General features: G+C 69.4%; 52 protein-coding genes and 2 pseudogenes (2 of these 54 only partly in view). 29 read left to right on the top strand and 25 right to left on the bottom strand.

All coding sequences use genetic code 11. From position 1 onward, the window contains the following. The 7 genes in view from ACTWPT_RS07160 to ACTWPT_RS07130 are tightly spaced (at most 11 nt apart) and all read left to right on the top strand, a layout consistent with a single transcriptional unit that may run on beyond the window. Positions 1-1215: the 3' end of a non-ribosomal peptide synthetase gene (locus ACTWPT_RS07160; RefSeq protein ID WP_443176442.1), read on the top strand. It extends 2766 nt beyond the left edge of the window; the window shows 1215 of its 3981 coding nt (coding positions 2767-3981); the start codon falls outside the window, past its left edge; it ends in the stop codon at positions 1213-1215. Then, positions 1212-7775 carry an SDR family NAD(P)-dependent oxidoreductase gene (locus tag ACTWPT_RS07155; protein ID WP_443176441.1) on the top strand — a complete coding sequence of 2188 codons (6564 nt, stop codon included), beginning with the start codon at positions 1212-1214 and terminating at the stop codon, positions 7773-7775. Before ACTWPT_RS07160 ends, ACTWPT_RS07155 begins: the two co-directional genes overlap by 4 nt. A gap of 11 nt (positions 7776-7786) precedes the next feature. Further along, positions 7787-9322: an ABC transporter substrate-binding protein gene (locus tag ACTWPT_RS07150; RefSeq protein ID WP_443176440.1), complete on the top strand. Its 1536-nt coding sequence runs from the start codon at positions 7787-7789 to the stop codon at positions 9320-9322. 1 nt (position 9323) lies between these two features. Further along, entirely contained in the window at positions 9324-10271 is a 948-nt protein-coding gene (locus tag ACTWPT_RS07145) for an ABC transporter permease (protein ID WP_443176439.1), read from the top strand. Further along, complete coding sequence (locus tag ACTWPT_RS07140) at positions 10268-11149, top strand: ABC transporter permease subunit (protein ID WP_443176438.1); 882 nt, start codon at positions 10268-10270, stop codon at positions 11147-11149. The genes ACTWPT_RS07145 and ACTWPT_RS07140 overlap by 4 nt, the downstream gene beginning before the upstream one ends. Continuing rightward, a complete protein-coding gene (locus ACTWPT_RS07135; RefSeq protein ID WP_443176437.1) occupies positions 11146-12600 on the top strand; it encodes an ABC transporter ATP-binding protein in 1455 nt (484 codons plus the stop codon). The genes ACTWPT_RS07140 and ACTWPT_RS07135 overlap by 4 nt, the downstream gene beginning before the upstream one ends. Continuing rightward, entirely contained in the window at positions 12587-15073 is a 2487-nt protein-coding gene (locus ACTWPT_RS07130; RefSeq protein ID WP_443176436.1) for a methyltransferase, read from the top strand. Before ACTWPT_RS07135 ends, ACTWPT_RS07130 begins: the two co-directional genes overlap by 14 nt. Positions 15074-15121: 48 nt before the next feature. Here the strand turns inward: ACTWPT_RS07130 and ACTWPT_RS07125 are convergent, their stop codons facing one another. The 4 genes from ACTWPT_RS07125 to ACTWPT_RS07110 all read right to left on the bottom strand — a co-directional run bounded on the left by ACTWPT_RS07125 (position 15122) and on the right by ACTWPT_RS07110 (position 18977). Next, positions 15122-16045 carry an NAD(P)/FAD-dependent oxidoreductase gene (locus ACTWPT_RS07125; protein ID WP_443176435.1) on the bottom strand — a complete coding sequence of 308 codons (924 nt, stop codon included), beginning with the start codon at positions 16043-16045 and terminating at the stop codon, positions 15122-15124. Continuing rightward, complete coding sequence (locus tag ACTWPT_RS07120; RefSeq protein ID WP_443176434.1) at positions 16045-16770, bottom strand: class I SAM-dependent methyltransferase; 726 nt, start codon at positions 16768-16770, stop codon at positions 16045-16047. Before ACTWPT_RS07120 ends, ACTWPT_RS07125 begins: the two co-directional genes overlap by 1 nt. 276 nt (positions 16771-17046) lie before the next feature. Beyond that, positions 17047-17688, bottom strand: coding sequence for a VOC family protein (locus tag ACTWPT_RS07115; RefSeq protein WP_443176433.1), 642 nt, complete (start codon positions 17686-17688; stop codon positions 17047-17049). Positions 17689-18062: 374 nt separating this feature from the next. Continuing rightward, a complete protein-coding gene (locus ACTWPT_RS07110) occupies positions 18063-18977 on the bottom strand; it encodes an IS982 family transposase (RefSeq protein WP_443176659.1) in 915 nt (304 codons plus the stop codon). Between the two features lie 172 nt (positions 18978-19149). On the opposite strand from ACTWPT_RS07110, the gene ACTWPT_RS07105 reads away from it, so the two are divergent. From ACTWPT_RS07105 to ACTWPT_RS07095, 3 genes are all read left to right on the top strand, one after another. Continuing rightward, positions 19150-19437, top strand: a complete 288-nt coding sequence (locus ACTWPT_RS07105; protein WP_357252041.1) for a hypothetical protein — start codon at positions 19150-19152, stop codon at positions 19435-19437. 580 nt (positions 19438-20017) lie between these two features. Then, positions 20018-21706: a DEAD/DEAH box helicase gene (locus tag ACTWPT_RS07100; RefSeq protein WP_443176432.1), complete on the top strand. Its 1689-nt coding sequence runs from the start codon at positions 20018-20020 to the stop codon at positions 21704-21706. A gap of 153 nt (positions 21707-21859) precedes the next feature. Continuing rightward, on the top strand, positions 21860-22129 hold the full coding sequence (locus ACTWPT_RS07095; protein ID WP_443176431.1) for a hypothetical protein: 270 nt from the start codon (positions 21860-21862) through the stop codon (positions 22127-22129). 87 nt (positions 22130-22216) lie between these two features. Here ACTWPT_RS07095 and tsaA read toward each other — a convergent pair whose 3' ends face one another. Further along, positions 22217-22618 carry a tRNA (N6-threonylcarbamoyladenosine(37)-N6)-methyltransferase TrmO gene (gene tsaA / locus ACTWPT_RS07090; protein ID WP_443176430.1) on the bottom strand — a complete coding sequence of 134 codons (402 nt, stop codon included), beginning with the start codon at positions 22616-22618 and terminating at the stop codon, positions 22217-22219. Positions 22619-22854: 236 nt separating this feature from the next. Between tsaA and ACTWPT_RS07085 the strand changes: the two genes are divergently transcribed. Continuing rightward, positions 22855-23403 carry a hypothetical protein gene (locus ACTWPT_RS07085; protein ID WP_443176429.1) on the top strand — a complete coding sequence of 183 codons (549 nt, stop codon included), beginning with the start codon at positions 22855-22857 and terminating at the stop codon, positions 23401-23403. A gap of 169 nt (positions 23404-23572) precedes the next feature. Here ACTWPT_RS07085 and ACTWPT_RS07080 read toward each other — a convergent pair whose 3' ends face one another. Together ACTWPT_RS07080 and ACTWPT_RS07075 are read right to left on the bottom strand one after the other, a co-directional pair. Next, positions 23573-24781, bottom strand: a complete 1209-nt coding sequence (locus ACTWPT_RS07080; protein WP_443176428.1) for a M14 family zinc carboxypeptidase — start codon at positions 24779-24781, stop codon at positions 23573-23575. An 11-nt stretch (positions 24782-24792) separates the two neighbouring features. Continuing rightward, positions 24793-25830, bottom strand: a complete 1038-nt coding sequence (locus ACTWPT_RS07075; RefSeq protein WP_443176427.1) for a M14 family zinc carboxypeptidase — start codon at positions 25828-25830, stop codon at positions 24793-24795. Positions 25831-26759: 929 nt separating this feature from the next. Here ACTWPT_RS07075 and ACTWPT_RS07070 point away from each other — a divergent pair. Beyond that, the gene (locus tag ACTWPT_RS07070; RefSeq protein WP_443176426.1) at positions 26760-27932 is read left to right on the top strand and encodes a M14 family zinc carboxypeptidase; all 1173 of its coding nucleotides are present in this window, start codon (positions 26760-26762) and stop codon (positions 27930-27932) included. Between the two features lie 605 nt (positions 27933-28537). Beyond that, positions 28538-28825 (top strand): annotated as a pseudogene (locus ACTWPT_RS07065) (alcohol dehydrogenase catalytic domain-containing protein); the annotation flags it as partial. A gap of 259 nt (positions 28826-29084) precedes the next feature. On the opposite strand, the gene ACTWPT_RS07060 reads toward ACTWPT_RS07065, so the two are convergent. After that, positions 29085-30149 carry an RNA polymerase subunit sigma-70 gene (locus ACTWPT_RS07060; RefSeq protein WP_443176425.1) on the bottom strand — a complete coding sequence of 355 codons (1065 nt, stop codon included), beginning with the start codon at positions 30147-30149 and terminating at the stop codon, positions 29085-29087. A 246-nt stretch (positions 30150-30395) separates the two neighbouring features. Here ACTWPT_RS07060 and ACTWPT_RS07055 point away from each other — a divergent pair, with 246 nt between their 5' ends. Together ACTWPT_RS07055 and ACTWPT_RS07050 are read left to right on the top strand one after the other, a co-directional pair. Further along, entirely contained in the window at positions 30396-30992 is a 597-nt protein-coding gene (locus tag ACTWPT_RS07055) for a dihydrofolate reductase family protein (RefSeq protein ID WP_443176424.1), read from the top strand. 3 nt (positions 30993-30995) lie between these two features. After that, positions 30996-31562 (top strand): dihydrofolate reductase family protein, encoded by a 567-nt coding sequence (locus tag ACTWPT_RS07050; RefSeq protein WP_443176423.1) that lies wholly within the window; start codon positions 30996-30998, stop codon positions 31560-31562. Positions 31563-31611: 49 nt separating this feature from the next. Here ACTWPT_RS07050 and ACTWPT_RS07045 read toward each other — a convergent pair whose 3' ends face one another. The 3 genes from ACTWPT_RS07045 to ACTWPT_RS07035 all read right to left on the bottom strand — a co-directional run bounded on the left by ACTWPT_RS07045 (position 31612) and on the right by ACTWPT_RS07035 (position 34000). Further along, on the bottom strand, positions 31612-32673 hold the full coding sequence (locus ACTWPT_RS07045; RefSeq protein WP_443176422.1) for a Glu/Leu/Phe/Val dehydrogenase dimerization domain-containing protein: 1062 nt from the start codon (positions 32671-32673) through the stop codon (positions 31612-31614). 223 nt (positions 32674-32896) lie between these two features. Beyond that, the gene (locus ACTWPT_RS07040) at positions 32897-33220 is read right to left on the bottom strand and encodes an SMP-30/gluconolactonase/LRE family protein (RefSeq protein ID WP_443176421.1); all 324 of its coding nucleotides are present in this window, start codon (positions 33218-33220) and stop codon (positions 32897-32899) included. Between the two features lie 45 nt (positions 33221-33265). Beyond that, on the bottom strand, positions 33266-34000 hold the full coding sequence (locus ACTWPT_RS07035; RefSeq protein ID WP_443176420.1) for a dienelactone hydrolase family protein: 735 nt from the start codon (positions 33998-34000) through the stop codon (positions 33266-33268). Positions 34001-34077: 77 nt separating this feature from the next. On the opposite strand from ACTWPT_RS07035, the gene ACTWPT_RS07030 reads away from it, so the two are divergent. Beyond that, positions 34078-34887 carry a helix-turn-helix transcriptional regulator gene (locus ACTWPT_RS07030; RefSeq protein WP_443176419.1) on the top strand — a complete coding sequence of 270 codons (810 nt, stop codon included), beginning with the start codon at positions 34078-34080 and terminating at the stop codon, positions 34885-34887. Between the two features lie 466 nt (positions 34888-35353). On the opposite strand, the gene ACTWPT_RS07025 is transcribed toward ACTWPT_RS07030, so the two are convergent. After that, positions 35354-35665: a DUF4333 domain-containing protein gene (locus ACTWPT_RS07025; RefSeq protein ID WP_443176418.1), complete on the bottom strand. Its 312-nt coding sequence runs from the start codon at positions 35663-35665 to the stop codon at positions 35354-35356. 795 nt (positions 35666-36460) lie between these two features. Between ACTWPT_RS07025 and ACTWPT_RS07020 the strand changes: the two genes are divergently transcribed. Further along, on the top strand, positions 36461-37423 hold the full coding sequence (locus tag ACTWPT_RS07020; protein WP_443176417.1) for a hypothetical protein: 963 nt from the start codon (positions 36461-36463) through the stop codon (positions 37421-37423). Here ACTWPT_RS07020 and ACTWPT_RS07015 read toward each other — a convergent pair. From ACTWPT_RS07015 to ACTWPT_RS07000, 4 genes are all read right to left on the bottom strand, one after another. Continuing rightward, the gene (locus ACTWPT_RS07015; RefSeq protein ID WP_443176416.1) at positions 37411-38085 is read right to left on the bottom strand and encodes a hypothetical protein; all 675 of its coding nucleotides are present in this window, start codon (positions 38083-38085) and stop codon (positions 37411-37413) included. The genes ACTWPT_RS07020 and ACTWPT_RS07015 overlap by 13 nt on opposite strands. A 98-nt stretch (positions 38086-38183) precedes the next feature. After that, positions 38184-38462, bottom strand: coding sequence for a hypothetical protein (locus ACTWPT_RS07010; RefSeq protein WP_443176415.1), 279 nt, complete (start codon positions 38460-38462; stop codon positions 38184-38186). A gap of 350 nt (positions 38463-38812) precedes the next feature. Then, positions 38813-39097 carry an MmcQ/YjbR family DNA-binding protein gene (locus tag ACTWPT_RS07005; protein ID WP_443176414.1) on the bottom strand — a complete coding sequence of 95 codons (285 nt, stop codon included), beginning with the start codon at positions 39095-39097 and terminating at the stop codon, positions 38813-38815. Between the two features lie 129 nt (positions 39098-39226). Then, positions 39227-39640 (bottom strand): VOC family protein, encoded by a 414-nt coding sequence (locus ACTWPT_RS07000; RefSeq protein WP_443176413.1) that lies wholly within the window; start codon positions 39638-39640, stop codon positions 39227-39229. A gap of 246 nt (positions 39641-39886) precedes the next feature. Here ACTWPT_RS07000 and ACTWPT_RS06995 point away from each other — a divergent pair, with 246 nt between their 5' ends. Next, positions 39887-40480, top strand: coding sequence for a GNAT family N-acetyltransferase (locus ACTWPT_RS06995; RefSeq protein ID WP_443176412.1), 594 nt, complete (start codon positions 39887-39889; stop codon positions 40478-40480). A 343-nt stretch (positions 40481-40823) separates the two neighbouring features. Continuing rightward, a complete protein-coding gene (locus ACTWPT_RS06990; protein WP_443176411.1) occupies positions 40824-41291 on the top strand; it encodes an NUDIX hydrolase in 468 nt (155 codons plus the stop codon). Between the two features lie 267 nt (positions 41292-41558). Here the strand turns inward: ACTWPT_RS06990 and ACTWPT_RS06985 are convergent, their stop codons facing one another. Further along, entirely contained in the window at positions 41559-42632 is a 1074-nt protein-coding gene (locus ACTWPT_RS06985) for a serine/threonine protein phosphatase (RefSeq protein ID WP_443176410.1), read from the bottom strand. A 96-nt stretch (positions 42633-42728) separates the two neighbouring features. After that, positions 42729-42854: a hypothetical protein gene (locus ACTWPT_RS06980; protein WP_443176409.1), complete on the bottom strand. Its 126-nt coding sequence runs from the start codon at positions 42852-42854 to the stop codon at positions 42729-42731. 360 nt (positions 42855-43214) lie between these two features. Between ACTWPT_RS06980 and ACTWPT_RS06975 the strand changes: the two genes are divergently transcribed. Further along, entirely contained in the window at positions 43215-43829 is a 615-nt protein-coding gene (locus ACTWPT_RS06975; RefSeq protein WP_443176408.1) for a hypothetical protein, read from the top strand. A gap of 223 nt (positions 43830-44052) precedes the next feature. On the opposite strand, the gene ACTWPT_RS06970 is transcribed toward ACTWPT_RS06975, so the two are convergent. Beyond that, complete coding sequence (locus ACTWPT_RS06970; protein ID WP_443176407.1) at positions 44053-44403, bottom strand: ArsR/SmtB family transcription factor; 351 nt, start codon at positions 44401-44403, stop codon at positions 44053-44055. 91 nt (positions 44404-44494) lie between these two features. Then, on the bottom strand, positions 44495-45397 hold the full coding sequence (locus tag ACTWPT_RS06965) for a cation diffusion facilitator family transporter (RefSeq protein WP_443176406.1): 903 nt from the start codon (positions 45395-45397) through the stop codon (positions 44495-44497). A gap of 280 nt (positions 45398-45677) precedes the next feature. Here ACTWPT_RS06965 and ACTWPT_RS06960 point away from each other — a divergent pair, with 280 nt between their 5' ends. The 4 genes from ACTWPT_RS06960 to ACTWPT_RS06945 all read left to right on the top strand — a co-directional run bounded on the left by ACTWPT_RS06960 (position 45678) and on the right by ACTWPT_RS06945 (position 48875). Further along, complete coding sequence (locus tag ACTWPT_RS06960; RefSeq protein WP_443176405.1) at positions 45678-46025, top strand: ArsR/SmtB family transcription factor; 348 nt, start codon at positions 45678-45680, stop codon at positions 46023-46025. A gap of 300 nt (positions 46026-46325) precedes the next feature. After that, complete coding sequence (locus ACTWPT_RS06955) at positions 46326-47378, top strand: energy-coupling factor ABC transporter permease (protein WP_443176404.1); 1053 nt, start codon at positions 46326-46328, stop codon at positions 47376-47378. 4 nt (positions 47379-47382) lie between these two features. Further along, positions 47383-48141, top strand: coding sequence for a cobalt ECF transporter T component CbiQ (gene cbiQ / locus ACTWPT_RS06950; protein ID WP_443176403.1), 759 nt, complete (start codon positions 47383-47385; stop codon positions 48139-48141). Further along, positions 48135-48875 carry an energy-coupling factor ABC transporter ATP-binding protein gene (locus tag ACTWPT_RS06945; protein ID WP_443176402.1) on the top strand — a complete coding sequence of 247 codons (741 nt, stop codon included), beginning with the start codon at positions 48135-48137 and terminating at the stop codon, positions 48873-48875. The genes cbiQ and ACTWPT_RS06945 overlap by 7 nt, the downstream gene beginning before the upstream one ends. A 231-nt stretch (positions 48876-49106) precedes the next feature. Here the strand turns inward: ACTWPT_RS06945 and ACTWPT_RS06940 are convergent, their stop codons facing one another. After that, positions 49107-49976 carry an SDR family oxidoreductase gene (locus ACTWPT_RS06940; protein WP_443176401.1) on the bottom strand — a complete coding sequence of 290 codons (870 nt, stop codon included), beginning with the start codon at positions 49974-49976 and terminating at the stop codon, positions 49107-49109. Positions 49977-50034: 58 nt separating this feature from the next. Between ACTWPT_RS06940 and ACTWPT_RS06935 the strand changes: the two genes are divergently transcribed. Next, the gene (locus ACTWPT_RS06935) at positions 50035-50397 is read left to right on the top strand and encodes a winged helix-turn-helix transcriptional regulator (RefSeq protein ID WP_443176400.1); all 363 of its coding nucleotides are present in this window, start codon (positions 50035-50037) and stop codon (positions 50395-50397) included. Positions 50398-50656: 259 nt separating this feature from the next. On the opposite strand, the gene ACTWPT_RS06930 is transcribed toward ACTWPT_RS06935, so the two are convergent. Beyond that, positions 50657-51622: a phage baseplate protein gene (locus ACTWPT_RS06930; RefSeq protein ID WP_443176399.1), complete on the bottom strand. Its 966-nt coding sequence runs from the start codon at positions 51620-51622 to the stop codon at positions 50657-50659. A 306-nt stretch (positions 51623-51928) separates the two neighbouring features. On the opposite strand from ACTWPT_RS06930, the gene ACTWPT_RS06925 reads away from it, so the two are divergent. Further along, complete coding sequence (locus ACTWPT_RS06925) at positions 51929-52228, top strand: hypothetical protein (protein WP_443176398.1); 300 nt, start codon at positions 51929-51931, stop codon at positions 52226-52228. Positions 52229-52304: 76 nt separating this feature from the next. Here ACTWPT_RS06925 and hisG read toward each other — a convergent pair whose 3' ends face one another. Next, positions 52305-53150, bottom strand: a complete 846-nt coding sequence (gene hisG / locus ACTWPT_RS06920; protein WP_443176397.1) for an ATP phosphoribosyltransferase — start codon at positions 53148-53150, stop codon at positions 52305-52307. On the opposite strand from hisG, the pseudogene ACTWPT_RS06915 reads away from it, so the two are divergent. After that, positions 53149-53553: pseudogene (locus ACTWPT_RS06915) on the top strand (hypothetical protein); the annotation flags it as partial. The gene hisG and the pseudogene ACTWPT_RS06915 overlap by 2 nt on opposite strands. A gap of 111 nt (positions 53554-53664) precedes the next feature. Here the strand turns inward: ACTWPT_RS06915 and ACTWPT_RS06910 are convergent. Continuing rightward, positions 53665-54345, bottom strand: a complete 681-nt coding sequence (locus ACTWPT_RS06910; RefSeq protein ID WP_443176396.1) for a response regulator — start codon at positions 54343-54345, stop codon at positions 53665-53667. After that, positions 54342-55529, bottom strand: a complete 1188-nt coding sequence (locus tag ACTWPT_RS06905) for a sensor histidine kinase (protein WP_443176395.1) — start codon at positions 55527-55529, stop codon at positions 54342-54344. Before ACTWPT_RS06905 ends, ACTWPT_RS06910 begins: the two co-directional genes overlap by 4 nt. Before the next feature lie 162 nt (positions 55530-55691). On the opposite strand from ACTWPT_RS06905, the gene ACTWPT_RS06900 reads away from it, so the two are divergent. Further along, on the top strand, positions 55692-55829 hold the full coding sequence (locus ACTWPT_RS06900) for a hypothetical protein (RefSeq protein ID WP_443176394.1): 138 nt from the start codon (positions 55692-55694) through the stop codon (positions 55827-55829). Positions 55830-55846: 17 nt separating this feature from the next. Further along, positions 55847-55969: the 5' end (the start) of an ABC transporter ATP-binding protein gene (locus ACTWPT_RS06895; protein WP_443176393.1), read on the top strand. 573 nt of this gene lie beyond the right edge of the window; the window shows 123 of its 696 coding nt (coding positions 1-123); its start codon is at positions 55847-55849; its stop codon lies beyond the right edge, outside the window.

The raw sequence follows: 55969 nt of genomic DNA, 5'->3' as shown, positions 1-55969 counted from the left end.
GACCCCGGGCAGACGGCCGAGCGTTTCATCACCCACCCGATCCTCCGCCGCCGCCTCTACCGCACCGGCGACCTCGGACGCTGGCGGTACGACGGGACGATCGAGTTCCTCGGACGGCTGGACCGGCAGGTCAAGATCCGCGGCCACCGGATCGAGCTCGGCGAGATCGAGGCCACGCTGGACAGGCTCCCCGCCGTGCGGCAGGCGGTGGCCCGTGCGGTGCCCGGGCCTGACGATCGGCCTCGGCTGGTCTGCTACGTGGTGCCCGCCGATCCTGCCGCTCCGCCGTCGGACGACGAGCTGATCGAGACCTTGCGGGCGAACCTGCCCGGGTTCATGGTGCCCAACCGTTTCCTCACCATGGACGCGCTGCCGATCACGGACAACGGCAAGATCGACTACAAGGCGCTCATCAATCCGTACCAGCGATCCGAGGCCCCGGCGCGAGATGCGGCTCCGAGCGCTGCCGGCTCACCCGAGGCGCAGCCCGCGCCTTGGCCCGCCACCGAGGAGAACGCGCAGCGGGCGGCGGTGACCTCGCCACGGGCCCAGGCGCTCACCGCGACGGTGACGCGCGGGCTGCGTCTAAGCCTCACCGTTTCGCCCGACGGGGTGATGGAGCTTGTCGTGGAGGGCGGTGCCGGCGGCAACGGGCATCCCACGCCTGACGCTGCCGGCTCCCCGCGGCCTGCCACATTCACCGCCTCGCCGCAGCTCACCACGTCCACCGCCGAGCCGTCCGCCCTGCGGCAACCCGCCACGTCGACCGCCGAGCCGTCCGCCCTGCCGCCACCCGCCACGTCCACCGCCGCCCCCCATCAAGAGCCGCCACCCTCGCCTGCCTCTTCCACGTCGGCCGGAGGGCCGGATCCGCAGGTGGAGCGGGCCGTGGCCAGGGTTTTCAGCGAGCTGCTCAAGACACCGGTCGACGTCACCACGCCCTTCTTCCGGCTGGGAGCGTCGTCCTTGACCGTCGTGCTCGCCCACCGTGCGCTGAGAGCCGAGCTGGACGAAGGGCTGACCGTGGTGGACATGTTCGCCCGGCCCACGGTCCGGGAGCTGGCCACCTTCATCACCGCCCGCAGAGAGGCGTCCAGCACCACCATCGCGTCACCTCAGGACAGTCCGCCACCGGCAGCCGAGCCAGAATCCGCCTCCGCGCGGGCCGCCGCTCGCCGGGCGGCCCGGGCGCGTGCCGCGGAGCTCGCCGGATGAACGCCATCCAGAATCCGATCGCCGTCGTCGGCCTGGCCTGCCGCTTTCCCGGGGCGCCGGACGCCGAAGCGTACTGGGAGCTGCTGCGGGACGGCCGCGAAGGGCTGACCAGGTTCACCGACGACGAGCTGGCCGCCCGCGGCGTGCCGGGGAGGCTGCGGGCGCATCCTGGGTTCGTCCCGGTCGGCGGGCTCATCGAGGGCCAGGCGGACTTCGACCCCGAGCCGTTCGGGTTCAGTGACGCTGAGGCGGCCCTGCTCGACCCCCAGCAACGTCTGTTTCTCGAATGCGCCTGGCACGCGTTGGAACACGCAGGTCATGGCGGCGGGCGCGGGGCCGGCGCGGTCGGGGTCTTCGCCGGGGCCATGCAGAGCGCATATCTGGCCGGCAACCTCGCGGGCCGGTGGGACCCGACCGGCGCGGGGCGGGACCCGCTCGGCAGCCTGCAGACCGCGATCTCGACCCAGTCCGACTACCTGCCGCTGCAGACGGCCTACCGGCTCAACCTCACGGGACCGGCGCTCGCGGTGGCGACCAGCTGCTCGACCTCGCTGGTCGCGGTGCACCTTGCCGCGCAGTCGCTGCTGTCCGGCGAATGCGACACTGCGCTCGCAGGTGGGGTGTCGCTGATCGTGCCCCAGGGCCAGGGGTACGTGCACGTCGCCGGCGGCGTGTACGCGACGGACGGGACGATCAGGCCGTTCAGCGCGGACGGCACCGGCATCGTCTACACCCAGGGGGTTGGCGTGGTGGTGCTGCGCCGCCTGGACGATGCCCTGGCCGACGGCGACCCCGTGCTCGCCGTTCTGCACGGCTCGGCAGTGAACAACGACGGGGCCGACAAGGCCGGGTTCACCGCGCCGTCCCTGCGCGGTCAGACCCGCGCGGTGGCCGAGGCTCTCACGGTCGCCGGCGCCTCGCCGCATGAGATCGGGCTCATCGAAGCGCACGGCACCGCCACCGCGCTGGGGGATCCCATCGAGGTGGCCGCGTTGCGACGGGTGTTCGGGGATTCCGGCCCGGCATGGTGCGGGCTCGGCTCGGTGAAGGGCAATATCGGCCACGCGAACTCGGCCGCGGGCATCGCCTCGTTCATCAAGGCCGTCCTGGCCATGCACCACCGGGTGCTGCCCGCGTCGCTGCACGCCCACCCGCTCAACCCGCTGCTCGCGCTGGAGGAGTCGCCGTTCGAAGTGATCGCCGAGACCCGGGATTGGGACACCCCTTCGCTGGCCGGAGTCAGCTCGTTCGGCATCGGTGGCACCAATTGTCACGCCGTCCTGGGGCCGGCCCCGCACCGAACGCCCGTCCCCGCCGACCCGCGGCCCCAGCTGCTGGCCGTCTCGGCCTCCACCGCTGAGGCGGCGGCCGCCACCGCTCGTGCCCTGGCGTCCCGAGCCGAGCCCGACGAGGCCGATCTGGCCCACACACTGGCGGTGGGACGTTCCGAGCTGGCCTACCGGGTGGCGGGCGTGGGCAGGGCCGGGCTGGCCGCGGCGGCGCCGGTCGAGGCGGCCGGTCCCGCTCCGCGCCTGGTGTTCGTCTTCCCCGGCGCGGGCAGCGCCTATCCGGGGATGGGCGGCGGGCTCTACCGCGACGAGCCGGTCTTCGCCCAGGCCGTCGATGAGTGCGCGGAGCTGCTGCGCCCGCTGCTGGGCGCCGACGTCCGCGACGCCATGGATCCGGGGATCACCGAGACGCGCGTCCGCGACGCCGGCTTCGGGTTGCCGGCGATCTTCGCCGTGTCGTACGGGGTGGCCCGGCTGCTGGCGTCGTGGGGCATCCGGCCCGACGCCGTCGTCGGGCACAGCCTGGGCGAGTGCACAGCCGCGGCGGTGAGCGGCGCTCTGCCCCTTCCCGAGGCCGCCAAGCTGGTCGCCGCCCGGTGCGCCGCCGCCGCCAGAGCCGCCGGCGGCGGCGCGATGCTCGCCGTGCCACTGGACGAGGACGAGGTACGCGCGCTGCTGTCGCGCCATCCCGATCTCGACGTCGCCGCCGTGAACGCCCCAGCCGCCTGCGTGGTGTCCGGGCCGGCGACGGCCGTCGACCGGCTGGTGGACGAGTTGCGCGAACGTCGCATTCCGGGCACGAAGCTGCGCGTGGACGCCGCCATGCATTCCCGCTCGATGGAACCGGAGCTGCCCGGCCTGGGCGTGGCATTGGCCGGGTTGACCGGCGGTGCCCCCGTCGTGCCCGTGTTCAGCACCGTCACCGGCGCCTCGATCGGCGGCGAGCTCGCGCGCGCCGGTCACTGGACGCGGCAGCTGCGCGAGCCGGTGCGGTTCGCGGAGGCGCTGCGCGCGGCGGTCGATTCCGATGACGGCACCCTCATCGTGGAGGTCGGCCCGGGAGCCGCCCTGTCCGCGCTCGCCCGCAGGAACGCCCTGCCCGGCCTGCGGTCGGTCCTGACCACACTGACGCCGGACCAGCCGGAGTCCGCCAGCCTGCGGCAGGCGGCGGGAACGCTGTGGTCCCACGGCCTCCCCGTGGATCTGGCCAGGCTGCCGGGGCCGGGAAGGCGGCGGGTGCATGCGCCCGGGTACGCCTTCCAGCGCCGCCGTCTGTGGATCGACCCTCCGGCCTCGGATGCGTCCGTGGGATATTCCGAGGTCGATGCGGAGGAGCCGCTGCAGGTCCCCGTCTGGAGCCAGGTCCTCCCCACCGAGGCGGCCCCGGTTCCGGCCGGCCGCTGGGCGGTGATCGGGACCGGCGCACTGGCGGACGAGCTGCGTACCCATCTGGGAGCGGCCGACCTCACGGCGTCCGGCGAGCCCTTGGCGGGGCTGGTCGTCACGGCCGCGGGGAATGGCGCTGCCGGGCCGGACGCCGGGTCGCACGAGGGCTCTGTGGACGGTACCGATGCCGTCTCCGCCGCCGTGCTCGCGTTCGGTGAGGTCGCGGCCGTGGCGGGCGGGCAGGTGGAGCAGCCGGTCCTGCTGCTGGTGACGCGGCATGGCGAGCAGGTGGGCGGCGATCCGCCGCCTGACCCGGCTCAGGCGGCCATCCGCGTGCTCCCGCGGGTGCTGGGACAGGAGCAGCCCGGGTTGCGGTGGGCCACGCTCGACCTTGGGTCACCCGCCCGCCCCGCCGCCGAGGCTCGAGCCGTGCTGCGCGAGCTCGGCACGCTGGTGAACGGTGAGGAGGCGGGCACGGAATCCGCCCTTCGGGGGGCGACCAGATGGCGCCGCCGCCTGGCACCCTGGCACCCGTCCGACACCGGGGCGGGCGGCGGGACCGACGCCGCGTCTCCCCATGCGATAGCGGTGGGTTCGTCGCCCGGCACGGTGCTGATCACCGGTGGACTGGGGGCGGTGGGGCAGTTGTTCGCACGGCACTTGGCCGGGCGCGGGCATCGTGTAGTCGTCACATCGCGTTCGGCGGCCCGCCGCGAGACCTATCTCGCGGCGGCCGGTGTGGGTGTGCAGGTATGCGACGCCACCGATCCCGCCGCGACCTCGGCCCTGATCGAGGAGCTCTCCGCCGACGGGCCGATCGAGCTCGTCGTGCATGCGGCAGGCGTGGTCGCGGGAGCGCGGCTGGACCCGCTGCGGTCGCTGGAGCCCGGACAGGCCGCCGAGCACGTGCGGGCCAAGGCCGGGGGAGTGATCGTGCTCAGGGACGCGATCGCCGCGCTACCCGAGGAGCGACGCCCACGGACGGTCCTCCTCATGTCCTCGGTCACCACGCTGGTCGGCGGCGTTGGCATGGGCCCCTATGCGGCGGCCAACGCCGCGATGGACGCGCTCGGCCTCGCGGCGCCCGGCCCGACCCAGTGGGTCAGCGCGGTCTGGGACGGATGGCGGGTGGCCGAGGACGGCGCCGAGGCCACCGTCGTCCTGGCCGACCCGCTCGACGCGGCCACCGGCACCAGGGCGCTTGACCGGCTGCTGGCCGCCCGGGAGACGGGCGCGTTGCCCCCGATCGTGTCGGTCGCCGCGACCGATCTCAACCCGCGCATCGCCGAGGCAGGGAAGCCCAAGCAGGCCGTGACCGGCGGCGACGTCGCGCTGCTGTCCCCGGCCGAGCGGGCGGTGGCCGAGTTGTGGTCGGAGCTGTTCGGCGTCCCGGTGACCGATCCCGATGCCGACTTCTTCGTGCTCGGCGGCCACTCCCTGCTGGGCGTGCGGATGCTGGCCGCGCTGGGCGAACGGTTCGGGGTCCAGCTCGGCATGCGGGATCTGCTGGCTTCTCCCACGGTGGCGGGCATCGCCAAGCTGATCGAGTCGGCGCGTTCACGGTCGTACCCGATCGCGAAGATCACGCCCGATGAGGACGCCGTCGACGTCGACGGCACCTTCGCGATGACTCGGGTCCAGCACGCCTACTGGATCGGGCGGGACGGCGGTTACCGGTGGGGTGACCTGCCCTGCCACTTCTTCCTCGAGTACGACTGCCACGGCCTGGACCTCGATCGCTTCGAGGAGGCGTGGAACCAGGTCGTGGCCCGGCATCCCATGCTCCGCGCCGTGGCCACGCCCGAGGGACGGCTCCGCGTGCTGGAGGACCTGCCGCGGTACCGGATCAGGGCACACGACCTTACCTCGACGACAGAGGAACGCAGGGTGGAGCGGCTGGCCGTCCTGCGGGAACGGTTGTCCACCAGGCCCGGCCCGCCCGACCGCTGGCCGCTGGCGCAGATCCAGGCGGCCCGGCTCCCTGGAGACGTGATCAGGCTGTTCATCGGGGTCGACGTGCTCATCTGCGACGCCGCCAGCTGGTGGATCATCGAGTCCGAGTTGCACACGCTCTACAAAGCCCCCGGCGCCCCGCTGCCGTCGCTGGACCTGCATCCGGGGAGCTGCGCGGCCGCCCTGGAACGGCGGCGTGACGACCGCGCCGCGCGCTACTGGCGCGAGCGGCTCGCCACGCTCCCCGGCCCGCCTCGCCTGCCGGTCCACGACCCCGATGGGGCACCTCCCAGGTTCGTACGGCGCGCCGCACGGCTGGGCCGCGAGGAGTGGGCCGGGCTCCGGGAGGCCGCCACCCGGCACCGGGTCACGCCGGCGGCGGTGCTGCTGACCGTCTACGCCGACGTACTGGCCCGCTGGGCGGGGTCGGCCGGGTTCTGCGTGACGCTGACCCTCTTCGACCGCCCGGCCATTCACCCGCACGTCAACCGCGTCGTCGGCGACTTCACCTCCCTGCTGCTGCACGAGGTCCCCGCCGAGCCCGCCGCCACCTTCGCCGACCGGGCCGCCGCCACCCAGGCCCGGATGTTCGACGACCTCGACCACCGCGGCTTCTCCGCGCTGGACGTGCTCGCCGAGCAGGCCGCCGGCACGGGAAGGATACGGCCGGTGCCCGTGGTGTTCACCAGCGCGCTCGGCATCACCGACATGGTCGAAGGCGGCGGCCATCTGGAGTGGGCCGGCGAGCAGGTGTACGCGGTCTCGCAGACCCCGCAGACCTGGCTTGACCACCAGGTACTCGAACACGACGGCGAGTTGCGGCTGCAGTGGGACGCGCTGGACGGCATCCTGCCCGGCGACCAGCTGGAGGCGGCGATCGCCGAGCACGTGGCACGGGTTCGTGAGCTGGCCGGGTCGTTCGACGCCTGGATCCGGCCCGAGACATGGGACGCCGTCCCGGCACGCTCCGGCGACGCCGCGCCGACGTCAGGCGATGCCGCACCATCCGCACGCCGAGAGTCGTCTCCGCGAGCGGTGGTCCAGGCCGGTCCGGTGCGGGACATCGTGCTGCCGCTGCGTGCCGAGCCGGGGGGAACGGCCCGACCCACGCTCTACCTCGCCCATCCTTCCGGCGGTGACGTGCTCTGCTACGCCGAGCTGTCCCGGTTGCTGGATCCCCGCGTTGACGTCGTGGCCCTGGCCGACCCCGAGCTCGCGGGCGCGTCCGGACCCGGACCTGAGACCGTCGAGGGCATCGCCGAGCAGTATGTGAGGGCGATCGACGCCTCCGGCGGCCCAGGAGCGGGCCCCTGGCTGCTGGGCGGCTGGTCGATGGGTGGCACCGTCGCCCAGGAGATGGCCGGACGACTCCGCGAGGCCGGTCGGCACGCCGCGCTGCTGGTGCTGCTCGACTCCAACGATCCCGCGCTGATCCGCGAGGTTCCCGGCCGCGACGCCGCCGAGATCGCATGGGAGGTGACGGTACGGCACCTGCACGCCTTGGAGGCGTACCTCGGCATCGACCTGACCATCGGTGACGTACCCGAAGAAAGGCGCATGACCGCGGTCGCCGACCGGTTGCGCGCGCACCGGCTGCTGGGCCGCGGCGAGGACCTGGCGGGGCGGCTGGCCGTCTTCGCCAGGCACCTGCGGGCACTGGCCGACCACACCCCGCGGCGCCTCGCCGACCCGGACACGGCCACGCTGCTGATCCGCGCAGACCGGCCGTCGCCCCGCAACTCCGGCATAGGGATGGGCGTCGACGACACCCCGCCGGGCCGCCCCGACCTCGGCTGGGGACGCTACCTGGCCGGGCCCGTCGAGGCCACCGGAGTGGACGCCCACCACTACGGCCTGCTGCACCCTCCAGTGCTGCCGGCCGTGGCCCGGCTGATCAACGCCGCGCTCGACAGGGCGCTGGCGCGACTTTGAGAAAGGCTGCCATGCATTCCCAGCTCCGTCGCCGGTCAGCGGCGGTCGTCACCGCGGTCGCCCTCCTGGCGGGCTGCTCCGCCACGGCACCGGCCGTCACCAGCTCACCACCGGCCGCCACCAGCACGGGCACCGTACGCTACGCCGCGCCCGGATCTCCCTCCAACGCCGTCACCGACCCGCACGGCCTGCTGCCCGGCGAGAGCGATGTGGTCAGGATGGCCCTGACCTACGACGTTCTCACCCTTCCCGGCGCCGACGGCTCGACCCAGCCGCGCCTGGCGACCGCGTGGCGGCCCGACGCCACCCTGACCAAGTGGCGGATCACCATTCGTGGCGACGCCAAGTTCTCCGACGGCCGTCAGGTCAAGGCTGCCGACGCGCTGTTCTCGTTGCGCCGGATGGGCAAGAAGGCGGCGGAGAACTTCGGCCGCATGGCCATGTTCGACCTCGACGCCTCCAGGGTGATCGACGACACCACCTTCGAGCTGGTGACCGCGAAGCCCTATGCCGAGGTGGGCAAGGCGCTGGAGGGCGCGAGCTTCGTCGTGCCGGAGGGCAGCGACGACTTCGCCAAGCCGGTCCCTGGCTCGGGGCCGTTCCGCCCGACGAGCAAGGGTGGGGCACAAGCAGTGGTGTTCGAGCGCAACGACGACTGGTGGGGCCCCGAACCGCCGGCAAAGGTCATTGAGGTGCGCGCCGTGCCCGATCCGCAGGCGCGCGCCCAGGCACTGCTGTCCGGGCAGGTCGACCTCGCCGGGGGAGTGCCGGCCACGCTGGCGAAGCAGCAGGAGGGCAACAGCGCGGTACGCCTGCTCCGCCGGCCGGGCGCCACCCTGTACCCGCTGGTCATGCGGATGGACACCGAGCCCTTCGACGACCGCCGGGTACGCGAGGCCGTACAGCTGGCCCTGGACCGCAAGCAGCTCCTCGACACCGTCTTCCTCGGATACGGAGAGGTCGGCAACGACCTCATCACCCCCAAGGACGCGACCAGCCCGGCGAACCTGCCGCAGCGCACCCGCGACCTCGCCCGCGCCAAGAAGCTGATGTCCGACGCCGGCCTCGCCGACGGTGTCGACCTCACGCTGCACACCACCACCGCCTACCCGGGCATGGACAGCGCCGCCACGCTGATCTCCCAGCACCTCGCCGAGATCGGAATGCGGGTGAAGGTGTCCATGGAGCCGCCGGACACCTACTTCTCCGCGGTCTACGCGCGCAAGCCCTTCTACCTCAGCTACCTGGGCGGCATCCCCTTCCTCGACGTGGTCAGGGTGACCCTCACGCCCGGTTCTCCCACCAACGAGACGGCGTGGAAGGACCCGTCGTGGTCCACGGACCTCGACAAGGCCCTGGCCGAGCCGGACGACGCCGAGCGCCGCACCCTCCTCGGGAACCTCCAGGCACGGCTCCGCGACCAGGGCGGCTACGCGATCTGGGCGCTCAGCGACCGCCTAGACCTGGCCAAGGCTGGGCTGAGCGGCGTGCCCGAGAGGATCGGCTTCGCCTCGGCCTTCATCGACCAGGTGAGTCTGGACGGCTGACATGCGCCAGGTGCTGCGACCGGCCAGGGCGCTGCTCAGGAGCGTGCTGCTGCTGGCCGCAGCCTCCGCCGTGATCTTCCTGTGCACGGCGGCGCTGCCCGGGGACGCGGCGGACGTCCTCGGCGGCGGCCGCGCCACTCCCGAGGAACTCGCCCGGCTGCGGGCGGAGCAGGGGCTGGACCGTCCTCTGCACGTCCGCTACCTGGACTGGCTGTCGGGGGCGCTGACGGGCCAACCGGGGCGCTCGCTCATCACCGGGCGGCCGGTCGCCGAGCTGATCGCCGACCGGGCCACCGTGACGCTCGCTCTGGCGGGGGCTGCGCTGGCGGCGAGCGTCCCCCTCACGGCGGCCCTCGCCTGGGCCGCCGTACACGGGCACCGGCGACTGCGCCCCGCAGTGAACGCACTGATCGTGGCGGGCGCGGCACTTCCGCAGGCCGTCGTGGCCGCTGCGCTGGTCGCCTGGCTGTCGACGGCCTGGGGGCTGTTCCCGCCGGTCTCGATGCTGCCCGGCGGAGAGCCTCCCTGGAGCCGGCCCGATCTGCTGGCGCTTCCCGTGCTCACACTCGCGCTGCCGACCTCCGCCTACGGCGCCGCGCTGCTCCACGGGGCGATCGCGGACGTGATGGCCCAGCCCTACATACGCGACGCCGAACTGCGCGGCTTGTCACCGGCCACGATCGGGTTCCGGTACGTGCTGCCGATGATCGCGGCGCCCGCCACCCGCCTGCTCGCGGTGATTCTCGGCGGGCTGGTTGCGGGCACCGCCGTGGCGGAGACCTTGTTCGGCCTGACCGGGCTGGGGGAGTTGCTGGTCACGGCCATCTCGACGAGGGACGTGCCGGTCGTGCAGAGCATCGCACTGCTCGCCGCGGCCGTCGTGGTGGCCGGTCTGCTCGCCGCCGATGTCGCTGTACCTCGCCGACGCCGTGAGGCAGCGCGCCCATGAAGCATGCGAACGGCTCGGGGTGTGAGGCGGACCGGCTGATACCGAAGGGCCGTGCCGCGCAAGGCGATGTGGCCGCGCGCGACCCGCTGGCCAAGCGACGTGTGTTCGTCTTGGGGGTCGTGGCCGGGGCCGCGCTCCTGGTGGCGCTCGGCGGTGAGGCTGTGGCCGGACACGATCCGGCCGAGATCGTCGCGTCCCCCTGGTCCGGGCCTGCGCCCGGACTGCCCCTTGGCGCCGACGGGCTGGGCCGCGACGTGCTCGCCAGGGTCCTGGCCGGTGGCCGGGACCTGACCGTGACCTCATTGGCCGCCGCCCTGACGGCTTCGGCTTTCGGGGTGGCGGGCGGACTCTGGGTGGGATGGAGCCGCGGGCGGCTCGGGCGCGCCGTCGCCGGAGCCGCCGACCTGCTGCTGGCCCTGCCCTTGCTGCTGCTCGCGCTGCTCGCGGTGGTGGCGTTGCCGGGTCCCGCGGCAGTGGTCGCCGGCACCGTGCTCGGCGGCACGCCGCTCACCCTGCGCGTGGTCGCCGACGCCACGGCCGCGGCCAGACACGCGGGATACGTCGAGGCGGCGCTGTCCCGCGGGGAGCCCGGTGGTGCCGTACTGCTGCGCGAGGTCCTCCCCGCGCACGCCGGGCTCGTCGGCGCGGACCTCGGCCAACGGCTGGTGCTGGCTGTGCAGCTCGCCGCCGCGCTCAACGTCCTCGGCTTCGGACCGGCGCCGCCCGCGCCGGACTGGGCCTCCATGCTCCGCGAGAACCTCCAGGGCATGGGACTCAACCCCTCGGCGACGATCGCGCCCGCCATGGCCCTGGCGGTCCTGGCCGGCAGCGTGGCGGCACTCTCGCACGCCCTCGCCACCCGGGACGGCCTCTCGTGAGCCGGCACGGGCTGGCCGTCCACGGGCTCACCGTTGCCGACAGGGCGGGGACGGTGATCGTCGACCGGCTTAACCTGCGGATCGCCCCCGGAGAAGTGCTTGCCCTGGTGGGCCTGTCCGGGGCCGGCAAGACAACCGTGCTACGGGCCGTGCTGGGGGCGCTGCCTTTCGGCCTGACGCTCACTGCCGGCCGGATCGAGTGGCACGGCGCTCCCGTACGGGCACCGCGCCGCTGGCGGCGGCGCACCGTCGGCTTCCTCGGCCAGGACCCGGCTTCCGCGCTGCATCCCCTGCTGGACGCGCGGACCGCAGTGCGCGAGGCGCTGCCCAGATCCGCGCGCGACGGCGGCGCGGCGGAACGGGCGCTCGCCGGGGTCGGCCTGGACCCCGCCGACATCGGCCGTCGCCGTCCGCACCAGCTCTCGGGCGGGCAGGCGCAGCGCGTGGCGCTCGCCCGCGCTCTGGCGGCCGACCCCGAGCTCCTCGTGCTGGACGAACCCACCAGCGCGCTGGACCCCGCCGCGCTCGCACTCGCCATGAAACGGGTACGGCGGCGTCGCGGCGACGGCCGTTCGGTGACGCTCATCGTCTCGCACGACATGGGCCTGATCAGCGAACTGGCCGACCACGTCGTACGGCTCGACCCGGGGCAAGGCCGCGAGACGAACGACGCCGCACCCCGGATGCCGGTCCGTCCGGAGGCAGCCGGGAAGCCGGGACCGGGCGACGGGTCGGTGTTGCAGGTACACGGGGCGACCATCGCGCAGCCGCCCGGTGGGGCACCGCTGCTGTCGGACGTCGACCTCGCGATCTCGGCAGGCGAGGCCGTGGCCGTGCTCGGACCGTCCGGCTCGGGGAAGAGCACGCTGTTGCGCATGCTGGCGGGTCTGCACCCCGCCGAGCACGGACAAGCCACCGTGCTGGGCGAACCACTGCCGTGGCCCGTGACCGAGCGGAGCCCGGCCGCGCTGCGGGCGCTGGCGCTTGTCGGGCAGAACCCCCTCGACGCGCTCAACCCGGCACGCACCATAGGGGCGGCACTCGTCCGGCCCCTGCGTACGCTGCGCGGGCTCCCCCGCAGGGCGGCCCGCGCGGAGGCCCTCCGGCTTCTCGCCACCGTCGGGCTGCCTGCGGAGCTGGCGCACCGCTATCCGGCCGCGCTGTCCGGCGGGCAGCGCCAGCGGGTGGCGCTCGCCAGGGCGCTCGCCGGAGGTCCGGCCGTGCTGCTGGCCGACGAGATCACCGCCGCTCTGGACGCCAGGACCGCCGGCCTGATCCTCGACCTGATCGACACGCTGCGTCGCGACACCGGCCTCGCCGTCCTCGCGGTCACCCACGACCCGGCCGTGGCCGCCCGCGCCGACCGCGTGCTGCGAGTCGAAGGAGGCCGGCTGCACGCCCATCCCTCTTCTCACCACGATGACCGGAGGTCTTCCGTTGACGTCCTATGAACTCCTGCTCACCCACCCGTGGATCGCCCGCGTGGACCGTACCGGCACCGGTGGGCTCGTCGTCACGGCCGACCCCGCTGCGCTGGCGGTGCGGCATGAGCCGGGACGGCCGCCCGTGCTCGGCGACCTGGTGGCCGAGCACCTCGAGCACTGGGGAGAGGTCTACGACTGGACCTACAGCTCCGGCCAGGGAGGCGTACCCCGCCCCGACCTCGACCTGTCCGGCTGGCGCGCCACCGACACCGGCCGGCCGCTGCCGGCCGACCACATGGCCGAGTGGGCCGACCGCACCGCCGAACTGGTCCTGCGCCACGAGCCATCCCGTGTGCTGGAGCTCGGCTGCGGAACCGGCATGCTGCTGCACCGCCTCCACCCGCACCTCAAGGGCTACGTGGGGACCGACATCGCCGAGCACGTTGTGGCCCGCCTGGCCGGGCTCGGCCTGCCCGGCGTCAAGGTCGTGCGCGCCGCCGCCCACGAGACCAACGGCACCACCGTACGTTCCGCCCTGGCCCACCTCGGCGAACCCCCCGACTGCGTGCTGCTCAATTCCGTCACCCAGTGCTTCCCCAGCGTGGACTATCTGGCGGCCGTGCTCCGCGACGCCATCGACCTCGTGGCCCCGGGAGGGACCGTCATCGTCGGTGACGCACGCCACTCAGGGCTGCTCGACGAGCACTGCCGCCTGCTCGAACCGGGATCGGGTGACCGGGCCGCACAGCGTGCCGCCGCCGACACCGAGCTGCTCTTCGACCCCGCGACCCTTGCCGCTGTGGCCTCGAACGCAAGCCGGCGGGTCACCATCAGCCTCTTCGCCAAGACCCTCACGGCCGACACCGAGCTGACCCGTTATCGCTTCGACGCTGTGCTGCACGTCGAACCGCCTGCGAGTCCGCCCGCGGCCGTCCACCTGTGGGACGGCCTCGGGTCCGACCCTTTGGCCGCGCTGGCGGGGCTGGCGCGCCGAGGCGAACCCCTACGGCTGGTCGGCATCCCCAACGGCCTGTTCACGCCCGGCATGTCGGCTCCGACAGGGGCCGGCCTGCGTGCAGCGCTGGAGGGAACGGAAGGCGCGGTGCTCCTCGATCCGGACGACCCCACGCGGCTGCAAGTCGCGGTTCCGGTCGCGGCCGCCGCCATGCCCCCCGATGCGCTGGCGGGAGTGGGCCGGCCGCACGAGCCGCTGGGCGCGTTCGCCCGGGCGCGGCTGGGCGAGGTGGCCCGCCGGGAGCTCAGGCGTGCGGAGCTGCCGGTCCCCGAGGAACTGACGGCGCAGATCCCGAGCGGTCCTGGCCGAGACGCCGTCAGCGTGGCGCGGGACGTGGCGGATGCCGATCGCGCCGGACGCCTCGCCCTCGCGCGCATGATTCCCGCCGCGAAGGAGCGGACGCCGGAACCGGTGCCCGACTCCGCACTCGCGCACCTCCCGCACGCCATCCGGCGCTTCGACGAGATCGCGCTACGGGCGCTGACCAGGCTGGTCGGCGGCGTCGCACCTGCTGGCAGGCCGCGGACTGCCGAGCAGGTCATAGATGAGCTCGGCGTGGCCTCCCGCCACGAATGGATCGTCAGGCGCTGGCTGGAAGTGCTGAGGACCGAAGAGCTCATTCGCCGGGACCCCGGCGGCCGGCTCGAGATCGTGGCCGCCGGCACTCCGGCGGAGGACGACGCGACGGGCCTGGAGCGCGCCTGCGTCGCACTCGGCTACCCCGAGCAGATGGCGATCTTCTTCCGTACCGCCCTGGCCCGCCTCCCTGAGCTGCTCCGCGACGAGATCATGGCGCAGGCGTTGCTGTTCCCCGACGGGGATCTGCTCACCTCGCTCAGCAAGGACCAGAACAACGTCAGCAACACTTACCTGAACGCCGCCATGGGGCATCTCCTGGCGCAGACGGCGGCCACCCGGGCCAGGCCGTTGCGCGTGGTGGAGCTCGGAGCGGGCGCCGGGGGCAGCACCGCCGCCGCGCTGGACGGGCTCGGCGACGCGGACGTGGACTACCTCTTCACCGACGTGTCCAGATTTTTCACGATGGCAGCCGAGGACCGTTTCGGCGACCGGCTCCGCTACGGCCTACTGGACATCAACGCCGACCTCGTGGCCCAGGGAGCCGCGCGGGGCGGTGCGGACCTGGTGATCGCCGCCAACGTGCTGCACTGCGCGCGGCACGCGGGACGGTCCCTGCGCTGGATCCGGGAGTTGCTCGCCCCCGGCGGGCTCGTGGTGGTGACCGAGGCGATCCGCGAGCACTACCTGGTGCTCGCCACCATGCAGTTCCTGCTGTCGCCCAGGGAAGGAGAGCCGGATCTCGGCGCCGACGACCGCCGCGGCGGAACGGGCCGGGTGTTCTTCACCGGCAGGGAGCTCCCGGCCGAGCTGGCGGAGGCAGGCCTGCGTCCAATCCTTGACCTGCCGGGGGCCGACTCGCCGTTGGCCGCGCCCGCCCAGCACCTGATCGTCGCGGCCAGACTCTGACACACCGGTACGGCGGGCGCGCGGGCCCGCCGTACCGGTCTAATGGTGTCAGCCCAGCGCCACCGGCAGCCCGGCGCGGAACAGCTCCTGCTCCAGCCAGACCGCGGCCCGCACCCCGTCGGCTGCGCTCGGTCCCACCAGAGTCACCGGCTCCGGCACCGCCTTCAAGTGGGCCGCGTCCCCGGCCGCGTAGACGCCGGGCACGCTGGTCTTGCCATACTCGTCCACCTCGATGCAGCCGTCGGGCAGCAGCACGCAGCCGAGTTGAATGGCCAGGTCGGTGTTCGGCCGGGTGGGCGCCCGGTGGTAGACGGCCTCGCGCGCCAGTGTCGTCCCGTCCGTGAAGCTCAAGGTCAGCGCGTCCAGCTCTCCGTCGATGCCTGCCAACGGTGTCTCGATCACGGGGATGCCGCGGGCCTTGACGACGGCGGCCACCGGTTCGGGCAGGGCGCTCGGGCCGTTCGTACACAGCACCACGTCGTCGCTGTAGCGGTCGGCGACATAGGCCGCGAGCATCGCGTCGAACCCGTTGCCGATGACGGCGAGCACCTTTCCGTTCGTTTCGTAGCCGTGGCAGAAGGGGCAGTGGTACACGCTCTTGCCCCACCGCTCGGCCAGCCCTGGAACGCCGACAGGCTCGTCGGTCAGCCCGCTCGCCAGCATCAACCGGGACGCCTCCACGCGCTCGCCGTCCTCCAGGGTCAGCGTGAAGCGGCCGGACTCGCCCTCCGCCGAGCTCACGCGCCCCTGCCTGAACTCGGCCGTCGGATAGGCGGCGACCTCCGCACGGCCGTCGGCCAGCAGTTGCGCGGGGGAGCCGCCGTCCCGGCCGAGGAACATGTGCATCTCCGCGGCCGGCGCGTTACGCGGTCGGCCGGCGTCCACCACCAGGACGCGGCGCCGCTGCCGTCCCAGCACCAGTGCCGCACTGAGCCCTGCCGGGCCGCCGCCAACCACGATCACCTCGTACATCACGCGTCTCCTCTGTCGATGCGATACATGCCGAGCTCGGCGGGACCAGTGCGGGAAAGCACGAGGCCATGCTCGTCGAGCTCCTTCTCGAGCCGCTCCTCGTCCAGCACGCACCAGTCGTAGGTCGTCTCCAGCTCGCCGACGAGCCGGTCGTCGTGGTAGGTGCGGTAGGTCATGTGCCAGGCGATCCGGTCGGGGCCGACGGGCTCCGCTCGGCCCCATCCTTCGTACCTGCGCCGCCCAAGGCGTACGTCGGCGAACCTGGATTCCGGCACCGTCATCGGCTCCGTGGGCGGCTGCAGATTCAGCACCGCCCGGCCGCCGGGCAGGAGCCGTTCGGCGAGCATGGTCCAGATGGCCTGTCGCCCGGCCGGGTCGAAGTGGCCGATGACGTTCATCGCTACGACGGCGCCCAGCTGGTCCGGCAGCGCCGCCTCAAGTAGGCCCTCCGGCAGCACGGTCACCCGGTCACACAGACCGGGGCTCTCGCTCACCCGAGCCAGCAGGATGGACCGCAACGCCAACGCCGGCTCGACGGTCATGATCTCGGCCTCGGTCACCGCCTCCGCGATCACCCGCGTGCCGTGCCCCCCGCCCGCGCCCACGTCCACGATCGGGCCGGACACTCCGCGCAGCGCCTCTGCCAGTGGTGGCCCCAGCGCTGCCCAGTGCGCCGCGAGCATCACGTCGACGAACTCCCCGGATCGCTCGTATTCGTCGGCCACTCGCACCCTCTCAGCTCAAATTGACAATGATTACCATTTTGTGAGACTAGAGAGGGGATGAAGCGATCGTCAAGAGTGCAGCAGGGACGCCACATCCTCGTGATGGGTGGCCGGACGGTCCATCCGGGAGAAGATCGTATTCATCGGGTATGCCGTCGCGTCGACGGGCCGGGGCGGCAGGCCGGTATGCCCTGACGGCTCTCGAGGACGCAGGTGGCGATCCGGGCCACGTAGTCCTGCCTGTCGCAGGATTGACGTTTACCTCTCGATATCGGGTTAGCGGACGCCCAGCGTGATCGACGCGCCATCGTCGAATCCGATGCTGACGCGCAGCGGGCCAGCGTCGCCTTCGACGACGCGCACGCCTGCGGGCAGGCCTCCGCACCACTGCTCGACGTCCTTTTGTGAACCTGCTATGTCGAGGCCGACGATGCCGGTCGGCTGGCGGGTGTGTGGTGCGGTCAGCGCGTGCGGTCTTTCCTCGTGCGGCACCGGCCAGTGGATGAGTGCGGGAAGCCAGCGCCGGATCATGTTCGGGCCGAACCCCGCCAACGTATAGGCCGGATAGCCAGGCCCCTCCTCCGGCACGTCGGAGATCGTCAGGTTGTTCTGGGAGGCCAGGCGATGAAGTGACTCCACGTCCTCGAACCCGACCAGCCAGGCGACCGGCACCAACGGCTCCGGATACCTGTCCAGGGCCCTCGCCTGGGCTGCCGCGATCGGCGGCAGAGTCGAGTCCGGAACTTCACAGTTCGGATAGTGGATCTCGAGAGACGACCGCCCCAGCGGCACGACCAGGTTCGACACCCCGAAGCCTGGTATCACCCGTCCCCGCGCGACTGCGAGCCCGTGCGCACTCAACACCTGCTCTGCCTGCTCACGGCTCCGCGCGGCCAGCACCACATGGTCGATTTCCACGTGATCTCCTTCCCGGGCAGTGATGGCCATTCTTCGCCGTCCAGAGCCGGACTCCTCGTCGAGTCGCTGCCGGTTCGGCCCGAGCCGATGAGCGCGGCTGGCTGCTTGCCCTCGCGAAGATGAAAATCGTTGTCGTTATCATGACATGATTCGCAAGCGGAAGGGAACCACTTTGGCCAAACCATCCGCCAGCGCGTGCTCCTTGCAGGAGGGGCGATGAAGAAGGGCGTCCACCCCGACTATCGCCCTGTCGTCTTCCGTGATCCCGGCACGGATTTCGCCTTCCTCTATGTCTGGATACTGCAGGTCGTCATCTTCGGTCACGTGGCTTGATCAAATTCGGCCAGCACGTCTAGATGATCTATTCCAAGGGGTCAGTGATCGTAGGCGATCAGTGAGCGTAGGACGGTTTGTCCGGTGGCGTCGTTGTGCCAGATCGCGGCGGTCAGCGCGAGGATGCGTTGCATGACGCGGGCTATGACACCTCCGGGTGTGCGCCCTCGGTGCCGTTCGAGGTCAAGCTGCCCCTTGAAGGTCTCGTTGATCGATTCGATGACCTGTCGCAGCGGCTTGAACAGGGCTGCGCCAGGCCGTTCCCGTTCACCTTTACGGGCAGGCCGCAGCAACTGGACTCCATGCTCGGACAGTTCGCGTTCGAAACCACGGCCGAAGTAGTTCTTGTCGCCGATGAGAGTCTGTCGGGGGCGCTCTCGCAGAAGCTCGCATTCGGCTGCCAGGAGGTCAAGGAGGGTCTCGCGTTCGTCGGCCTTGGCCCCGGTCAGGGCGAAGGCGATGGGCAGGCCCTGAAGGGTGCAGACCAGGTGCAGGCGCAGGCCCCAGAAGAAGCGGCTGTGGCTGGCGCAGTAGCCGTACTCGGCCCAACCTGCCAGGTCGGAGCGTTTGACGGTCTCGCGGGAGCGGCCGCATTCCACCGGGGTGGAGTCCACGACCCATACGTCGTCGCTCCACACCGAGGTGGTGGTGGCCAGGATCCGGTTGACGCTTCGCATCAGACCGGCGGCCTTGCGCAGCCGCTTGTTGTAGCCGGGCTGCTGGGGCAGGTAGGGGAAGGGGTGGCGCAGGTGGGCACGGGCATGGCGGAGTCGTTTGGCCTCGGAGGTGTAGCCGAGTATGGCCTGCATCGTGGCGAGGGTGACCAGTTCGGCATCGCTCAGGCGGGGCGTAATGCCGACCGGCGGGCGCCACGGCGCCAGGTCGGGATGCTCCTTCAGCATGTCGTCGGTCGTCGCATAGAGTGCTGTCGCGAGGGTGTCCATGTCGTTCGTCACAAAACGATCTTGGAGACCCTCGTTCTCGTCTCCGCAGGCACCCCTTGGACCACACCACCAGGAGGAACCAGTGTCATACCCGCAACTGCTCACCCCCGAGGAGAAGCTCGCCGACGCGAAGAAGCTGTTGAGCCTCCCGCGTATCGTCGTGATCTGCGGCTCCACCCGCTTCATGACCGAGATGACCGAGGCCGATCTGCGGGAGACCAAAGCCGGAAAGATTGTCGTCAAACCGGGCTGTGACATGAAGTCGCCGCACGAACTTTGGTCCGATCCTGTCGAGGCCGAGGCGCTGAAGGTTCGACTCGACGATCTGCACCGGGCGAAGATCCGGCTCGCTGATGAGGTGCTCGTAGTCGGCGACTACATCGGAGACAGCACCCGAGCCGAAATCGCCTACGCCCGGTCGCTGGGCAAGCCCGTGCGGTTCACGCACCCCGAAGTCGACCCTGACGCCTGACCGCCCGCTGCCACCTCGACAACCAGGGCCGGCAGCCCGCCGCCTGACCGTCTCGCGGTGGCTTCGGCCGCCGCCCACCCCACACCCTCCGCAGGCATCCCTTGGAATTGATCATCTAGAGGGCCTGGAGCATCGCATACAGAGCGGGTCCTACTCATCCGCACGTGATCTTCCGTCTCGGGCGAGCGGTACCGTTGGGCAACAGGACGGCCCGCAGCCGCGCCACCCGGCAAGCTGCTGGTCGAAGGTCGAGAGGAAGGCTCCGGTGTCGAGCGGTGAACGATGGGCCTCCTTGCCGCTGCGGTGATGGGGATCGGAGCGAACATCCCGCATACCCAGGCGGCATGAGGAGTAACGCGAGGCGGAATGGGAGCCAGGACGGGCAAGGCCGCTTTCCGGTCATGCGGCCGATGGATGAGAGCAGATCGCTGGGGTGCGGTCCGCGAGAGATCGACAGTTCGAGAGCTCGGCCGACCGGCGACGCACCGTATGGACGGGAGGCGGCGAACAGACGCGGCAGAGGGGGAGTGTGTTTTCCGGCTGCGTCCGGAGGTAGGGGGTGCTGGAGGAGGCGCCGACGATGGCCTTGAACACGTCTGATGGTGCGTCGAGCTTCGCCGACCTGGGGTTGCGGACCGAGCTTCTGCGCGCGCTGTCCGATCTGGGATACGAGGAGCCCACCCCTATCCAGTGCGAGGCGATCCCGCCGTTGCTGGAGGGGCGCGACCTGCTCGGGCAGGCTGCGACCGGTACGGGGAAGACGGCGGCGTTCGCGCTGCCCGTGCTTCAGCGCATGCCCCCGACCGACGACGGTGACCCGGTGGCGCTCGTGCTCGTGCCCACACGGGAGCTGGCCGTCCAGGTTTCCGAGGCCTTCCATCGCTACGGCCGCAACATGGGCACCCGCGTCCTCCCGATCTACGGTGGGGCACCGATCGTCCGTCAGTTGCAGGCGCTCAAGCGAGGGGTCGATGTCGTGGTCGCGACCCCTGGGCGCGCACTAGACCACATCAGCAGGGAGACGCTTCGCCTGCGTGGCGTGCGGACCGTCGTACTGGACGAGGCGGACGAGATGCTCGACATGGGGTTCGCCGATGACATCGAGGCGATCTTCCAGGCGACTCCGGAGGGTCGCCAGACGGTGCTCTTCTCGGCGACGGTCCCGCCGCGCATCACCGGGATCGCTCGCCGTCATCTGCGCGACCCGGTCCGGATTGAGATAGGGCGGCAGGCCGCGGCCCGGGGGGAGGCCCCGTTGGTGCGGCAGAGCGCCTATGTGGTCGCCCGGGCGCACAAGCCTGCGGCGCTCGGGCGCCTGCTGGATGTGGAAGCGCCAGCAGCCGCGATCGTCTTCTGCCGCACCCGTGAGGAGGTGGACCGGCTCACCGAGACCTTGAACGGCCGCGGCTACCGTGCCGAGGCCCTGCACGGGGGGATGGACCAGGAGCAGCGCGATCGCGTGATGGGGCGACTGCGGAGCGGGACGGCGGAGCTGCTCGTCGCGACTGATGTGGCCGCGCGTGGCCTCGACATCGAGCAACTCTCTCACGTCGTCAACTACGACGTCCCCTCCGCACCCGAGTCGTACGTCCACCGCATCGGCAGGGTGGGACGGGCCGGCCGGGAGGGGGTGGCACTCACCCTGGCCGAGCCGCGTGAGCATCGCATGCTCAAGGCGATCGAGCGGGTGACGGGGCAGCGGATCGGTGTGGAAAGGTTGCCGACCGTCGCCGACATGCGCGCGCGTCGCCTGGAGCTGACCCGCGCCGCCCTGGAGGAAAGCGTCCTCCAAGACGACCTGGAGCCCTTCCGCGTCGTGGTGGAGTCGCTCACGGATGAGTTCGAGGTCATGGAAGTGGCCCTCGCCGCGGTGAAGCTCGCGCATGAGTCCGGTGGAGCCGTGGCCGACGAGGAGGAGATTCCCGAGGTCGTTCCGCGAACCGGGGCGGACAGGCAGGGACGTCGTGAGGTGGCCGGAGGCCGGGAGCGGCGCGGCCGCATACCCGCAAGGGGGATGACCCGTCTCTTCTTCGGTCTTGGGCGCGCGGCCGGAGTGCGGCCGCAGGATTTGGTCGGTGCGATCGCGGGCGAATCCCGCATGAGTGGGCGTGACATCGGGACGATCGAGATCGCTGACCGTTTCTCTCTGGTCGAGGTGCCCGAAGACGCCGCCGACGAGGTGATCAGGGCTCTGCGGCGGAGCACCATCAAGGGAAGGAAGCCGACGATCCGCCGAGAGCGCGATCGGCCCAGCGGATCACCCCGGTGAGTGGGGACGCCGACGCCACGCCGCTGAAGCCGGCCGCGAAGTCGCTTTGGGGCTACGGCGGTGTCATACAAGCCCCGGACGGGACGATCATGACGGTCGGCGTCCTCGGCGAAGAAGGACACCGGCCCGGCCACCCGGGAGATCGACGAGATCGTGCTCCAGCTGGGAGTCGCGGACGTCGCTGCGAGCAAGCGGTTCTACGTTGACCGCGGCTTTGCCGCGACGAAGAGCTTTGGCGGCAAGTACGTCGAGTTCGCCGCTCCGTCGAGTCCCGTCAAGCTGTCGCTCTACAAGCGCCGCGCCCTCGCCAAGGTTGCCGGCGTGTCTCCCGAGGGCACCGGATCGCACCGCCTCGTGATTGGCAGTGACGCCGGGCCCTTCACCGACCCGGACGGCTTCGTGTGGAAGGTGGCTTCCACGTAGCGACAAAGGGCCTCTGATCCGGGTGCACGAGGCGCGTGTGAACACCTTCAAGGACGGTTTTTCGGCACCACGGACCAGGATTCGCCACTAGCGCGTTGCGTCCAGGACCGGTTTCACGTCGACGATCGGGGTGCCGTCGATGGCCTCGAGGTCGGCGACCCGCACCCGGAACCCGTCGATCGCGAGCACCCGAACTCGGTGCAGTCCGATGGGATTGGGCCGGTCGGAGGAACGGGTACTGAAGACACCGGTCAGCGGGTTCCGCAGATCATCGCGTGGATGTACAGCCAACACGGACCGGTCGGCGAGATGCAGCCACGTGAGGACGAACACCTCATCCCCGACCGTAAGATCGCGGATGCCATCGGCCATCGCGGGATCGAACGCCAGCCAGGCCTCGGGACTGCCCTCCACACCCTGCTTCGGAGCGCTCGCGGGATCGATCAACGGCGACTCGACGACTCCGATTGGACGAATCTCGTACGTCATGAGTCCTCCCTACCTTGGGTCGACCCGAAGCGGCGCCATACTCGATCGGGGAGTTCGCTACAGCAGTGGCCGCTCAGCCCCTCAGCTGACCGCTTTCTTCACGAGCGCGGCGATCTTCGCCTCTTCCGCGGCGGCGTCGGGTTGTCTGTCGGCCATTGGCTCACCACCCTCTGACGGCACGGTGGGCCAGGAGAACACGCACCGCCAGCAGGTGTTCTTATGGTGAAATATGCCGAATGGAACGGGCGAGGCAACTGGTAGGCGAGATGCTCGTCTACTGTTTCGTGGTCGTCCTGCTCACCGGCAGCTTCCTGGCCTTCTTCTATACGCCCGACGGCCAGATGGTGCCGTACGACGGCAGCTACGAGCCGCTACGAGGCGTCCCGATGAGCGCCGCCTACGACTCCGTCCTGAGGATCAGCTTCGAAGTGCGGGGCGGCCTGCCTATCCGGCAACTGCATCACAGCTCCTCGGTCCTGCTCGTGCTGGGAACCGTCGTCTGGGCCCTGCTCGGCCGTTTCCGGTACGTGCTCGCCCTGCTGGGCTTGGGCCTGGTGCTGCTCAGCGGACTCGCGGGCTACGGATCCGCTGACGACCTGCTGTCCGATACCGTCCTAGGAAAGCTCCCCATCGTCTTGTGGTACGGGCTGCACGTGCTGGCCGCGCTGGTCCTGGGCGCCACGCTGGTGATCTCTTCACACCGGGAGGCCGCCCGTCACCCCAGAACGCCGGCTTTCGTGGCACTGAGCCTCGCCCTCACCGCGCTGGTGTTCTTGTGGCGCTGACGCTCTACCCACCCGTGGGAAGGAGGGAGGGACTTCGCTTCCAATTCGAGCACTTGCCGGTGGGATGCTTGGTGTTGCCGCGGCAGACCCGGCTATCGGAAACCCCGCCGTCCATCCGTTGACCCGTGGCCTTGTCCAGGCGGTCCACGCGGTGGCCTTCGCGACACGCCTACTCCTGGGTCTCCGGGATGTCGTCGTACCGGACGGGGTCGATCTGGTTCACCGCACCGGTGCCCACGGCCTCGATGATGCCGTCGAGTCCGTTGGTGACCGTCTGAACCAGTTGCCCGCGCTGCTTGGCGCCCCAGGTCTGGGTCTGTCCCCGTACTTCGAACAGCACGGTGCCGGAGCCGTTGAGCGCGAACGAGCCGAGCCCCGTGCCCGGCAGGTCGATGTCCTGCGGGTAGAGGGTCAATGAGCCGAACGGCGACTGGCCGCGGAGCGACAGGGCGTCGTACGCGGCCAGCGTGAGCCGCTTGGAGTAGTCGAGGCGGTAGCCGCGGTTGTACTCCTGGTGGTTCTCCACGTCGACGAACTTGCCCGACAGCGACATGGTCACCTGGTTCTCACCGCTCTCGTCGAGGTCGCAGGGGCCCTGGTGGTGTAGGTCGAGGTAAGTGTCGACGGCGCCGAACTCCGCCTTCAGCGACTGGTACAGGTCCCTGATGGCCCGCGACTCCGGATGGATGTACCAGCCGGGCTCGGATGAGGAGCCGGGGAAGTCCGCGGCTCGCGGCACGTAGTTCAGGTCCGGGTGGTAGTCACGGTTGACGTCGAAGCCGGGGCGCGTGGCGTAGTCGTCTCCCGATCGCGGTTCGGTGTAGTAGTTCCACGCCGGCTGCGCCCCCGCCAGCTGCGGGAAGTCCGCGACGACCTCGGCCCAGGTGCGGTCGTTGCCGCGCCGGTCGAGCTCTGCTCCGTCCGGGTTCATCTTGGGTACGGCGACCAGCGTCACCAGCGACCGCAGGCGCTTGGCCTCCGGCGTGTCGGCCGTCATGGTGCGCAGCAGAGAGAGCACGGCGTCGGTGCCGGTCTTCTCGTTGCCGTGGATCTCGCTGGTGATCAGTACGACCTTGGGGCCGGTGCCAGTCCGCGCGGCCCAGATCTCACGTCCGCGGTTCGACGCACCGATCTGTGTCACGCCAAGGACGTCGGAACGCTGCGATTCGAGCCGCTGGAGCTCTTGGCGCAGCTCGGCGTGGCTCGTCCAGGCGGACGCGCCGGTGTCCCCGGTGGACGTGCCGCAGTGTGCGTTCGCGGGCTGGGCGGCGGCGGGCGGCGCCAGCGGCAGGGTCGAGCCCACCAGGGCCGCCACCGCCAGGCCCACGCCGGCCAGCTTCGGCGCCACGGTGCCGTACGTGGTTCGGTTCCTCTTCATCATGGCGTTTGTCACTCCACGTCGTCTTGGTCGACCGGCTCGCCGCGGCGCGGAATGGTGTCGGCGACGGCCGGGTCGATGGCGGCGAGGCTGCCGTCGGCAGCGGCCTGGAGCAGGGCGGCCATGGAGGCATAGGCGGTCCGGATCAGATAGCCACCGGACTTCTGGCCGAGGCCGCCGCGCAGCTCGATCAACAGGCTCGCACTGCCTTGCAAGCCGAAGGAGTTGCGCGCGATGCCCGGGAGGGAGTCGCCGGGGTAGAGGCTGACGTTGGCGAAGCCGTACTGCTGCAGCGAGGTGTACACCACGGCCGCGACCCGCTTGCTGTCGGCGACGACCTGTGGTGCCACCCCGGGGTTGGTGGGCCACAGGATCGAGGTGGTGTCCAGGGAACCGTCGGGCTGGCGGTAGCTGCCCTGGTGGTGGTAGTCCACGGTGATGTCCGGCCGCCACGAGCGCACCATCCGCTGGATCGCGGCCGCCTCCGGCACCGGGTTGGCCTCGGGGGACATCGCCGGGTCGTGGTAGCGGTTGATGTCGAATCCCACCCCGGGCGCGCAGAAGGCGCCGGAGCAGCCCGGATCGACGTTCTGCCGCTGGAACCGTTCGGTGCCGTCGGGGTTCGCGCGCACGACGACGCGAAGCGTCACGTCGTCGAGCACGTCAGTGGCCCAGGTGGCCTGCGAGGCGCCGATTCGCTGCAGGAGTTGCAGGGCCGCCTCCGTGCCCAGTGGCTCGTTGCCGTGCTGCTGCGTGATGTAGAGAACCTTGGTCGGTCCGGTACCGGCCGTCGCGGTCCAGATGTCGCGGCCTTCGTGCGTCTTCCCGATCGACTCGACGTCGATCGCGCCCTTGGAGCGCTGTTCCAGGTGTTGCAACGCGGTGGTGAGCTCGTCGTAGGTGTGCAGGCGCTGGAGAGAGACCTGCTGCGCGTCCTGGACCCAGGGACCTCCCGGCGTCGTACGATCGGCGGACGCCGTGGCCGTCCCCCAGATCGTGAGGCCCAGGACGGTGGCCAGAACAACTGCTGCCCGTCGCTTCCTTAACAAGAAAGTCTCCTTTTCCGGTGTACGTCTGTCACGGCGAACGCGCTTTCAGGGCGCACTCCACCACCACTCGAGGTCACGAAGTTCCGGCGCATGAGAAAACCCGATCCCGCCAACATGAAATCGCCTTGGCGGAGGCGAGGGAAAGGGATTAGTGAACGAACACTGCCTGCTCCTTGCGCCGCTGCCGTAGCCGGTGGCCGCTGAATGGATATGGACCAAATAGGGCCGTGGGCGTCGGGGTCACCCCGGCAAGGCGACGCAGAATAAATCGTCCTTCCTTCGTGCTTGCCGCAACACGACCGGCGCCGGTCGCCATGACTCTTGTAACAAACACAAACGAGCATGACAAGTGTCACGCTCGGTGTCCAAATAGGGCCGTACAGTCATCTTCCGGGGCGGCTCTGGGGTGTTCCGCCAGGCGTCGGCACAGGTGAAGGATGCCGTCTCGGCCGCCACCATCGCCGCCGATCTCCCAACGCTGCTACGCCCGAGAGCTCGGCAAATGACAATAATCGCCATGACCATAATGATATTTCGGACATGTCGTTATGGCGTGACCTAGGCCTCCACCTCGCCCGTCCGATACAGCCGGCCAACGACGCGCGAGACACGCTGATGAGGCCGCAGCGGCACAGCCGTAATCACTGACCCGATGCCGGTCCACCTCGACGTGCCGAGGACTGTCAAACACCCAGGAAACTGACAGCATTCCAGTCTTGTTCCGGAGGCGGTCACCGTGGAAACGTCACTGGTGACTTGTCCGCCAGGGGTGCCGGTTACCCCGTGGCGGGCCTGGCTGATTTATGCGAGGAGCAGTAGTGCATCTGCGCAAACGGTTTCCAGGAAAAGCCGAGGGGAACGCGGGAAGCCCGTCACCGAGATTCTTCAGCGCCCGGATGAGCAGGCTGGCCGCCGCTATCGCGGTGGCTTTGGCCGCGTCAATCGTCACTGTCCCGCCCGCGAGCGCGCTGGCCGCGGAAGGCCCGGGAAACTGCAAGATCCAGGAGGACCCCTCCTGGTCTGGCTGGTCCAACCATGAGCAGGTCGGCGACGCGCTGGCGCAGATAGAGCGAACCAGCGGTGGACGCGTCGACGTGGAGGTCGTGGGCAACTCCTCACAAGGCCGGGCGCTGTGGGCGGCCCGCGTCGGGACCGGTGACCGAGTCCTGCTGGTGACGTCGGCGATCCACGGCAACGAGCGCACCGGGACCGAGGCACTGCTCGCGATCCTCAAGGACCTCGGCAGCGGCGGCGACGCGCGGACGAGGCAGCTGCTCGAGGACATCACGCTGGTCGCGATGCCGATGGTCAACCCCGACGGCGGCGAGCTCAACCGGCGCATCAACGTGCTGTCGTGGGCCGACACGGTGGCCGCGTTCCCGCAACTGCAAGGCGCTCCCGCGGCCTGGTACCACAGCCTGCGCGGTGACGGGATCGACCTCCCGGGCTACGACCTCAATCGGGACTTCAACCCCGATCTCGACTACGTGCCGCGGGCCGCGGATCTGCCCGGCAAGGACACCGACGCGGGATTCTTCCTGACTCCGGAATCGCGCGCGATCCGCGACGTGTACGTCGGCCTGCGCCAGGAAAAGGGCGCCGTGGACGCCTATATCGACCTGCACCACATGGGACCATGCGATCGCCTGACCGGCGGACCCCAGGACGGCGACCTCATCACCTTCTCACTGGACTACCCGCCCCTCGGCGTACAGGACGGCGCCGCCTACAAGGCGCAGTGGCCGGCGCTGGATCAGGACAAGTCACGCCGTTACGCGCTTTCGGTCTACAACGGGCTGATCGAAAAGTACGGCGCGCAGTCGCCCCTCGCAGCCGTCGGCCGCTACTTCCACCCGGACGCGCGCGAGTACGCCGGCCAGGGCCGATCGGCGTTCGCTCTGAACGGCACCGGCACCGTCCTGTTCGAAGTGCGCGGCCAGCAGGACGATCTGGGCCAGACCCACAAGGGCATGTTCATCGACTCGGTGCGGACCGGGGTCGAGTCACTGATGAACGGACTGGCCACCGGCAGCGTCGACACTCTGGACGGTGACGACTTCTTCGACCTGCCCGACTACGGCTGGGACACCACCGCCGACTGATCCGTCACCCGCTCGGTGCGACACCGCGCAGCCGCAGGACACAACGTGTTCTGCGGCTGCCGCCCATTCGCCGGCCTTCGTAGTAGAGAGGTGTGCGCCTTCCACGTGCCGCAACACGCAAGTGCGGACTCTGCGCGGGCCTTTCCTGGGAACTGATCGAGGAGCACGTCACCCTGGACGCGCAGGAGCGGTTTCAGCGAATCCCGGTGGTGCGAGACCGCACGGCAATCCGGCTGCAGCGGATATTCGGCCGAGTTGCCGGGCAGTGAGGGCTCCTGCGCCTTACCTCTTGCAAGAAGATCTATTACTGAGTGCGAATACTCGCGGCCGCCTGTCGATTGACCGTGCGTAGCGGCCGGAACCGGTGGTGCGGGGCCACAGAAAGGCTTTCTCCTGTCCCATGCTGCATGTGACAGTCCGCGATGGGGGCGGCGGTGACGTGGCCCGCCTGGGTAGTTGGTCTAGCTGGGGGGTGCTGTCAGACCCTGCCAGTGAGCGCGGTCACCAGGTTCCATGGGTCGTGACAGGCGCGAATGGCGCGCCATGGGACGAAGTGGTTGTCGGCCTGAGCGAGTGCCGATGCAAGAGCAGCAAGGAGAACATTCATGCGGGGAGTGGTGATGCACACCGCCGGGGACGTCCGCGTGGAGGAGCGCGAGGATCCGAAGATCATCGAGCCGACGGACGCGATCATCCGGTTGACGGCGACGTGTATCTGCGGATCGGACCTGTGGCCCTACCGTGGCGTCGAACCGGTCGACCACCAGGTGATGGGGCATGAGTACGTCGGCGTCGTCGAGGAGATCGGCGCAGAGGTGAAGAACGTCAAGGTCGGCGATTTCGTGGTCGGGTCGTTCGTTCGCTCAGGACGTAGACGGTGTCACGGGTGCCAGGCGATCAGCGCGCGGACGGACTGCCAGGAGCGCACCCAGGCCGGAACGATTGGCGCCCGGTGCGCAGGCAATCTCTGAGCCGCTCGATTTTGGGAACGCATTGGGAACGATCAACCGCAAACGATCGGTGACGGCCGGACTCAGCCGGACAGACGACGAAGCCCCTGACTCAGGTTTCCCCTGGCCAGAAGCTCATTTCTGCTCGATGGCGGGGCGGCCGCCGGTTCTCTTCAGCGACGTCCACCGAGTTTGACCTGGTCTACGAACTGGCCCCATAAGCCGCCCCGTCACCGGTCAGGCAGGCCGGTAGCCCGAACCTGCGAAACAGCGACGGCTGCTCGAAGGCGGCGACGTCGACCAGGGCGCCCTGGTCGAAGCGCAGCAGTGCGAGCACGAACGGCACGAACACGCTTTCACCCGGAGGGCGTAAGTAACCGGCGGCGCCAAGCTGCCCGTTGGCCGAGATCGGCAGCAGTCGCCACCGGCCGAGGGAGTTCATGCCGCGGCGAAGCGCGGCGGCCACGTCGTCCCGGCCCTGCCATTCGCCGACCTGCGGGGAGATGGCCAGCCGGATGTCGTGGCGCAGCACCGCGATCAACATCTCCGGGTCGGCGTGCTCGTGGGCCGCGATGTAGGTCTGCAGCAGCCGGCGGTGCCCGGGATCGGGCTGTGCGGCCGGTGCCCATTCCAGCCGCCCGCCCGGCCACTGCTCGCGCAGCGTGGCGCGGGCTCGTTGCAGTGCGCTGTTGACCGCGGGGACGGTCATGTCGAGCATGACGGCGGTCTCCGCGGCGGACCAGTCGCCCACGTCGCGCAGGATCACCACGGCTCGCTGGCGCGGTGGCAGCAGCTGGATAGTCGCCAGGAAGGCCAGCGACATCGTCTCCCTGTTCACCGCCACTGCCTCGGGGCCCGGCTGGTCGCCGGCCAGCTCGTCCAGCAGCTGGTCCGGATAGGGCTGCAGCCACGGCATGCCGGCGACCGACGGTCCGGAACCGGCCGGTGCGGCCGATGGCCCCGGCAACGCGGGCGCGGCGCGGCGGGCGTCACGGCGGAGCGTGTCCAAGCACGCGTTGGTGGCGATCCGATACAGCCAGGTACGCACGCTCGACCTGCCCTGGAAGCTCTCCCGGGACCGCCAGGCCCGCAGCAGCACGTCCTGGACGTGGTCCTCGGCCTCGTCAAAGGAACCGAGCATGCGGTAGCAGTGCAGATGCAGCTCGCGGCGATGGCGGCGGACCAGCTCGGCGAAGTCGTCGGCCTCCGGCCCGGGCAGGAGGTTGTCCGGATCGGCGGCGTTCTCGGCCTGCTCGCTCGCGCCCACCGTTCTCCTCACACGCTGCTACGGGGTCACCACCGTACCGTGCACACCCGGACATATCGCGATCCTTGGCGACTTTCCGTGCGGACCGATGAGTTCGCCCGGCCGGCACGTCAGTACCGACGACACCCGCCGCACCGAGGCCGTCCGCTCGCCAGCGCGGCCACGACGGCACCTTTCTGAAGGAGCAGAACGGCCGCGCAATGCCGCGCGGACTCCCGCCCCGCACCACTGAACGGAGTGAACCCCATGGCCAAGGTCGTCCTCTATATGTCCATGTCCCTGGATGGCTTCATCACCGGCCCGGACGACGGAACGGATCACGGACTCGGCGTCAACGGAGAGCGGCTGCACGACTGGCTGAGTCCCGGCGGCGTGGATCCGCGTTCGCACCGGCCCGTCGACGAGCCCAGCGCAACCGTGTTCGACGAGCTGATGGACACGGGAGCGGTGATCGTCGGTCGGCGTACCTTCGATATCGCGGGCGGCTGGGCCGGTGACCATCACGACGGGGTCCCGATCTTCGTGCTGACCCATGCCGCACCCGATGAGCCCGCGCCGGGACATGCACGCTACGTCACCGACGGCATCGAATCCTGTGTCGCGCAGGCCAAAGCCGCAGCCGGCGGCCGCGACATCCTGCTGCACGGCGCCGCGACCGCGCAGGAGTGCCTTCGCGCCTGCCTGCTGGACGAGATGGAGCTGCAGCTGATCCCCGTACTGCTCGGGCAGGGCCGCCGGTTGTTCGAGGACATGCCGCCCGACCACATCGAGCTCGAACCGCTCCGCTCCCTGGACGCGCCGGATGTGCTGCACCTGCGCTACCGCGTGCGATCGGAGGGCTGAGCGATGGCGATCATCCGGCTGTACATGACCATGTCCCTGGACGGCTACGTGGCCGGGCCACACGACAGCGTGGACGCGCCGTTGGGCATCGGCGGGTTCCGCCTGTTCAACTGGCTCGACCGGCGCAACGAGCCGGGGCCGAGCGGCCAGGTGTTCACCGAGGCGATGTCCACCCGCGCCGTCATCTCCGGTCGCCGTACTTACGAGCTGGCCGGCCGCTGGCAGGGCGACCACCACGACGGCGTACCGGTCTTTGTCCTGACCCACGACGTCCCGGACGAACCGCCGCCAGGCAGTGTCCGCTACGTTACCGAGGTGCGCGAGTGCGCCGCCCGAGCCCGTGCGGCGGCCGGGGACGGCGAGGTGATGGTGCACGGGGCCGGGGCGGCGCAGGCACTGCTGCGGGCCGGGCAGCTTGACGAGCTGGAACTGCACGTCGTACCGGTCCTGCTCGGGCAGGGGCGACGGCTGTTCGACAACCTGCCGGCCGAACACATCGAGCTCGACCTGGGCCGCCGGTTGACCACCCCGGAGGTCACGCACCTGCGCTACCGCGTCCGCCGCCCGTGACCCATGCCGTCGCTCCCCATCGTGCAGCACACCCGCGTGGTGGGGGGCCTCACCGTCCCGGCTCGGGAGCGAGGGGTGGGCCATCGGGGAGGCCGCCCGAGTCGCGCCAGGTGGCGAGGAACCCCTCCGCCATGGCGCACGAGCCCGCGAACGGGCCGCCGGGGTGCTCCAGCGATGTGGCGGTGAGTCGGCCGACCCGCTGTCCCACCAGGGCCCGTGCCGAGGCGGCGTCGGAGAGCTGGCCGGCTCGTTCGGCGAGGTAGCCGATCGTGGCGCCGGCGCCGCAGACGAAGTCCGCCAGCGTCATCACGCCACGCTCCTGCAGCGTACGCAGCCCGGCCGCGGTGTAGGGCACGTTCGCCGCTGGGGCGACCACGCGGGCGCGTACCCGGGCGGCGCGCTCGGCGGTCAGGGTGCCGGTCCGCGCGCCGGGCACCAGCACGTCCGCGGCCGCCTCGTACAGTGCCCCGGCGGGGTGCACGGGCAGACCGAGCCGGCCGACGCAGGCGTCGCCGTGCTCCGTGCGCAGCTCTTCCAGGGCGGTGACGTCCAGCCCGGAGGGGTCGGCCACGCAACCGTGCAGGGTCGAGAGGGCGACGATGCGCGCGCCCCGCCGCGCGGCCTCCCGCACGACGGCGCCACCCACCTTGCCGAACCCCTCCACCGCGAGCGTCCGCCCGGCCAGACCGCCGAGCGCGGTCTCCGCGGCAACGACCACGCCCAAGCCGGTCACGATGGTGTCCACCAGCTCGCCGCCGACCTCTTGGTGCATCACCGAGTCGGTACGGTAGCCAGGCAGCGGGGCGAAGTCCTGCGTACGCGTGCCCAGATCCGAGGCCGTGAGGAAAACGCCCTTCTCGACCAGCGGAGTGATCTCCTGGCAATAGCGGGCCACGGTGGCCGCCCGGTCCTCGGCCTTGGCCCGCAGCACCGCCTTGGCACCGCCGATCCGCTCGCCGAGCACGGCCAGCTTGTACGTCATCGCCCGCGCCAGCAGCCCGGCTTCGCCGCGGGTGACGTCCGGGGCGAGCCGCGTGCCGCCCGCGCTCGTCGGGCAGTCCAGGTCAAAGGCGATGTACCCGTCCACCGAGGCGAGTTCCACGATCCTCATGCACGCTCCTCATGTCGTCCGATCGGCGCCTGCCAGCGCGATGACCACGCCTGCCGACCAATCTCGACGCGAACCGGCGCCATGTCCATGGCCGGGAGCGGGCGGGCTCGTGGTGATCGCCGTCAGGCCGGGTGGACGGCTACCGTGACGGCAGGGTTCCGGCGAAGGGGAGCTGCGGGGTGCCGGTTGCGCCGACCCGGCCCGCGTCCCACGTGTGGCCGGACTACGGGTGGGCGGCCAGGGCGGTGGCGTTCATCCGCTTCCTGCTGGTCGTGACGATCAGCCGGTCCCGTTCTGGGCCCGCGAAACAGCAGCTCGTCGGGGTGGGGACAGGGATCGGTTCGCGGTGCAGTTCGGTGCCCGCGGGGGAGAAGCAGACGAGGTGGCCGCCGCCCGCAATGGCGCTCCAGACGTTGCCCTCGGTGTCCACCGCCATCCCGTCCGGCCGGCCCGGTGGGGAGATCTCGGCGAACAGGCGGGGCCGGTGCGGGGTTCCCGAGCCTCGGGAGCCGGCTGAGCAGGGACGCCGCCGCCCGCGGCTCGGCATAGTCACAGGCTTTCGAGGAATGGTGTAGCTCGTTCTGAGGGAGTCTCAAGAGTCGGCGAGCAGGCTCAGGACCCGGGTCCAGGCGTCGTCTCGGGCCTTCTGGTCGAAGGCCGGCGTGCCGGGCCAGAAGAATGCGTGAGCGACGTCGGGGTAGATGACCATTTCGTGCTTGACGTCGGCTTGCTCCAGTGCAGCGCGGATCTGGCCGCGCTGGCCCGTGTCGATCAGTGTGTCGTGCTCGCCGACCAGGTAGAGCAATCGGCCGCTGATCCCAGGGGTCAGGTCCAGCGTGGGGGTGGGCTGGCTCATCGGGATATCGGTGGTGGGCAGCCAGCCGCCGTACAGCACGGCGGTGTGGCTGATCGGCAGTTGGCAGGCTGCCAGGTAGGCCAGGTGGCCGCCGGCGCTGAAGCCGATCATCGCGGTCTGCTGAATGTCTGGCTGCGCGCCCAGCCAGCTTAGGCAGGTGTCCACGTCGGTCAGGGCCTCGTTGCGGCGCAACTGGTGCAGGAGGGCGAATCCTTCTCGGCGCCCGGCGTCGGTGCGTTCGAGCCAGCGGCCGGGTTCGGCGTGCCGGTGATAGAACTCCGGCACCAGGGTCAGGTACCCGGCCTGCGCCAAGGCATCGGCCACGCCCCGGATGTCGGGGTTCACCGCGAATAGCTCGTGCGCCACGAGCACCGCGACCGGGGCGGCGCGGCCGACCGGGCGGGCCAGGTAGGCGGGCAAGGTGGTGCCGTCGGCCACGGGGATGGTGATGGTTTCCCAGATGATCGTCATGGGTCCAGCATGGGCGCGACTGAAACTGGTAACCAGAGCAGCTTGTTACTGGTATTGGCATGACTAGGCTGCGCTGTATGGCAACAACCGGTGATCTTCAGGCCCTGGGACAGTTGCTCCGGTCCCGGCGCGAGCGCCTGCGCCCCGGCGATGTCGGCCTGCCCGCCGGAAGCCGCCGGCGCACGGCGGGACTGCGCCGCGAGGAGGTCGCGCTGCTGGCCAACATGTCCGTTACGTACTACACGTTCCTCGAGCAGGGCCGACCCGTGCGACCCTCGGCCCAGGTACTGGACGCCCTGGCCGACGCGCTGCGGATGTCCGGCGCAGAACGGCAGTACCTGCGGGTGCTGGCCCGCGGCGGCGAGGACGGGCCCGGCCCTGGTACCGCCGCGGCACCGACGGAGTGGATCGATCCCGAAGTGGTCGCCCTGGTACAGCGGCTCGAGCCGTTCCCGACGATCGTCAAGGGACGCCGCTGGGACGTACTGGCCTCCAACCCCGCCGCGCGTGAGTTGTTCGCCGACTGGGACGAGCTGCCCGACGGCGAGCGCAACCTCGTGCGCTGGATGTTCACCGCGGCGCACGCCCGAACGGTGTATCTCGAATGGGAGCCGGAGGCCCGGGCCATGCTCGGCCGATTCCGGCTCGCCGCGGCCGGCCATCCGGACGATCCCGGCTTCGAGGCCCTGATCGAGGAGTTGAAGGGGGACAGCGAGGAGGTCCGGCAGTGGTGGCCGCGTCATGACGTCATGGCGGTGGGCAGCGGATCGAAGAAGCTTCGCCATCCGAGGCTCGGGCCGCTCAACTACAGCCACGTCGTGCTGCAACTCGCAGACAACCCCGACCAGACCCTGGTCACCTACTCGACGGCAGGCGCGGTCGGCTGAGGGGAACTGGCGTGGCACATGGTCGTCCCGGGCAGCGCTGCCCACTAGCGGTACGCCACCGTGGGCAGCGCCACTGGCACGCACCTCTGTTCGACCACCTTGCCGAGCAGTTGCGCGCTGCCTTCGCACCGACCGCGGTACTGGACGGCGCCGTCGAGTTGCTCAGCATCTCCTTGGGCGCGATCTTTAAGTCCTTGGCCTGGATGGCGAACTTTCGGCGGCCCGGTGGTCGACTCAGCCGTTGGTGAAGTATCGGTTGAAGCAATACGATTGGCCGCCGCCCTGGACGTAGATGCAGATATGGAACCTCGCTGGGCCGTCCAGCAAACTGACGTTCCAGCCGGGTGATGTCCCGTCATCGACGTACCGGGAGTTCCGAACCGTCCACGTTCCATCCGCCCGCTGGCTCGAGCAGGGCCCTGCAGATGATCTTGCCTCGGGTCCGGGCGGCCTCGTGGAAACCCCTCTACTTGTTGTCGACCTTAATGCTGAATTTGACATCGCTGCCCTTGACCGACGTGACCGTGACGGTGAGGCCGAGCTTCGTCCCGTCGTTGGCCTCCAGCTGGCAACGCATGGTGGTGCCCTGCTCCCCCTTGAGGTCACCCGGGCACTCGACCGCTTTCGGTCGCTGCCCGACCTTCGCCGCCAACTGGTCGGCGACCTGCTGTTCGACCGTGGGTCTCTCGACGGAAGTGCTACCTGCGCTGAAGCTGAAGCTGCAGCCCGCAACCAGCACCACACCGCAGGCCAAAGAAACCGGGAAGCCAATGCGCATGTTCCTCATCCTCATCGCTTGAAAGATTGCTGTTTCGACATGCACGGGCTGACAGTGGTTCCTGCGGCCGCGCAGCGCGATCGCCGTCAACCGTGACAGTTAGCAAGGTCCAGTAGTAAATCATGCCCGGCCGTACTCGGTCACATGGCCAGCGCTTTCGCCTACACACCGCCGAGGTCGCATCGACGGCAGCCAAGCCGAGGCCCACCGCTGCATCCAGGGCAGCGCCTTTTCGGGGTCGCCTTAGTCTCCGGGAAATTTCGGTCGAATATCTTATCGCTGACCTGCGCTGATGCGGCCTGGTCGCCGCCTGATCATTCCCGTGCGTCAGCGGGAGCCTTGCAGGCCGTGGACCGGCCGATCTTCAGGGTGCGGGCGGCCTCGGTGACGCTCACGAAGTCGGCGACCAGGTGGCGCAGCGTGGCGAGCTCGGCCGGGCCGACTGTCCGGGGGCGGCCGCCAGCTACGTCGAAAACCTCTGAGCCCTTCCTCGCAGCTACCCAACCGATGGCCTTCAGCTACTCGGTCTCACAACATGAGAACGCTTCAGCCCTACTGCCAGGGGGTCGTTGAAGACCGTCAGCCTTCTGATCGGTAGGTGTTGGGACCGCCTCCTGTGGAGCGCCGTCTTCCCGCCAACACCCCGGTTCGGGCGGCTGACTGGCATCGGCGAGGAGCTCCACCGACGCTGGCTCCGCCTGGGTGGTGCCGACGCGGCGAACGCCCCGAATGTACGGCGCGCCGTACAAACTTGCCCGTCTGGGGCGATCCACCTGGAGGGCTAGGATTCCGCGCATGCAGCGTCCCCTCGCCCACCAACTGGCCGTCGGTCTGCTCGCCATCCTCTGGCTCGGTCTCATCGGCGGCATCGTGCTCGTCTGGCGGAACGACGCCGCCCCCTTCGAGATCTTCGCGGGGGTGTTCTGGAGCTCGGCCTGGTATTTCTGGCTTGCCCGGGTCTGGCTGGGCGGGCCGATGGCGATCGGGCTGATGCGCAAGGCGCTCTTCGCGATCTGCCCAATCATGATCGGCGGCGCCGCCATAGCCATCGGGATCAACGGTGGCAAGGTGTACCCGTCGCAGCTGATCGGGATTGCGGCCGCGCTGTGCGGCATCGCCGGCGGGATGCTGCTCGGTCGCGAGGATGTCAAGCGGTGGAGCCAGTCCACTGTAGAGGCGAAGGTGCTCCGCCAGCCGCCCGACGGAACCGCCTTCGACCTGCGGGCCGCCGCGCTCAGGCAGAACAGGGGGATGTTCGGCTGCCTGATGATCGTCATCGCCGCTGTCGTACTGATCGTGGTCGGCGTCATCGGCGGGATGTTGCCCGAGGACCGGGGGGTGAATGCCCCGGACTACATCGCCTTCATGGTCGGCGTGGTGCTGGTGGCGGCCATCGGCATCGCCGGATATATCCGGATAAATCTGCAGGCCAAGGCCATGGGCGTACTGACCGTCACCGAGCGGGGCATCAACGACTATCCCTGGTCCAGGCTCCGCTCGGTCGCCCTGTCATACGTGGGCGAAGGGGGGATCGTGGCCGGGGTCCGCAGGTACCCGGGGGCGCGGCTCGACCTGTCGCTCTACGACGAGCCGGACGAGCACCACCTTGCCCTGCCCAACGACGCCAACCTGCACGGCGCGATCGCGGCAGCGCTGGCGACGCACTGCCCCGACGGTGTGTTCCTCGGCTGGGTCCAACGGGCGGAAGGACGCCGTCGTCGTGTGCATGGCCGATCCCCGCCAGGTCAGCCTTCGTGATGGAGCAGCTCCGCTGCGGCCGTCGGGTCCATGACTGTCGACCAGACCTGTTCGCCGGGCAGGAGCGTACGCGTGGGCAGGGTCATCTCCAAGAACCATCCGTCCGGGTCACACCCGGGCATGTTGCGCAGGACCACCGCGGTGAGATTGGGAGGCACCGAACCGGTGATGTGAACAGCCGCGTAGGTCTCGTGCCCCTGATCGGCACGCACCAGGACGCCTAGGGTGAAGGTGTCGAACTCGATGACATGCTCATGACCGTCGTTCAGCGACGCACGAACCAGCGAAAAGATCGCGTTAACGAGCGTGCTTCGGAATCTGATTCCCGCCTCGGCCTGATAACGCACCAGGTCGAGGCGGTCGGGCAGGAACTCGCCAATGTAGGTGTCGGTTCGCAGCGGTGGAGTATGTTCGGCGTTGTATCGACTGCGGGCAGCCTTCGCCCGTGTCTCCAGGTCGGCGTAGAAATCATCGGGCGAGCCCTCGGAGCGCTGCCCCGCCGCGATCAGCCAGGGAATGTCCGCGTCGCTCCACACCGCTCCGCGCCACCGCTGCACCTTCGCCTTGTACACGACCTCGTCATCTATCGCGCGTATCCGCTCGTGCTTGACGCCCTGCTCCGCGAACTGCGCGACGACTTTGGCCAGCAGTGGATGATCCACGTGGTCCAATGGCACCCTCACCGGAGGGATCGGCAGCTTCAGGTCCTCCGTGAGCGTGCGAAGCGTGGGACGGGCAGGACGCATACACACTCCTGGAGCTAGTCCTCGATTCCGCCGACCGCGTCGATCTCTTCGGCGGTCAGCCCGGTCAACGCCATCACATCAGCTTTTAGGCTGCCGTCGAGGACTTTCATCGCGTCGATCACACCTCGGCGGATTTCCTCCCGCTTGAGTTCCATGTAGATCTTGACTGCGTCGGCGACGAGGTCCTTCTTGGTCACGTTCAGGAAATGGGCGCCCTGGGTGATCAGACGATCCGTCTCGATATCCACCTTCAGGGGCGCGGGCGTCTTCGATCGTACTGTCGGTTCAGCCATCGTCGTTGCCTCCAAGCCCTAGGGTACTCGGGTTCTTTGGTTCTTGGTAGGCTGTGAGAGGGCGATCTTCAACCGAGCGTGGCGCAGCTTCTCGATGGTGCGGGGTCGTCCTGGACGACCGGGTGGCGGCGGTGCTCGAGCGGGCGGTGCCTGGGTGGTGCCACGACGGGGACTGACTACTACCTGTCCACAGGCGCTGCTGGCCGGAGGGATTCTGCCGCTGGAGAGATTGGCCCAGCGGGTTGAGGCCGCGGCCCAGGGACTACCGGTCAGGTTTCAGCTTGTTCCGTTCCGCCCTGGGCAGGCGGGCCTCGACCAGTTCGTAGGAATGATCGATCAGGTCGAGAAGTTCATCGTCGGGTACGGAGCCGTCGAGCGGTGACCGTGTTCCAGTGCCGCTTATTGAGGTGGTAGCCCGCAGTGATCGCGGCATACTGGCCGCGCAGGGTGACCGCGAGGTCCGGGTCGCATTTGAGGCTGACGCTGCGGGGCGGCGGGCCCAGCGCCACCGGCGCGAACATCTTGCCGGCGACCTTGAACACCGCCACCTCACCGCCGAACGGGTAGTCGTCCACGGATCCTGGCTGCGCGTTGCACGCCACGATCACTCGGTCACGCCGTGAGTCGCGCGCCATCACATCTCACCTGCCCGTCCTCTGGCCGCATGGCCAACGCCCAGGCTGACCTAACCGCGAAGGCTGCCGCAAGAAGACTCGTTACCCCGGCGGATGCGGCGTCGGCGGCTGGCCTGTCTCCTTGAGTTGCTAGGTCTGCGGCTGGCTGATGTTGACCATCCACGACACGCCGAACTTGTCGACGCACATGCCGAACTCGTCGCCCCAGATCTGCTTCTGCAGGGGCATCGTGACGGTGCCGTCCGCGGACAGCCTTTCCCAGTAGCCGCGCAGGAGGTCGGCGTCGTCGCCGCTGAGACTCACCGAGGAGCCCGCCATGGGCTCGTATTGCATGTCGCTGGTGACGTCGCTGGCCATGATCGTGTAGCCGGCGTCGGTCTCCAGCACCGCATGCATGATCCGGTCGGCGTCCGGCGAGTCCGTGGCGCCGAACTCGGCGAAGGTGTCGAGGGCGAGGTTGCCGCCGAACACGTTCGCGTAGAACTCCATCGCCAGGCGGGCGTTGCCGTTGAAGGTGAGGTAGGGGTTCAGCCGAGAGGACATGATTTCTCCTGGGCCTGTGGGTTTGGGCGAGAGCCTGGTCGCCCGACGCGAGCTAGTCGAGGGCCAGGTTGGCGTCCCTGCGTGCCGGGCGGCCAGCGATGCCGGGCGCTGATGCGCTGAGGCGTCTGCGGTCTCCGGCCAGCCTTTACGGTACACCGATCATGGCCTTGAGGTTGACATGCACCGAGACGCCGCCCCGCAGTTGGCCGGGAACTTGACACATCCACCGTCGCGAGAGCATAAGATGTGCGATCTTTTTCGACGCCGCCTGCCATCCCCGCCGGAACCCTCGCCGCCGGTCCGCAACCGACGCTTTCCGCCCCCGGTGGCCTGATCTTGCGACCCTGGGAGCCGTCCGACGCGGCAGTTTTCCTCGCTGCTTACCAGGACCCCGAGATCCAGCACTGGCACACTCGCCAACCCGCGTCAGAAGACCAGGTCCGTGAGTGGTTCGATCAGTATCGCCAGGCCTGGGCGCAGGAGACGGGCGCGAGTTGGGCGGTGACCCGCGGCGGCGGTGAGGTGCTGGGGCGCATCGCCATGGGCGGAATGAATCTCGATGACGGTGTCGCGGGGTGCGCATACTGGGTACTCCCGGCCGCCCGTGGAGCAGGTGTGGCCTCCCGCGCGCTGACGGCCTTGAGCGTCTGGGCACTGGGCGAGGCTGGCTTCCACCGTCTGCATTTGGATCACTCGACCCGCAACAAGGCTTCCTGCCGGGTTGCCGTCAAATCCGGTTTTCTCCTGGAGGGCACTAAGCGCAGCGACGCCGTCCACTCCGACGGCCGACACGACATGCACCTGCACGCCCGCATCCGAGGCGACGAGCAACCCGCCTGATGCCGCCTTCCGCGTCAGCGGTCCGCCGGAAAGTAGGTATTGCCCTTATGGCGGTCGTCGGCGGATCGACGTACCGTCATGCCGCAGACAACGAGCGGACACACGCCGCGAGTCGTACTGTGCGTGAGTGTATGGCTGAGGCGCGGTGACAATGCGGTGGCCGTCGCCGGGTGGTGCTGAAACTCGCGAACATCGATATTCGTCAGGTTCCGCTGGCGCTCAAACTCAGCTGTCCTGTGTCAGGGAAACCTTGATCGTTGCCATCCAAGGTTGATGATCAGTAAGTTCGTGCCAGCGAAGCTTCAGCGGCACGACGTGTTGGTGCGTCAGGGGAGGTACGGGGATGAGTTTCCGGCTGGCGGCGTACGCCGTGTGCATCGAGGACGGGCGGGTGCTGCTCGCTCGTTACGTATCACCCATGGGCGGATCCAACTGGACTCTTCCAGGCGGCAGGGTCGAGCACGCGGAGGATCCGTTCGACGCGGTGATCCGGGAGGTCGCTGAGGAGACCGGCTGCGACGCTGTGGTCGAACGCCTGCTGGGCGTGGACTCAAGGGTGATCCCCGCCGCCGTCGCCCGTGCCGGCATCGAGCACCAGAATGTCGGCATCTTCTACCGGGTCCGCATCACCGGCGGTCAGCTCCGGCCTGAGCCGAACGGTGAAATCGCCGAGTCGATGTGGACTCCTTTCGCCGACGTCGCTTGCCTGCGCCGGTCATCGCTGGTCGACATTGGCCTCGCCCTGGCGCAGACCCTTCCGGCAAACGGCCACGTCGCTCCCGTCCCAGTCGGCGGCCTGGTCCAGCATTGAGGCCACCATCAACATCTACCTGGCCCGCTCGACCGCCGTCTGGCTCACGTGATCGGCAGGACAGGCTTTGGAACCACCACATAAGTGACCGGGGTCACTCAAACTTCGCTGACACTGCTCAACCTGTGCGCGGACGTTCAAGATGGTGATGCAGGCGTCATTCAGGATGGGGATGTGAGGGAGCGAGAAGACCCCGGCAACATGACCTCCGGGGTCTTGATGTGCAGCATGTCGGCTTGGTGTTCGTGCTGCCGTGTCTGATGGGGATCAGCGCATTGCACTCATGGCGCGTTCGATCTTCTCGCTCGGATACGGCGTTGTCCTGCTGGTGCCGTACAGGTCCCAGTAGAAGTCGTTTATGGCCGCCGCCACGGGTGCGTACCGGCGGATCACTGCGGCTACAGTCGGCGGAGCACCAGCGGGGTCCGCGCCGTCCGCGCACGCGCGGATGTACTCGTTGCGTTGTCCCGGTATGCCGTTCTGCGGCACCTTCACCCCACAGACATTGGTGACGAGCCAGTTGACCAGCCGCATCAGCGCGTACCCGATGTCGTGGGTCCTGTTGCGCTCCAGGAATTCGATCTCCTGCTTGGACAGGTCGAACCGAGTGGAGGTCGCCAGTCCGAGGTCGGCGATGTACAGGCGTTCACCATCGGTGAGGATGTTGCCGAAGTGGCCGTCGAAGTGCATCAACTCCTGGCCGTTCATGAAGGCCACGTCGGTGAGCAGGCACGACTCGACCATGGCGCTTGCGTCAATCGCTGCGTCCTGGCCGGCGGTGAGCTGAGCGGCGAGCCAGTTGTCGAGGTTGTAGGGGATGAACTCCTGAAACAGCACGATGCTGGCCGAGGCGCGGGCAAGGGCGTGGAGACGATCCCGTACCGCTGATGATCCATCCCAGTACTGCACGACCGCCTCGACGTCGGAGTGCTCATCGGTGGGTGGCGGCGCTCCCGGCAGCACCCGCCAGTGATACAGCAGCGGAAAGGCCGCACTGCGCCCGGCCAGGACCCAGTTGGTCGTCATGACGCCGGCCGCGAGTTCACGCCAGGCGCCGAAGCCCGGCCCGGCGAGAGCGGTGAGTCCGTACTGGCAGAACGGAGGCACCCCGAACAGGTTCGCGGTGGACATTACGTTGCCCGCGCGGCGCTCCACGTCGGTCAGTGGTACTCGCTTGGCGAAGACCGGCACGCCATCGATGGCTAACAACGCCGAGCTACCGCCTATCCCTGAGCCCAGAATCTGCGCCTGCTCCAGTGACTCGCCGAGCTGCCGGTCGCTGTGCAACGCCAACGCGCTCGCGACATCGCTGTATCGGTGGACACGCTCACTTTGAGACATGTCCAACCGTGTGTCTTGCAGTTCCAATGGCAGGCACCCCTCTGATCAACTTCGCGTGTTAGACGCTACACCCGTCGGGGATGGGCCTTTCCGGGTTCATTCCGCGGCGATGACCTCGTTGACGGAGGCGCGGGCGGCGGACTCATCGACGATGGTCTTGTCAGCGATGAAGGTCGCCAGCAGGGCCTGGACGGCGATGCGCTGATCCAGCGCGGCCAGCACGCCGAGCTTGATACCGACCTGCCGCCGGCCGAGGACCTTGTCACCGCGATGGCCACCCAGGCCGAGGACGCACTGACCCGAGCGGGACGCCGCTGACCCACCAACTGTCAGCGCCGTTCCGGCTCGTTCGTCACGTGCCGCGGTGAAACTACCGAGCCAAGAGCAGTCACTCGGGCCGTTGAGGCCCGTTTATGATCGTTTGCTGCCCTGCTGCCAGCCGATGCATGCACCAGGAGCCGACGCTGCGCGGTGCCCCTACCTACTCGGCGGCGCCCATACGTGCGGGCTGCCGCGTAACAGCATGCAAGCTCATCGCCTTTCGAACGGCGACCGAGGGTGCCTGCCGTTGGCCAACGTGTCATGACCGCCACGGACGTGTCGGGTGGGGAGAGGGGCCAACAGGTCTTCGAGGAAGACTGCGATCCGTGGGCAGGCTCCGGGGCCCACCACGCCGCCGGAGCCGTTCGGAGTCGGGATGACCGTCGGCATGATGCTGTACCAATCGTTCCGGCGGGCCTGCTCATCTGGATCGTGGTCGGGATCGTCGAGGTTGTCACTCCGGAGTTGAGGGCGGGATTCGGTCACAGCGGCACGCCTGGCACCGCCACCGTCGTGTCCTGCGAGGCCCACACCGTGGGGAGCGGATGGTCGAGGCGCACGCAGTATGACTGCGAGTCGCGGTTCGTGTTCGACGACCGGTCGAAGCAGCCGATCGTCATTGACACTGTCCCGGAGGTGGAAGTGGGTGAGGTCTTCCCTGCCGTACTGACTCTCGAGGGGGACCGGGTACTGCCCACGGGGGAACGCGGCGTGTGGAGGGCGATCCTGGTGCCCAGCGGCATCGCGTCCGGGCTGGCCGTCGTGGTGTTCTTCGGCGCTCTCATGACGGGTTCCAGGAAGGCGATCATCTGGACGGGCGCGTTGGGGAGCCTCTTTCTCGTCGGGTTGATCGTCGCCATCGTCGTCGGAACGTGAGCATGGGAGTTCCGCGCCAGGACCGCGTAAGGCGGCCGGGGCGCCGCCGCCCACGTTGAGGAGTTGCGGGCATCTTCAGCGTTGTGCGGACGACCATGAGGCCCGGCAGGGTGGCCAGATGCGGTTTGGGGATGCCGCCCAGGCCGGTGACGAGCTGGGTGAGGGTGCGATCCGCTGGTCGATGGCGAACTGCGGCGCGGCTCGGGGGTCGGCGAGGTGCCGCTCAGTCATGCGGCGGCAGTGACCCGATCTGGTGGTCGGCGACGTTGAGCGACTCCTCGACCAGCCGGCGGAGGTGTCCATGGTGGAGGGAGTACACGACGTGGCGCCCGTCCTTGCGGGCGGTCACCAGGCCGGCGAGCCGGAGCTTGGCCAGGTGCTGGCTGACGGAGGGGCGAGAGGCTCCGATGGCCTCGGTGAGGGTGGTGACATCGGCTTCGCCGAGGCTCAACTGGTTCAGCAGCGCCAATCGTGTGCGATCGGCGAGGAGGGCCAGAACGGACGCGGCGACTTCGAACCGCTCACCCCTCTGCTGGGAGGTCAGCGCATCTGCGTGGGCCGCGCTCATGCTCATGACCACATCGTAGAGCCGCGTCGGCGTCCGGCGGCTGCAGCGCGGGAGAGCGGTCGAAGGCGTATGTCAAAGGAGGGTGATCTGCTCGCGGCTACCGGTGGATGACCAGGGCGGCGTGGTGATCGGTGCCTTCCGGCCCGTCGGGATCGGCGTGCACTGTGGCGGCTTGCAGACGCGGTAGGTCGTGGATGAGCCGGTGCTCGGCCTCGACTGCTACGGCATGCGCCTCGACCAGGGAGAGCTCATGGCTCACCACGATGTCGACCTCGGCGCGAAGGGAGTGGCCGATCCAGCGCATGCGCAGGGAGCCGACGCCGCGCACGCCGGGGGTCTCGGCGACGATCTGCTCGGCCTTGGCGATCAGCGCGGGGTCGACGGCGTCCATCAGCCGGTGGTAGACCTCGCGGGCGGCGTCACGCAGCACGTAGAGAATCGCGATGGTGATGAGCAGGCCGATGATCGGGTCGGCGTACGGCCAGCCGGCCCATACTCCGGCCGCTCCGAGCAGCACGGCCAGTGAGGTGAAGCCGTCGGTACGGGCGTGCAGGCCGTCGGCGACCAGCGCCGCGGAGCCGATCTCGCGGCCGACCTTGATGCGGTAGCGGGCCACCAGTTCGTTGCCGAGGAAGCCGATCACGCCTGCGGCGGCGACCCAGCCGAGCGCCTCCACGTTTTGTGGGTTGATCAGGCGCTTGACGGCCTCGTACCCGGCCAGGCCCGCCGAGGCGGCGATGATGAGCACGATGATGATGCCGGCCAGGTCCTCGGCTCTGCCGTACCCGTAGGTGAACCGGCGCGAAGCCATTCGCCGGCCCACCGTGAAGGCAATCGCCAGTGGCACCGCGGTCAGGGCGTCGGCGAAGTTGTGGAGGGTGTCACCGAGCAGGGCCACAGATCCCGACACCGTGAAGATCGCTACTTGGGCGAGAGCAGTGACGGTGAGCACGGCGAAGGAGATGGCCAGGGTGCGCATGCCGCGGCGGCTGGTCTCCATTGCTTGATCTGTCCGGGCTGCCGCGTCGTGACTGTGTGGCGTCACCACATGACGGAGCCGTTCCCCTAGGGTGCGGCTGGGGGATCCGTGGTCATGCTCGTCGTGGCCATGTCCGTGGCCATGTCCGTGGCTGTGGTCTTGCTCATGGGAGGGTCCTGGGCGGCTGTGCACGCTCATCTGCTGCTCCTCGTCCTGTCTCATGGAGCGCGGGTGACAGAACGGTTATCCCCTTAGATATGTATTCGTATGCGCACGCAAGCACATGTTAGGTGCGTCGACCATGCAGCAGCACAATGGCGGCCAACCGACCGGCACCCCGCCGACCGACGCTCAGGTGGAGGTGGCGGTCGCGGCGTTCCGGATGCTCTCCGATGCCACCAGGTTGCGCTTGCTGTGGGCCCTGGCTCATGGTGAGCACGACGTGGGCAACCTCGTCACGGTGGTGGGAGCGGCACGGCCTGCCGTGTCCCAGCATCTGGCCAAGCTGCGGCTGGCTGGGCTGGTGGCCTGTCGCCGGGAGGGGAGGCGGGTTCTCTACCGAGCCCGCGACGCCCACATTCGAGCGCTGATCGCCGAGGCGGTCCATCATGCCGATCACGAGGTATCGAGGATCCCGCGACACGAGTGATCCGGCTGGGCTCAAGACGGGTCCCGGGCTCGTGAGCACCGTGTCGATCATCAAAGACAATCCCAAGTCGACGCTCGGATTCAGCGTGGTCCGCCGTGAGATGGGTCGTGGTCATCGCATGCATGACATATTCGCGAGTGCATACGTCTTTACGGGTCGGCCCGCCAGTGGCGCTGATCCGTCCACAGTTCCGGTGATCACTGCCCCCGGGTGAGCTCGGCCCGAATCCTGCGCTGCTACGGCGGCGAGGAGTGCCCGCTGCGAAGTCAATCGCTTGGGAAGCAATTCCGGGAGGATCTCGTGCACGTACCCGACGGCTTCTTCACCGTCCCGATGTCCGTTGCCGCGGGCGCCGTGGCCGCCAGTGGCGTCGCCTATTCCCTGCGCAAGGCGAAAGGGGAACTGGACGACCGGATGGCTCCGCTGGCCGGGCTGGTGGCCGCCTTCGTCTTCGCCGTCCAGATGCTGAACTTTCCCGTCGGCGCCGGGACGAGCGGCCACCTGATCGGAGGTGCTCTGGCGGCGATCCTCGTCGGACCTTATACAGGTGTCCTGTGCATCGCTGTGGTGGTCGCGGTGCAGGCCTTGTTCTTCGCCGATGGAGGGCTGACGGCCCTGGGCGTCAACATCTGCCTGATGGGGCTGGTGACCGTCCTGACGGGGTACGGGGTCTTCCGCGCAGTCGGCAAGCTGGCACCGCGCAACCGTACCGGCGTCGTCGTCGCGTCCTTCGTCGGAGCCATGGTGTCGGTCCCGATGTCCGCCCTGGTCTTCACGGGACTGTATGCCATCGGCGGGACGTCCTCGATCGATCCCGTCACGGTCGCCGCGGCCATGGGCGGGGTTCACGTGGTCATCGGCTTGGGTGAAGGCGCGATCACGGCCTTGACCGTCAGTACCGTGCTGGCCGTACGGCCCGACCTGGTCTACGGCGCGCGCAGCCTGGTCAGGCCCGCGATGCTGCGCACCGCCTCCGGTGAACTGGTTCCTGCTCGGCCTGCGGAGGGAGGCCATCGCGCGGCCCCGCGACTTCGGCCGTTCCTCTTCGGCGGGGTTGCCGCCGCCGTCGTGCTCGCGGGACTGGTGAGCTTCTACGCCTCGGCCAACCCTGACGGCCTCGAGCGCGTGGCAACCGACCTCGGATTCCAGTCTCAGGCGCAAGACCATCCGCTGGGAGACTCGGCGTTGGCCGACTACACCCTCAAGGGCGTCGAAGACGAGCGGTTGTCAACAGGACTGGCCGGCGCGCTCGGTGTGGGGGTCTCCCTGGCCGTGGGCGGTGGTGTGGCCTGGGCGCTGCGACGCAGAGCCCGCCGCCGGTCAGCCGCCGAGCCACTGACGCCGGAATCGTGAATCCATGGCCGCCGGACACAGCCCTCACCTGTATGTCCATGCCGACACGTCTGTGCACCGGCTCCCACCGCAGTGCAAGCTCCTGTCACTGATCGCGTTCATCCTGATCGTCGTGGCCACCGATCGGGAACGGTTCTGGGCGTTCGCCCTCTACCTCGCACTGCTCGGCGTGGTCGCCGTGGCAGCCCGCATCCCCCTGAAGCTCCTGCTGCGGCGGATGGTCGTCGAGGTGCCGTTCGTGATCTTCGCGGTCGCGCTCCCGTTCCTGTCCCAGGGCGAGCGCATGACCGTCTTCGGCCTGTCGATGAGCGCCGACGGGTTGCTCGCCGCGTGGAACATCCTGGCCAAGGCGACCCTCGGAGTGATCGCGAGCATCCTGCTGGCCGCCACCACCGAGCCGAGGACCCTGCTGCTCGGCGCCCAGCGGCTGCGGCTTCCGCAGTTGCTGGTGCAGATCGCCTCCTTCATGCTGCGCTACGTCGAGGTGATCCTCGACGAGATGCGCCGGATGCGCATAGCGCGGGAGTCCCGCGCGTTCGTGGCACGCGACCTCCGGCACCTGCCCGTCGTGGCACGCTCTGCGGGAGCCCTGTTCATCCGCTCCTATGAGCGTGGCGAACGCGTGCACCTGGCCATGCTCAGCCGCGGCTACACGGGAACCATGCCCATCATCCACGACGTGCGCGGCTCCGCCTCGCAGTGGGCGCTGGCCGCCACCCTGCCCGCCGCCGCGATCACGATACTCATCGGAGGACTGTGGTGAACTCTCTGCTGGTCGAAGGGCTGATGCACGCCTACCCCGACGGCACCCAGGCCCTGTTCGGCGTGGACTTGTCGATCGACCGGGGCGAACGTGTCGCGCTGCTCGGGCCTAACGGCGCGGGCAAGACCACCCTGGTCATGCACCTCAACGGCATCCTCACGCCCAGCCTGGGGACGGTCTCCGTCGGCGGGCTGCCCGTGGCCCGCGACAACCTGAAGGAGATCCGGCGCCGTGTCGGCCTGGTCTTCCAGGATCCCGACGACCAGCTGTTCATGCCGACGGTCCGCGAGGACGTCGCCTTCGGCCCCGCCAACCTCGGCATCCGAGGCGAAGAGCTGGAACGGCGGATCTGCGAGGCGCTGGAGCGAGTCGGAATGCTCAACATGATCGACCGACCACCACACCATCTGTCCGGCGGACAGCGCCGCCGGGTCGCCGTCGCGACCGTGCTGGCCATGGAACCCGAGATCCTGGTCCTCGACGAGCCCTCCTCGAACCTGGACCCGGCCGCGCGCCGAGAACTGGCCGACATCCTGCGCGGGCTCGATGTCACCATCCTCATGGTCACCCACGACCTGCCGTACGCCCTGGAACTGTGCGAGCGGTCCCTCATCCTGTCCGGCGGGACCATCGTCGCGGACGGCCCCACAGCCGCGATCCTCGCCGACCCCGAACTCCTGGGCCGCCACCGGCTGGAGCTCCCGTACGGCTTCTCGGTTGAAATGCCCACGTGAGGTGCGATTCCAGGAGACCAGTTCCCTATTGGATAGGCGTGTTGTTCCCGTTCGGTAGAGGAGCTGATGTGGCGGACTGGCGGGTGTTCTGGGTGCCCCGAGACGCGGCGCGCGGTGGTGTTCGGCGGGCGGTTCTGGAGGGGGAGGACCTCGCGGCCAAGCGACCTCTGGAAGGTATGCCGGGGTCATGACGTCGCCCACTGTCGCGGAGTCGTGTCGCCGCCGTCGTCGTCAGGAGCGCCAGTCCTGGCGTGTGGCCCACTCGTGCAAGGTCGTCGTCCCGGTCCTGATCAGCGCGGGGTCGGGGGTAGGAGGCGGCGGCGTACCCGGCGGGGGAGGAGTGTAGGCGGCGGCAACGCCCGCGGCGGCCTCGGGGCCGAGGTGCGGGGCCAGCATCCGCTCGTACTCCTGGGGTTCGACGGTCCGCCACCGCAGCTTGTGCCCCAGCGCGGCGGCGAGCTCCGCGGCGGCCCGGTCGCCGGTGAGTGCTTGAGGGCCGGACACGATGCGCAGCGGCGGCGGGGCGGGGTCGGTGACGAGCTCGACGATGGCGGCGGCCAAGTCGTCGAGCGCGAGCCACGGCACCGGCAGCTCCGCGGGCAGCGGGTAGGCGATCTCCCCCGCGGCCACGAGCGGGAGCGACCAGGGGCCGGCCAGGTTCTCCATGTACGTGAACGCCGGCCCCACCACCGCGGCGACGTCCACGACGCTCGGCAGCTCGGCGGCCAGCAGCGCCCGGGCGTCGACGAAGGGCACCCCCGTGGGCTCGGTGACCGGGGGGCCGCCGGTGTTGAACACCGCCCTCGGTACCCCCGCACCCTTGAGCGCGCCGAGCACCGCCTCGGCCTGCGGCACCGCCGCGTCGGCGGCGAACACCAGCGGCAGCTGCACGATGACCGCATCGGCCCCGGCGTAGGCGTCGGCCAGGGAGGCGGGAACGGACAGGTCGGCGAAGACCGGTTCGGCGCCGGCGGGCAGGCCGGACGCGGAGTTACGGCGGACGACGGCGCGGACGTGGTGGCCCGCGGCGAGGAGAGGGCGGACCACAGGGCTGCCCTGGATGCCGGTCGCTCCATGGACGACAACGGTTGATCTACTCATGGATCGGCACATTAGTTTCTAAAATGAAGTAGTACCTAGGATGAAATATTGTTTCCATATGGAAACCAATGGAGTGGACCTCGTCGACCGGTTGAAGTCGGTGTGCCCGCGAGGGTGCGGCGTCGAGCGGACGCTCAAGGTGCTCGACGGCAAATGGACGACACTGATCATCCGGGAGCTGCTGGACGGCCCCAAGCGGTTTGGGGAGCTGCGGTCCGCGCTGGGCGAGCCCAGTGCCAAGACGCTCACCGACCGGCTGCGCGCCCTGGAGAACCAGAGGATCCTCACTCGTACGGTGCACGCGGAGGTGCCGCCCCGGGTCGTCTACGAGCTCACCGAGCAGGGCCAGAGCCTCAGCGGGATCCTCTACGCCATGCTCGTGTGGGGGGAGGAGCACCCGCTCGACGAGGAGGATTCCTGACGGAGAGGGGTCCGGCGAGCATCTCCAGGATCAGGCCGCCGAAGGCGAACGCGTTGTCGCCTGCCCAGTCGGCGAAGGTGCGCGCGGGCCGATCCAGCAGGTCTTCCACGCTGCTGGTGGTGAGGCCTGGGCGGTTGGCGTAGTCGGCCAGGGAGCCGAGCAGGCGGGCGGGTACCACCTCGGGCAGTATTCCACGGTGGTGGCCGACAGCAGCACCGCGCGCTGTACCTGGAGCCATGGCCGAGTCGAAGTTCGCGTATCAGACGAACTCGCTCTTGTAGAAGACGGTGGCCTGCCGTACCCCACCGGTGTTCGAATGGAACCCGAAGGCCAGCCGCGGGCCGGTGGAGTGCATCCAGATGGCCATGCCCTGCGGCTCCCGGCCCGGAAGAGATGCACCCGTCGTGGTCTCCCACTTGTTGACCACGGTCGACTGGCCGGTGTCGTTGAGGTCGATGACGGTGATGTACGACGGCCCGTTTGCCCTGCCCTCAAGCAGGTACGCGTAGCGGCCGTAGGCCGTGTAACCCTGGAACGGGTTGCTCTCTCCCCAGGATCCACGCGAGGGCAGGGCGCGTTCGACCAGGCGGTTATCGACGCCAAGCCGGCCCGCGCGGGCGTCGCTGAGGTTGAAGGCAACGATGCGCGGCAGGTCGGCGCCGGTCTTGTAGCGCACTAACAGCCGGCCGGTCGAGGGGTCGATCGCTGGTTGAGGATTGACCATCGTGTCGCCGATGGAGGGCGTGCGGTCCTGGATTGCGCTGCTGGTCTTCTCCAGAACCCCGCCGTTGACGAACTTGAATCGCCCGATCTTAGTGCCGAATCCGCTGGCGCTCGCCTGCCACTCGGTCCACAGGTATACGGCTCCGTCGTACGGCTCTGCCGCGATCGCCACGCCGTGGCCGAAGCCGTGGAGCTTCATTGAGCCCAGAATCTTCCCCTCCTCATCCGTCTTGGTGATCCAGAGGTCGCCTGTATTCGAACCCGACTCCACCTGGGCGAAGTAGATGTGCTGGTGCGCGTTGTCGTACGCGAAGGACTGCAGCACCCAGTTGTGGCCGAGTGACTTCTTCAGGATCGGATTGCCGCCGTCCCCCGGCAGATCGAAGCGGGCGGAGTCCGGAACGTCTGCATGCGCCGGACGGGTTCCGAGGAAGGCCCCAGCCGTGATCCCGCAGCCCGCAACTAAGAGGCTCCGGCGGTTGAGGAAAGGGGGCTTGCGCATTGGTTGTCTCCGTGTGTGGTCGTGGAGCTCTTGACCGAAAACGTTCTAGCAGGCCCCGGTGTGTTCCGGGTATGTGCGCTCTCAGCCGGTGGGGCCTAGCGCGGTGCCGTCAGCGTCTTTGACGTACCAGAGGTAATCGCCGACAGATTCGGCACGGTTATGACCGCCGGGTCGCCGAGCTGCGCGAACAGCACACCACCACCGTCCCGTTCCGGCGCACCGCGGCGACGACCACACCGGCCGCCGCAGGCCGACCTACGACTGGTTCGCCCGCCACGCCCGAGCCCGCCCCGGCTCGGCCTGGTCATGCTCGGCGGATCCGCCGCATGGGGCGCCCCGCTCGCGCTGTTCGGCATGTCGCCCCACCCGTGGGCCGGACTGGCCTTCCTCGTCCTGATCGGCGCGGCCGACACCGTCTCCGTGGTGTCCCGGAGCACCATCGTCCAGATGCACACCCCGAGCGAACTGCTCGGCCGTGTCAGCGCTGCTGAACAAATCGTCGGACAAGCCGGCCCTGACATCGGCAACATGCGCGGGTTTCCGGGGAAGCACCTCATACGCCCTGTACTCCAGCGGCACCGTATCGAGAAGCCAGGCCACCGCTGACGACTCCCACTCGGGGTCGCTTGGTGAGCGAACCTCTTCTGTCCAGGAGGCCAGTGCATCCGCCCGGTGATCTGTGTCAGAGGCGGCAGGCGTAGATGCCGGTGACCAGGATGGCCCGTGCACCGACCTCCCACAGCCGGTCCATGATCTGCTGGTGACCCTCCCGGGGGATCATGACGCGGACAGCGACCCAGCCGTTCCTGTGCAGCGCCGACACCGTGGGTGCCTCCATGCCGGACGTGATCGCGATCGCCTCCTCGACACGCTCCTGTGCGATGTCGTACTCCATGGTCACGAAGTCACGCGCGACCAGGACACCGTTGAGCCGCCCGATGAGCTGGCGTAGCCCGTTCTCCACCGGTGCCCCGAGCCGCTTGATCAGCACGGCCTCCGACCGCATGACCGGGTCACCGAAGACCTCCAGCCCGACCTCGCGCAGACGAGCCGCACTCTCGACGACGTCGGCCACGGCGTCGGCAACGTCCAGCCGGATCGCGGTCTCCACTGAACCGTCCAGCTTGATGATGCGGGCATCGACCCCGATGTCGGCCAGGTGCTTCTCGACCACCCCCGCATAGGCGGTGGCCACGCGAAGGCCCGTCAGGTCCTCTGGGCTTCGGCAGCGCCCCGGCGGTGCCGCGAGGTACAGGGCTGAACGACCGAAACCAAGGCCGGTGATCTCCTCAGCCCGCGCCCCGGAGTCGACCAGCATGTCCCGTCCGGTGATCCCGGCATCCAGCATGCCCTCACCGACATAGACGGCGATGTCCCGGGGGCGCAGGAAGAACAGCTCGCAGGAGTTGTCAGGATCGACGACCAGCAGTTCCTTGCTGTCCTTTCGCCGGCGGTAGCCAGCCTCCGCCAGCATCAGCTGGGCGCCGTCAGTGAGCCCGCCCTTGTTGGGGACGCCGAGTCGCAGCATGGCTCACGACCCTCTCTGGGCGGCGTCCACCGGAGCAGCCGATCGCTCTTGCCGCCGGTCGGCACCCGAACTGTTGTCACGTGCATACATGCATACGTTTCTCCCGTCAGCAGGTCATAGCCCGCAAGCCGGGAGCCCGTGTCTGGCCGAAGGCACTCCCGCACTTTGCCATCGCACGAGATACTCGCCGGTCAGACTTCTTGTGCAACCACAGTTATCGGCCCGGGCACGAGACCTGGAAGCCATGCTCGGCGGGCGCACCCTCAACCTGCTGCGCAGCGACGTCGAAGCAGTCCTGTACGAGGCCATACGCGACCAGGTCGAGATCCGTTTCGACGCTGAACTCCAGGCTGTTGAGCAGGACGGGGCACGCGTCCGTGCCGTCTTCGGTGACGGCACGGTCGAGAGGGGCGATCTGCTTGTCGGCGCAGACGGCCGCCACTCGAAAGTTCGCTCGCTCCTGTTCGGCCAGAGGCGACCTTCCGCCGCGCCCGACCGCGCGGCCAACGCATGCTCACTCGGGTCGTGGATGGCCTTCGATGCGGCGCGGGCGGTTGATGCCGGTCTCGTAGGCGAAGATCACTGCTTGGACCCGGTCGCGCAGGCCGAGCTTCATCAGGATGCGCTTGACGTGAGTCCGGATCGTCGACTCCTCGACGACGAGCACGGCCGCGATCTCGCGGTTGGACAGGCCGCGGGCGACCAGTTCGAGCGTTTCCCGTTCACGGGGCGTGAGCGCCTCCAGCTTCGCCTGGTCGGCGAGGTTGGGGGTGGGCTGCTGGGCCAGCCGGTAGATCACGCGGCGGGTGACCGATGGCGACAGCAGCGAGTCGCCGGATGCGACGGCGTGTACCGCCGCGATCAGCTCCTCGGGGCGGGCACGTTTGAGCAGGAATCCGGAGGCGCCGGCGCGCAAGGCGTCGAAGATGTAGTCATCCTGCTCGAACGTCGTCAGGATGAGGATCTTCACCTCCGGGGCGGTCTGGGAGAGCTGCTTGGTGGCGGCGATCCCGTCGAGGTCCGGCATGCGTACGTCCATGAGGACGACCTCAGGCGCGAGCATGCGGGCCTTGGCGACGGCTTCCCGCCCGGTCGCGGCCTGTCCGGCGATCTCGATGCCGGGGTCGGCGGTGAGCAGCTCGATCAGCCCGGCCCGCATCAGGTGGTCGTCATCGGCGATCAGGACGCGCGTCATGCCGGCACGTTCCCATAGGGAAGCCGGGCGTGGACCCGGAAGACGCCGTCCGCTCGTCCCGCGTCGAGACTGCCACCGGCCAGGGCGGCGCGCTCGCGCATGCCGATCAGCCCGTGCCCGCCGTCTCGCCGGGGCGTGCCGGCGCGCGTGGGGTTCGTGACGGTGAGCTCGAATTCCGTGCCGGTGAAGTCGAGTTCGATTCGTGTGTTTCCGGTGCCGTGGCGGGCAGCGTTCGCGAGTGCCTGCTGGAGGATGCGGTAGGCGGCCTGGTCGGCGACGCTGCCGAGCGGCTGGGTCGAGCCCTTGATGTCGAGCTCCGCCCGCAGCCCTGCCGCGGTGTGGTGGGTGATCAAGGAGTCGAGTGAGGCCAGGCCGAGCGGGGTGGCCATGTCCGGTTCGTCCTCACGCAGGGAGGCGACGAGCTGATCGATCTCCGCGACTGTGTGCCTGGCCAGGTCTTCGACCGCCTGCAAGGCCTGGAGCGAGTGGTCGTCGTCCGTGTGGTGGCGCAGCCGGGCGGCACCGGCGCGAACGGCGATGAGGCTGATCGCGTGGCCGGCCGAATCGTGCAGGTCGCGGGCGATGCGGGCGCGTTCCTCCACGATGGCGAGGCGCCGCTCCCGTTCGGCTTCTCTCGCGGCGCGCAGGCGTTCCCGTTCGGCCTCGCGCTCGGCGTCCACGGCCCGCCGTTGCAGCTCGGCCACCTGCTCCCGCCGCAGCCGCGTCCTCTCACCGGCGAACCACGCCACCGCCCACGGCAGGGCGGTGTGAACCAGCCCCACCCCAGGAAAAGCCTCTTGCGCGTACGCCGCCGCGCCCAGGTAGGCCATGAGCAGCCCGGCCACCACAGCTGCGGTGCGTGCCGTCCACACGGTGTTGGCGGCGAGCAGGTAGAGGGCGGCGATGGGCCCGAGCACGAGATCGGCCGCGTAGCCGAACCCGGCCAGGAGCACGCTGGCCCCAGCCGTCACCGCGAAGACGGTCAGTGGAAAACGCCGCCAGACCACGAACGGCGCCGCCGAGCAGGCCGCGAGCACCACGCCCAGCGCATCGAGCCCCTGGGTGCTCGTCCGGATGGGAGTGGGCCCGCCGTGGGCGAGCAGCGCGAGCGAGACGACGAACACGGCGGCGGCGAACGCGGTGTCGAGGAGGGCCCGGGAGCGGGCTGTGACCGTCGATGACATGGCACGGCCAAGGGTAATGCCGGTGCTTCCCGTCTGGCGTCCCCCTGAGAGGGGAGCCTCGTCCACGCAATGTGGACAGGAGAGGTCATCTCCTAGGGCGTTTCGGCACCACCCCCGGTGTTCGTAGCTTGGCGGCCATCAACCGAGGAAGGGACGCAGCACATGGCCGGGACCCGTGATGGCATCCCCCGCTGGATGAAGGTGGCGGGGATCGTGGCAGCCGTCCTGATTCTGTTGTTCGTCGTCATGATGCTCGTCGTCGGTGGCGGCCTCGGCCACACCATCCCCAGTCACGGATGAACCGGAGGTGTCTCATCGTGGGGTTTGCCATCCAGGTCAGCGACGTCGTCAAGACCTATCCACTCGGCGCTGACGAGGTCGTCGCCGTCGACCATCTCGATCTGGGCATCGAGGAGGGTGAGTTCGTCGCGGTCGTGGGC

This window comes from Nonomuraea sp. 3N208 (genome assembly GCF_052245935.1).
Taxonomy (GTDB): Bacteria; Actinomycetota; Actinomycetes; order Streptosporangiales; family Streptosporangiaceae; genus Nonomuraea.
This window is presented reverse-complemented; position numbering and strand designations above follow the sequence as displayed.

Bases quoted from the DNA above. Each gene is read 5' to 3' on its own strand.
- ACTWPT_RS07155 (WP_443176441.1), top strand. From the start codon at position 1,212: ATGAACGCCATCCAGAATCCGATCGCCGTCGTCGGCCTGGCCTGCCGC.
- ACTWPT_RS07150 (WP_443176440.1), top strand. From the start codon at position 7,787: ATGCATTCCCAGCTCCGTCGCCGGTCAGCGGCGGTCGTCACCGCGGTC.
- ACTWPT_RS07145 (WP_443176439.1), top strand. From the start codon at position 9,324: ATGCGCCAGGTGCTGCGACCGGCCAGGGCGCTGCTCAGGAGCGTGCTG.
- ACTWPT_RS07140 (WP_443176438.1), top strand. From the start codon at position 10,268: ATGAAGCATGCGAACGGCTCGGGGTGTGAGGCGGACCGGCTGATACCG.
- ACTWPT_RS07125 (WP_443176435.1), bottom strand. From the start codon at position 16,045: ATGTACGAGGTGATCGTGGTTGGCGGCGGCCCGGCAGGGCTCAGTGCG.
- ACTWPT_RS07105 (WP_357252041.1), top strand. From the start codon at position 19,150: ATGACCGAGATGACCGAGGCCGATCTGCGGGAGACCAAAGCCGGAAAG.
- ACTWPT_RS07100 (WP_443176432.1), top strand. From the start codon at position 20,018: ATGGCCTTGAACACGTCTGATGGTGCGTCGAGCTTCGCCGACCTGGGG.
- tsaA (WP_443176430.1), bottom strand. From the start codon at position 22,618: ATGACGTACGAGATTCGTCCAATCGGAGTCGTCGAGTCGCCGTTGATC.
- ACTWPT_RS07085 (WP_443176429.1), top strand. From the start codon at position 22,855: ATGGAACGGGCGAGGCAACTGGTAGGCGAGATGCTCGTCTACTGTTTC.
- ACTWPT_RS07080 (WP_443176428.1), bottom strand. From the start codon at position 24,781: ATGAAGAGGAACCGAACCACGTACGGCACCGTGGCGCCGAAGCTGGCC.
- ACTWPT_RS07055 (WP_443176424.1), top strand. From the start codon at position 30,396: ATGGCCAAGGTCGTCCTCTATATGTCCATGTCCCTGGATGGCTTCATC.
- ACTWPT_RS07050 (WP_443176423.1), top strand. From the start codon at position 30,996: ATGGCGATCATCCGGCTGTACATGACCATGTCCCTGGACGGCTACGTG.
- ACTWPT_RS07045 (WP_443176422.1), bottom strand. From the start codon at position 32,673: ATGAGGATCGTGGAACTCGCCTCGGTGGACGGGTACATCGCCTTTGAC.
- ACTWPT_RS07040 (WP_443176421.1), bottom strand. From the start codon at position 33,220: ATGCCGAGCCGCGGGCGGCGGCGTCCCTGCTCAGCCGGCTCCCGAGGC.
- ACTWPT_RS07035 (WP_443176420.1), bottom strand. From the start codon at position 34,000: ATGACGATCATCTGGGAAACCATCACCATCCCCGTGGCCGACGGCACC.
- ACTWPT_RS07030 (WP_443176419.1), top strand. From the start codon at position 34,078: ATGGCAACAACCGGTGATCTTCAGGCCCTGGGACAGTTGCTCCGGTCC.
- ACTWPT_RS07025 (WP_443176418.1), bottom strand. From the start codon at position 35,665: ATGCGCATTGGCTTCCCGGTTTCTTTGGCCTGCGGTGTGGTGCTGGTT.
- ACTWPT_RS07020 (WP_443176417.1), top strand. From the start codon at position 36,461: ATGCAGCGTCCCCTCGCCCACCAACTGGCCGTCGGTCTGCTCGCCATC.
- ACTWPT_RS07010 (WP_443176415.1), bottom strand. From the start codon at position 38,462: ATGGCTGAACCGACAGTACGATCGAAGACGCCCGCGCCCCTGAAGGTG.
- ACTWPT_RS07005 (WP_443176414.1), bottom strand. From the start codon at position 39,097: ATGGCGCGCGACTCACGGCGTGACCGAGTGATCGTGGCGTGCAACGCG.
- ACTWPT_RS07000 (WP_443176413.1), bottom strand. From the start codon at position 39,640: ATGTCCTCTCGGCTGAACCCCTACCTCACCTTCAACGGCAACGCCCGC.
- ACTWPT_RS06990 (WP_443176411.1), top strand. From the start codon at position 40,824: ATGAGTTTCCGGCTGGCGGCGTACGCCGTGTGCATCGAGGACGGGCGG.
- ACTWPT_RS06985 (WP_443176410.1), bottom strand. From the start codon at position 42,632: ATGTCTCAAAGTGAGCGTGTCCACCGATACAGCGATGTCGCGAGCGCG.
- ACTWPT_RS06975 (WP_443176408.1), top strand. From the start codon at position 43,215: ATGACCGCCACGGACGTGTCGGGTGGGGAGAGGGGCCAACAGGTCTTC.
- ACTWPT_RS06970 (WP_443176407.1), bottom strand. From the start codon at position 44,403: ATGAGCATGAGCGCGGCCCACGCAGATGCGCTGACCTCCCAGCAGAGG.
- ACTWPT_RS06965 (WP_443176406.1), bottom strand. From the start codon at position 45,397: ATGGAGACCAGCCGCCGCGGCATGCGCACCCTGGCCATCTCCTTCGCC.
- ACTWPT_RS06960 (WP_443176405.1), top strand. From the start codon at position 45,678: ATGCAGCAGCACAATGGCGGCCAACCGACCGGCACCCCGCCGACCGAC.
- cbiQ (WP_443176403.1), top strand. From the start codon at position 47,383: ATGGCCGCCGGACACAGCCCTCACCTGTATGTCCATGCCGACACGTCT.
- ACTWPT_RS06940 (WP_443176401.1), bottom strand. From the start codon at position 49,976: ATGAGTAGATCAACCGTTGTCGTCCATGGAGCGACCGGCATCCAGGGC.
- ACTWPT_RS06935 (WP_443176400.1), top strand. From the start codon at position 50,035: ATGGAAACCAATGGAGTGGACCTCGTCGACCGGTTGAAGTCGGTGTGC.
- ACTWPT_RS06930 (WP_443176399.1), bottom strand. From the start codon at position 51,622: ATGCGCAAGCCCCCTTTCCTCAACCGCCGGAGCCTCTTAGTTGCGGGC.
- ACTWPT_RS06925 (WP_443176398.1), top strand. From the start codon at position 51,929: ATGCTCGGCGGATCCGCCGCATGGGGCGCCCCGCTCGCGCTGTTCGGC.
- hisG (WP_443176397.1), bottom strand. From the start codon at position 53,150: ATGCTGCGACTCGGCGTCCCCAACAAGGGCGGGCTCACTGACGGCGCC.
- ACTWPT_RS06910 (WP_443176396.1), bottom strand. From the start codon at position 54,345: ATGACGCGCGTCCTGATCGCCGATGACGACCACCTGATGCGGGCCGGG.
- ACTWPT_RS06905 (WP_443176395.1), bottom strand. From the start codon at position 55,529: ATGTCATCGACGGTCACAGCCCGCTCCCGGGCCCTCCTCGACACCGCG.
- ACTWPT_RS06900 (WP_443176394.1), top strand. From the start codon at position 55,692: ATGGCCGGGACCCGTGATGGCATCCCCCGCTGGATGAAGGTGGCGGGG.